Genomic DNA, 57671 nt, shown 5'->3' on the forward strand with positions numbered 1-57671 from the left:
CCCCCGCCCAGCCCGTCCCTCTCAAGGAGCATGGTGGTGAGGGCTGACCCAGCGTTCCTTCCCAGCCGGACCTGGAGCTGGAGGACCTCGACGTCCACCCTGCTGAGCCCCTTGGGCATACGGCGGCGCGTCTCCCACCAGTTGACCCGTTCGAACCACCTCACCGGTTCGGCACCCACGGCCCATTCCCTGCCACTGCTGAGCACCGCCGTCGGCCTGCCGTCGGTGCCTGTCCTCAGAATCACGTGTTCCATGCCTGCAAGCTATGGCAGGGGGCCGACATTCACGCCGAGGGGGACAGCAGGCGGGCAAACTGTGCAGTAAAAAAAGGGGGCAGCAGTAACGGGGCAACAAAAAACCCCGCAGCTTCCGCCAGAAGGCGGAAACTACGGGGTTTGCGGTGGGTCCTACCGGGATCGAACCGATGACATCCACGGTGTAAACGTGGCGCTCTACCAGCTGAGCTAAAGACCCATTATTGCCGGACCAGGCGCTGCTGCGCCCTGACCAACGAACATAGACTCTACCCGACGACAGGCCTAAATTGCGAATCGGCACACGCGCCCTGCCCGTTCCGCCGCCCGGCTAAACCGGCGGAAGCTCAGCGGCGAGCCAGGTCAACGATTCGCTGACGCCGGCTTCCAGCTTGACGGTGGCCTTGTCGTCCCCGCGCGTGGCCCCACGGTTGATGATGACCACCGGCTTGCCGTCCTTCGCCGCGTGCCTGACAAACCTGAGGCCGCTCATCACCGTGAGGGAGGAACCCGCGACCACCAGTGCCGCCGCGTCGTCAACCATCCGGTAGGACGTTTCAACCCTGTCCTTGGGCACGTTCTCCCCGAAGTACACGAAGTCCGGTTTCAGCGTTCCTCCGCAGGCGGGACACACAGCAACAACGAAGCTGCTGATCAGTGCCTGGTCCTCAACAGTTGAATCGGCATCCGGCGCCATTTCCACCAGGCCCGATTCCTTCGCCCGGTCAATGAAGCCGGGGTTCAGTTCCTCCAGCATTCCTGCCAGCAGGCGGCGGGAGTAGGTCCGGCGGCAATCCAGGCAAACTATCTGGTCATACCGGCCATGGAGGTCCACTACATTGACGCTGCCGGCGTCCTGGTGGAGCCGGTCGACGTTCTGCGTGATGAGGCCCGTCAGGTGTCCACGGCGTTCCAGTTCGGCAGCGGCACGGTGGCCCTGGTTGGGATCAGCGTGGCGGAGGTGCGACCATCCGATATGGTTTCTCGCCCAGTAACGCTGGCGGTTCGCAGCCGCCTTCACGAACTCCTGATAGGTCATTGGTGTCCGCGGCGGCGATCCCGGCCCACGGTAGTCGGGAATGCCCGAGTCGGTGCTGAGGCCGGCACCGGTTAGGAGGGCGAACCGGCGCCCTGCCAGCAGGTCCCTGATGCGGACCAGGACCTCAAGCTCATCGGAAGAAGGCAGGGCGGGAGGAACGGGCGGCATGCTGGCAAAGCCCGTGAGGCCCACACCATGCCGCTGCTCAGCCATAACCTGTCAGGCCTTATCCAGCCCGGCCAGCGCTTTGCGGTATTCGCCGAGGTCCCGGGCCTGTCCGCGCGGGTTCACCACGGTGTAGCGGATGGTGCCCCCGGCATCGATGATGAACGTGCCCCGCAGCGCCATTCCACTGTCAGGGTCGAAGACACCGTAGAGGCTTGCTGCGGCACCGTGGGGCCAGAAGTCCGCCAGCAAATCGAAGGTATACCCCTCCTGCTCGGCGTAAGCCCGCAGGGTGAACTTGCTGTCAACGGAGACCGCCAGGACAACTGCGTTCCCGTCTTCGAACAGGGCCAGGTTGTCCCTGATTTCGCAGAGCTCGCCGGTGCAGATGCCGGAGAAGGCGAAAGGGTAGAACACCAGCACCACGTTCTGGCCGCGGAAGGCGGACAACCTGACCGGCTCGCCGTACTGGTTGACCAGTTCAAAGTCGGGTGCCGGAGCGCCAACGGCGGGGACGGCAACGGAGGCAGCGGCAAGCGCTGCCGTCACTTGTTTTTCCTGCTCACCAGCCGCGTTGCGCTCCAGTCCTTGGATACGCCTGCCGACGTCGTCACGTGCAGTCCGGCGGTCGGCGCCGCTTCCTGGATATCCGCCGGGGAGACGTATCCGGTCCTTCCGGACTTGGGCGTCAGGACCCAGACGACGCCGTTTTCGCTTAGCGTGGTCAGCGAATCCATGAGGCTGTCCACGAGGTCCCCGTCGCCGTCGCGCCACCACAAAACGACGGCGTCCGCCACTTCATGGTCGTCCTCGTCCAGCAGCTCGGAACCCGTCAGGTCCTCAATATCGTCACGCAAGTCGAAATCGACGTCGTCGTCGTAACCGAACTCCTGAATCAGATCCCCATTCTTGAAACCCAATTTTTCCGCCACATTTACCGAAGTGGCGGCGTCGGCCTCGCTCACGTGTACCTCCAATGCCTTTTATGCGCGGTGCGCATAGTGATTTCCATTACTCCCAGCCAACACCCTTTGTGCCTGAGCTTCAAGCTGCCGCCCCCGTGATGTGGCATATTCTGCGTCACACCAGGTTCCGCCAACCCGCAGCGCAGCGGCTTTTCGTCACACAACCAGTATGACGGCGAAATACAACCGGGCCGCCCAACCCGCGGCTACGCATCGCGTTGGGGACAGAGTTAGAGTGGCAGGTGACAACTATGCCTGCGGGGCAACAACCCTGTAACTCCAATGCAGACGTAGGAATGCTAGGACCCTGCCCGGCACACATGACCGGGCTGTTGTAACCGATACGTCGCACACGGCGTATGTACGCCGGGCGGTCACCCTGCCCGGCCTGAGTGCGCCATCAATGCGCGCAAAGAGAGGTTGGACGTGGCTGCAGGAGAAGATACCTCCCATATCCTCAGCGGGTTGACTAACCAGCTGCCTGATCGTGATCCGGAAGAGACTGCCGAGTGGGTTGAGTCGCTGGATTCGTTGATCAGGGAACAGGGCACGGAGCGTGCCCAATTCATCATGCGGAGCCTGCTGCAGCGTGCCGGCGCGCAGAGCGTCGGGGTGCCGATGGTGACCACCACCGATTACGTGAACACGATCCCGGTGGACCAGGAAGCACCGTTCCCGGGCAACGAGGAATACGAGCGCCGGTACCGGGCGTACATGCGGTGGAACGCCGCGGTGATGGTGCACCGGGCGCAGCGGGCGAACATCGGCGTGGGCGGGCATATCTCCACCTATGCCGGGGCCGCGACCCTGTACGAGGTCGGCTTCAACCACTTCTTCCGCGGCAAGGACCACCCCGGCGGCGGCGACCAGGTCTTCTTCCAGGGCCACGCCTCCCCCGGCATGTACGCCCGGGCGTTCATGGAAGGCCGGCTCTCGGAGGAGGACCTGGACGGGTTCCGGCAGGAAAAGTCCAAGGAAGGACACGCTCTGTCCTCCTACCCGCACCCGCGCCTGATGCCCGAGTTCTGGGAGTTCCCCACCGTGTCCATGGGCATCGGGCCGATGAACGCGATCTACCAGGCCCAGTCCAACCGGTACCTGCACAACCGCGGCCTGAAAGACACCTCCGACCAGCAGGTCTGGGCGTTCCTGGGCGACGGTGAAATGGACGAGCCCGAGTCCCGCGGCCTGCTCCAGCTCGCCGCGAACGAGAACCTGGACAACCTGAACTTCGTGATCAACTGCAACCTCCAGCGCCTGGACGGGCCCGTGCGCGGCAACGGCAAGATCATGCAGGAACTCGAGGCGTTCTTCCGAGGCGCGGGCTGGAACGTCATCAAGGTCGTCTGGGGCCGGGAATGGGATGACCTGCTCACCAAGGACACCGACGGGTCCCTGGTGAAGATCATGAACGAAACCCCCGACGGGGACTACCAGACCTACAAGGCAGAATCCGGCGGGTTCGTCCGCGAACACTTCTTCGGCAAGGACCCGGCCACCAAGGACCTCGTCGCGGACCTCACCGATGACCAGATCTGGAACCTCAAACGAGGCGGCCACGACTACCGCAAGGTCTACGCCGCATACAAGGCAGCCACCGAATTCAAGGGCAAACCCACCGTCATCCTCGCCAAAACCGTCAAAGGCTACGGCCTCGGACCGCACTTCGAGGGCCGCAACGCGACCCACCAGATGAAGAAACTCACCCTGGATGACCTGAAGAAGTTCCGCGACCACCTGCGGATCCCCGTCACGGACGAACAGCTCGAAAAAGACCTGTACCAGCCGCCGTACTACCACCCCGGCACGGACGCCCCGGAAATCAAGTACATGATGGAGCGCCGCGCGGCCCTGGGCGGGTCCGTTCCCGAACGCCGGCCCAAGCACGCCGAGATCACCCTGCCCGAGGCCAAGTCCTACGAGGTCGCCAAACGCGGCTCGGGCAAACAGCAGGCCGCCACCACCATGGCCTTCGTGCGCCTGCTCAAGGACCTGATGCGGGACAAGAACTTCGGCAAGCACATCGCCCCGATCATCCCGGACGAGGCACGCACGTTCGGCATGGACGCGTTCTTCCCCACCGCGAAGATCTACAACCCCAAGGGCCAGAACTACCTCTCCGTGGACCGCGACCTGGTCCTGGCGTACAAGGAATCCGCCCAGGGCCAGCTGATCCACCCCGGCATCAACGAAGCCGGCGCCGTGGCAGCCTTCACCGCCGCCGGCACCGCCTACGCCACCCACGGCGTGCCCCTGGTCCCGGTCTACGTGTTCTACTCCATGTTCGGCTTCCAGCGCACCGGCGACGCCTTCTGGGCCGCAGCAGACCAAATGACCCGCGGCTTCATCATCGGCGCCACCGCAGGACGGACCACCCTCACCGGCGAAGGCCTCCAGCACGCCGACGGCCACTCCCCCCTGCTCGCCTCCACCAACCCCGCCGTCGTCACCTACGACCCCGCCTACGGCTACGAAATGGGCCACATCATCCGCGACGGCCTCGAACGCATGTACGGGCCGGACTCGGAGGACCGGAACCTGATGTACTACCTCACGGTGTACAACGAGCCGATCACCCAGCCCGCCGAACCCGAGGAACTGGACGTCGAGGGCGTGATCAAGGGCATCTACCTGCTCGCCCCGGCAAAGATCGACGGTCCCCGGACCCAGATCCTCGCCTCCGGCGTCTCCGTCCCCTGGGCCCTCGAAGCCCAGCGGATCCTCGCCGAAGACTGGTCAGTCTCCGCGGACGTCTGGTCCGTGACCTCCTGGAACGAACTGCGCCGCGACGGACTCGCCGCCGAGGAGGAAGCCTTCCTCAACCCCGGCGAACCCGCCCGCGTCCCCTTCGTCACCCAGCAGCTCGAAGGGGCCACCGGACCCGTCGTCGCCGTGTCCGACTACATGAAGGCCGTCCCCGACCAGATCCGGCAATTCGTCCCCAACGAATTCGCCACCCTCGGTGCCGACGGCTTCGGCTTCTCCGACACCCGCGCCGCAGCGCGCCGCTTCTTCAAGAACGACACCCACTCCATCGTGGTGCGTTCACTGGAGATGCTCGCCCGCCGCGGCGAGGTGGATACGCAGGCCCCGATCAAGGCGATTGAGAAGTACAGGCTTCACAACGTCAATGCGGGCACCACGGGCAACGCCGGCGGCGAAGCCTAGCCTGTCTCCTAAGTAAAGACGCGACGGCGGCCCCCTCCACAAGGCGGGGGCCGCCGTCGTCCGTTAAGGCCCAGGGGCCATGTGACGCAGGGCAATGTGGATTGTAGCCTTTGCACAAATGGAGGTTGCGGGACGCTGCCCGTATGCTCAAAGAATGCCAGCACCTGCCACCCCGTCCGCCAAGCGCAAACCGTCCACTCCGGGGGTTACTCCGGAGAAGTCGGAGACCCTTAAGAAACTGCGGGCAAACGTGGGCCAGCTGTCCACCACCACCATGCGCGAGCTGGAAAAGTCGCTGCCCTGGTACAGCCGCCTCAGCTCGGACGAGCGCTCGGCGCTGGGCATGGTGGCACAGAACGGCATAGCGGCTTTTGTCACATGGTACGAGCGGCCCAGCTCTCCGTCATGGATCCTGACGGACGTCTTTGGAACAGCACCCACCGAACTGACCCGCTCCATCAGCCTGCAGAAAGCGCTGCAGTTGATCCGGATCGTGGTGGAGGTGGTGGAGGACCAGGTACCGGTCATTGCACCGGAGGCCGACCAGCCGTCCCTCCGTGAAGCCGTGTTGCGCTACTCGAGGGAAGTTGCCTTCGCTGCGGCGGACGTCTACGCGCGTGCCGCGGAATCCCGGGGGTCCTGGGATACCCGGCTCGAGGCCCTGATTGTGGACGCCATCCTGCGCGGCGAGAACACGGACGCTTTGCGCTCCAGGATCGCGGCGCTTGGCTGGAAGGCCCAGGAGCGCTTCACGGTCATGGTGGGCAACTCCCCTTCGGAGCCCAGTGCCAGCTACGTCAGCGAGCTGCGCCGGATGGCCGGCCGGTACGCGGAGGACGCACTGGTGGGCATCCAGGGCGACCGGCTCATCCTCATCCTGGGCGGCGTGCAGGACAGGGAAACCGCATATGTGAAGCTCAGCGAGATGTTTGCTCCCGGCCCTGTGGTGTACGGCCCCGAGGCCGGTTCGCTGTTGGAGGCCAGCGGTTCCGCCCAGTCGGCATTTGCCGGCCTGACCGCGGCCAGGGCGTGGCCTTCGGCCCCCCGGCCCGTGGCTGCCGACGATTTGCTGCCTGAACGGGTCATCTCCGGGGACGACGCCGCCCGCCGGTCCCTGGTCAAGAACATCTACCGCCCCCTCCTGGCGGCATCCAACGGGCTCGTCGAAACCCTCGGCACCTACCTGGAGCTGGGGCATTCACTGGAGGCGACAGCGCGGGAACTCTTCGTTCACGCGAACACCGTGCGGTACCGTTTGAAGCGCGTCTGCGACGTCACGGGGTGGGATCCACTCCTGCCGAGGGAGGCTTTCGTGCTGCAGGCCGCACTCGTTGTGGGGCGTCTTTCGGCGCCACCGAAAGCTGCGGCCGAACGCCAGCCGTCCCGGAATCAGCCCTGACGCGTTGTAGACTTCCTACAACCTGACCCCGTGAGCTTGGTGCGGACAAACACCGCTGGATCACACAGTAATTTGGAAAGCTGGATACGTGCTTGCAATAGTCTGCCCTGGACAGGGCTCACAGACCCCGGGTTTTCTGGCCCCTTGGCTGGAACTGCCCCCGGTGGCAGGCCAGCTGGCCGCCCTCAGCGACATCGCAGGCATTGACCTGATCGCCCACGGGACCACCTCGGACGAAGAAACCATCAAGGACACCGCCGTAGCGCAGCCCCTGATCGTGGCCGCCGGACTTGTTGCGGCCGCTTCCCTGTTCGATGTTGAGCTCAGCTCACTTCCGGTCATCCTGGCAGGCCACTCCGTTGGTGAAATCACCGCCTCCGCCCTCGCAGGCGTACTCACCGAGCAGGAGGCCATGACGTTCGTCCGCGAGCGGGCCAACAGCATGGCTGCAGCTGCTGCCGTCACCCCCACCGGCATGAGCGCAGTGGTGGGCGGCGACCCCGCCGACGTCCTGGCAGCCATCACGGCCTCGGGCGCCACTCCAGCCAACGTCAACGGCGCGGGACAGACTGTTGCCGCAGGAACCTTTGACCAGCTGAAGGCCCTGGCCGACAACCCGCCGGCAAAGGCCCGGGTCATCCCCCTGAAGGTTGCCGGCGCCTTCCACACCAGCCACATGGCTCCCGCAGTCAGTGCCCTTAAGGCGCTTGAACCCCAGCTGAAGCCGCAGGCGCCGAAGGTGCCGCTGCTGTCCAACTACGACGGCGGTGAAGTCACTGACGGCCACGCCGCCGTCGGGAGCCTCATCGCCCAGGTGTCACGTCCCGTCCGCTGGGACCGGTGCATGGAGACGATGGTTGCGCGGGGCGTCACCGGCGTCATTGAACTTGCTCCTGCCGGCACTCTTGCCGGGCTCGCCAAGCGGGGCATGCCCGGCGTCAAAACCGTCGCGGTCAAAACCCCGGACGACCTTTCCGCCGCCCTGGCGCTTTTCGCAGAACTGGAGGGCAACGCATGAGCGTTCCCACACTGAAACAGGCCCCGATTCAGGAGCACACCCGGATCCTCGGCCTGGGCGCCTTCCGGCCGGACGTCATCGTCACCAACGAAGACGTGTGCCAGTGGATCGATTCCTCCGACGAATGGATCCGCCAGCGCACCGGCATCGTGACCCGGCACCGGGCCCCGGCCGGGGTCAGCGTCATCGACATGGCCGAGGGCGCTGCCCGCGAGGCGATGGAGAAGGCTGGAATCCAGGCCTCGGACCTGGGCGCCGTCATCGTCTCCACCGTGACCCATCCCTACGCCACGCCGTCTGCCGCGGCCGCCCTGGCGGACCGCCTGGGCGCCACCCCGGCACCCGCCTTTGACATCTCCGCAGCCTGCGCCGGCTACTGCTACGGCATCGCCCAGGGGGACGCACTGGTCCGTTCAGGCGCCGCGAAATACGTCCTGGTGGTGGGCGCTGAAAAGTTGTCGGACGTCATCGACAACCGTGAACGAACCATCTCCTTCCTGCTCGGGGACGGTGCCGGCGCCGTCGTCATTGGACCCTCCGAAACTCCCGGAATCGCACCGTCGGTCTGGGGGTCGGACGGCAGCAAGTGGGACGCCATCGGCATGACCCGTTCCATGCTGGATGTCCGCGACCTTGGCATGGCTGCCCGCCAGTCGGACTCGACAGGGGACCTTGCCCTGCTCGAGGAAGCCCAGGAACTGTACCCCACCCTCCGCCAGGACGGCCAGACCGTCTTCCGCTGGGCCGTGTGGGAGATGGCAAAGGTGGCCCAGCAGGCCATGGACGCAGCCGGTGTACAGGCCGACGACCTGGTGGCCTTCATCCCCCACCAGGCCAACATGCGCATCATCGACGAGATGGTGAAGAAGCTGAAGCTGCCCGAGACGGTTACAGTGGCACGGGACATCGCCGATGCAGGGAACACCTCTGCAGCGTCCATTCCGCTGGCCACCCACCGCCTGCTGGCCGAAAAGCCGGAACTGAGCGGCGGACTGGCCCTCCAGATCGGATTCGGGGCCGGGCTCGTCTTCGGCGCACAGGTAGTTGTCCTTCCTTAGGAACGCCCCAACAGGCCGCAACCGCGTCCTGAACCATTTCCGGCAGCCCCTGCCGGCAATACAAGAAAAGGAGCCATCAATGGCTAGCAACGAAGAGATCCTGGCCGGCTTGGCTGAAATCGTCAACGAAGAAACCGGCCTGGCCCCCGAGGCCGTGGAGCTGGACAAGTCCTTCACCGAGGACCTGGACATCGACTCCATCTCCATGATGACCATTGTGGTCAACGCCGAAGAGAAGTTCGGCGTGCGCATCCCGGACGAAGAGGTCAAGAACCTCAAGACCGTCGGCGACGCCGTCAGCTTCATCGCCGGAGCACAGGCCTAGCCAAGGCTTCCGCCGTTCAATCGGCATGGCAGGGCTGCCGGTCCGGACGACCGGACCGGCAGCCCGCCGCATTTTCCGGTACCTGCACCACGCGGCAGTCCCCCTACGGGCGTTGTCCCCGGCAGCGTTGTTGCTTGAAGCAGTGTGCCGATCATCAATACGCGGGACCTCCGGCAGACGGATTCCCCACCGACGAAAGAGTGATCCCATGACACGCAAAGTAGTCATTACCGGTCTGGGTGCCACCACGCCCATCGGCGGCGATGTACCCACGATGTGGAACAACGCGCTCAAGGGGGTCTCCGGTGCCCGCACCCTGGAGGACGACTGGGTAGCCAAGTACGAGCTTCCCGTCCATTTCGCCGCGCGTTGCAGCACCCCGGCCCTGGACGTGCTCAGCCGCGTCGAGGCCAAGCGGATGGACCCGTCCACCCAGTTCGGCGTCATCGCAGCCCGTGAAGCCTGGGCTGACTCCGGCATCACCGACTTTGACAAGGACAGGCTGGCAGTCGCCTTCGCCACGGGTATTGGCGGCGTCTGGACGCTCCTTGATGCCTGGGACACCCTCAAGGAAAAAGGCCCCCGCCGGGTCCTCCCCATGACCGTTCCCATGCTGATGCCCAACGGCGTTGCCGCAGCCGTCAGCCTGGACCTCGGCGCCCGCGCCGGCGCCCACACCCCTGTTTCCGCCTGCGCGTCCGGCACCGAAGCCCTGCACCTCGGGCTCGACCTGATCCGCTCAGGCAAGGCCGACGTGGTCATGTGCGGCGGCGCCGAAGCCGCCATCCACCCGATGCCCCTCGCAGCCTTCGCCTCCATGCAGGCCCTCTCCCGCAGGAACGACGAGCCGGAACGCGCTTCCCGCCCCTACGACACGGGCCGCGACGGCTTTGTTATGGGTGAAGGCGCCGGAGCCCTGGTCCTCGAAGCTGAGGAGCACGCCCTGGCCCGCGGGGCGCGCATCTACGGTGAACTGGCTGGAACATCCGTCACCGCAGACGCCTACCACATCACCGCCCCCGACCCCGCAGGCCTGGGTGCCACCCGCGCACTGAAGGCCGCAATGTTCGATGGCAGGATCCAGCCGGAGGATGTGGTGCACGTCAACGCGCACGCCACGTCAACGCCGGTGGGAGACAAACCTGAATACACGGCCCTCCGCGCTGCACTGGGAAACCATGTGGACAACGTCGCCGTCTCCGCAACGAAGTCCCAGATGGGCCACCTCCTGGGCGCATCCGGTGCCGTTGAGGCCGTCCTGACTGTGCTTGCTGTCTACGACCGGAAGGCACCGGTCACCATCAACCTGGAAAACCAAGACCCGGAGATCCCGCTCGACGTCGTCACCTCGGCCCGCGACCTGCCCGCAGGCAACATCGTGGCGCTGAGCAACTCATTCGGCTTCGGTGGCCACAACGCCGTCATTGCGGTCCGCAGCGTCTGACCGTCAGGACGTTATAGCTCCTACAAGAGGAGGCCCCGCGATTCGGCGGGGCCTCCTCTTTGCTATGGAAAAATCAGGTCGACGGCGGTCAGCCCACCTGGTGGAGCCAACGGACGGGTGCGCCTTCGGCGGCGTGCCGGAACGGCTCAAGTTCCTCGTCCCAGGCCTCGCCGAGGGCAAGGGAAAGCTCGTGGTAGACGGCTGCGGGGTCGCCGGCGCCCGACTCGTAGGCGTACCGGATCCTGTCCTCGGACACCATGATGTTGCCGTGCACGTCGGTGACGGCGTGGAAGATGCCCAGCTCAGGGGTATGGGACCAGCGGCCGCCGTCGACACCCTGGCTTGGCTCCTCGGTGACCTCATAGCGGAGATGCGCCCATCCCCGCAGGGACGACGCAAGCTGCGATCCCGTGCCGGGGGCACCGGTCCAGGACAACTCGGCCCGGAACATTCCGGGCGCGGCAGGCTGCGGGGTCCACTCAAGGTCCGTCCGCTTGTCCACGACAGATCCGATGGCCCACTCAACGTGGGGGCACAGAGCCGTAGGGGCCGAGTGAACGAACAGCACACCGCGGGTCATTGCAACAGACATTCCATCCTCCATAGCTCTAGGTACGTCTTCCCCAACGACCTCTGCCTGGATGAAACTGCCGTGCCTTCACTGCGGCTGTGTTTCCTGCCTGCGTATTCAGATGTATCAGATAAAGCTGTGTCCGGGCTTACCGTGACGCAGGAAGCTGCTAGCTTCAAGCGGGACTTGAAAGTTGCCGGACGTGATTCTTATTGTGCCGTACCGCACCAAATTACGCCAGTGCGATTCCCGTCACGCGGACTTACGCCCTCGGGTGCGCCTGCTGGTAGCTTTTGCGCAGCCGGTCGACCGAGACGTGGGTATAGATCTGGGTGGTGGCCAGGCTGCTGTGCCCGAGGATTTCCTGCACCGCGCGCAGATCGGCTCCGCCGTCCAGCAGGTGCGTGGCCGCCGAATGTCGGAGCGCGTGCGGGCCTGACGCGGAGGTGTCGCCGAGCCCCGCGAAAAGGTCGTTGACCATGGCGCGGACCTGCCGCTGGTCCACCCTTCCGCCCCGGACGCCCAGGAAGAGGGCCGGCCCGCTGTTGTCCCGGACAACGAGTGGCCTGCCGCGCCGCAGCCAGTCATCCACTGCCAGGGCTGCCGGAACACCGTACGGAACAGTGCGCTCTTTGTTGCCCTTGCCGATGACGCGCAAAGTCCGCCGGTCCGGGTCCAGGTCATCAACGTCCAGCCCGGCCAGTTCGCCCACCCGGACTCCCGTGGCGTAGAGCAGCTCCACGATGGCGCGGTTCCGCAGGGCGAGCGGGGCACCCTCGGCCGCAGCCTCTTCAAGGGTGGACAGCAGCCGGGTCAACTGTCCGGCCTGCAGTACCCCGGGCAGGGACTGTTCGCGCTTGGGGGCCTTGAGCCGGAGGGCGGGATCGGTGGTGATACGTTCCTCCGCCATGGCCCAGGCCGTAAAAACCCTGACAGCGGCGGACCGGCGGGCCAGGGTGCTGCGCGCCGCGCCCTCCTGGCTCTGGGCACCGAGCCAGCGCCGGAGGGTTCCGAGTTCCAGGTCCTGGAGCCGGACCGCGCCTTCGGACGCAGCGTGGGACAGGAGGCTGCGGACATCACCCAGGTATCCGCGGAGAGTATGGGGGGAGACTGCGCGCTCGGCGGACAGGTACTGCGCGAAGGCGTCAAGCGCCCCGCCGAGCTCCGCAGGCAATCCCTCATCATCCACCCGTCTACTCTCTCAGCTGCGGTGGGGAAATTATTGGCTGACACGCGTCGCGCCGCCCGGCGCCTGCGCCTCAGGTCCGGGGCGGCCGTACCTGCCGGGCAATTCGCGTCAGCCTGTTGCCTTGCCGCGTTTCCAGCCTCCCCGTTCCGGGACGGCGAGGCCCAGCAGGCCCAGCCGGCCCAGCCCGGCCCGCACCGACTCCTGGGCCAGGCCGGCCACCACCGAGAGTTTTTCCACCGATGTCACGGAGCGGAGGGGAAGAGCGTCCAGGAGGATCAGATCCTCCAGCGTCAGCCCGTCCTGCACCGCGGCCTGCCCGTGGCGGGGATCAGGGAGGGCGGAGCCGCTCGGCCCGGCCAGCTCGGCTACCTCGGCAGCATCGGTCACGCAGACGGCGCCGCCGTCCCTCAGAAGCCGGTGGCATCCGGCCGAGTTGGCGCTGTGTACCGACCCCGGAACAGCCCCGACCGCCCGGCCAAGGGTCTCGGCGTGATGGGCGGTGTTGAGCGCCCCGGACCGCCACCTGGCCTCGACCACCACGGTCACGGCGGACAGGGCGGCAATGATGCGGTTACGTTGCAGGAACCGATAACGGGTGGGAGCGGAGCCCGGCGGAACCTCGGCCAGGACAGCGCCTTGGTTGGATACCGCCCGCAAGAGGTCATCGTTCCCCGAAGGATAGAACCGGTCCACTCCCCCTGCCATCACAGCAATGGTGGGGACCGCACCGGACGCTCCGGCGAGGGCGGCCCGGTGGGCATGCGCGTCGATCCCGTAGGCCCCTCCCGACACCACGGTGAAGCCGCGCTGGGCCAGCGAGAAGGCAAGATCGCCGGTGACGGAGGCGCCGTAACTGGTGCTGTCCCGCGAGCCAACCAGGGCTATGGATGTCGCTGCTCCGGGCAGCGGCTGTTCCTGGCCCCGCCACCAGAGGCAGATCGGCTCCTGGATTCCAAGGTCAGCCAGCTGGACCGGCCACAATTCGTCCGACGGAATGATCAGCCGGCCGCCCAGCCGCGCCATGGTTGCCAGGTCCCGCTCGGGGGCCAGATCCGGTATCCGGGGATGCCAGCGTTTCAGGGAAGCGGCCAACCCTGCCCAGCTGGTGCCAGGGCCCCCGTCCGAGAGCAGCGCGGTGATCTCCCGCTCCAGCTCGGGGCCGGCCGACAGTTGCCCCGTGGCGATCCGCAGGGCATCCACTGCCCCGGCCGCCTGCACCAGCGCAAGGCCGGCCGCGTCCTGGGGTTCCATGAGGCGTGAGAGTGCGGCTCGGGAACGCCGCTCGATGCCCGAATCCATGGCTGCCTCCTTCATGCTGCGGCCGCCGTCGCCTGCCGAAGCCCCAGCGCCTGGCCGATGTCGTTGATGTCCGGTTGCTCCCGGTATCCCAAGTCGGCGAGGGTCCACGCGAGCCGGAGCACCCTGTCGTAGCCGCGCGCCGTGAGGACGCCGCGCTCCAGGGAATGATCCAGGATGCGTGTCACTGCCGGCGGGAGCCGAAGCTCGCCCCGGAGGATGCGGCCGGGGATCTGCGCATTGGTTTCCAGCCCGTAGGCGGCCAACCGCGCCCGTTGCCGGGACCGTGCGCCCAGCACCCGCCGTGCGACTGTTGCCGTGTCTTCCTCAGCCCCTGCCTGTCCGAAGTCGGCCAGCGAAACCCGTTCCACCTGAAGCTGGATGTCCACCCTGTCGAGGAGCGGACCGGACATCCTGGCCAGGTAACGCCGTCGCATCATGGGCGTGCAGGTGCAGTCGAGCCCTTTGCCGGAGGCCTTGCCGCAGGGACAGGGATTGGCGGCGAGCACCAGCTGGAACCTTGCTGGGTAGGCAGCGGTTCCTGCTGACCGGTGGATCACCAGTTCACCGCTTTCCAGGGGCTGGCGGAGGGCATCGAGCACGCGGCGCTCGTACTCGGGTGCCTCGTCAAGGAACAGGACTCCGCGGTGGGCACGGGAGGCGGCTCCGGGCCGGGGAAGCCCCGAGCCTCCCCCAATGATGGCTGCCGCGGTTGCCGAGTGGTGCGGACTTTCGAAGGGTGGCCGCCGGAGGAGCTGCACAGGGGAAGACGGCAGTCCGCACAGCGAATGGATGGCCGTGACCTCCATGGACTCATGGTCGCCAAGATCCGGCAGGAGCCCGGGCAGGCGTTCCGCCAGCATGGTCTTGCCCGCGCCCGGAGGACCCGTCAGGAGGAGGTGGTGGGCCCCGGCAGCTGCGACTTCCAGTGCGCGCCGGGCATCCCCCTGGCCGGAGACATCCGCCATGTCAGGGTAAGTGCCGGCCTCCACTCCTGCGTCCCCGGGGCTGTCCGTGTCCTCTGGTTCGAAATCCAGCGCAAGCTCCTGGGGATCCGCCCCGAATTCCAGCGCCAGCCGGGCCAGGGTGCTGTACCCCCGCACGTTGGCATCAGGAACCAACGATGCCTCCGCCAGGTTTGCCTGCGCCACAACGATGTCCGGATAACCGGCCTGCACCGAGGCCATCACCGCCGGCAGGATTCCGCGAACAGGGCGCAGCCGGCCGTCGAGTCCCAGCTCTGCGATAAACACCGTCCGCCCGGTGGGTTTGATGTCATTGGCGGCGCGGAGTACGGCCATGGTCACCGCCAGGTCGAATCCGGATCCCCGCTTCGGCAGGGAGGCGGGGATGAGGTTGGCGGTGATCTTCCGGCGGCTCAGCGGAATTCCGGAATTCTTCGCCGCCGACCGGATCCGCTCCTTGGCCTCATTAAGGGAAGCGTCCGGAAGGCCGAGCAGTACGAATGCAGGGAGGGTCTGGCCGATGTCGGCTTCGACCTCCACCATGTAGCCGTTGAGCCCCACCAGGGCAATGGAGTAGGTGCGTCCCAGCGGCATTCAGCCCACCCCCCTGAGGTGCTCCACCAGGGGCGACCCGCCGCCGTCGTCAATCACCGCGATGACGTCAACGCGCCGCAGCGGCATCCGAAGCTCACGGTCCCGGCACCATGCGGCCCCCAGCCGGTGCAGCCGCGCCAGCTTGTCCGGGCCAACGGCTTCAAACGGATGGCCGTAATCGAGGGTACGGCGGGTTTTGACCTCGGCGATCACGAGGGCATCGCCGTCGAGCGCGACGATGTCTATTTCACCCTCGGTGCAGCGCCAGTTGCGCTCCACCACGAGCATGCCAAGGGTTTCCAGGTATCCGGCGGCAAGGTCCTCGCCGTGCCGGCCCAGCAGGTCTTTCGATTTCATGTCTACCTCCGCAACCAGCCTGGACGGGCTGGAACGCGAAGAACAGGACGCCGGTCCCCTATGTGGATGAACCGGGCCGGCAGGCCCTGTGAAGGAAAAGTCAGCTGTGCAGGGGAAGTCCGGGCCCGCGCAAGGTGCTAGTTGCCCAGGTCGACATCCTTGGGCAGGGCAAGCTCCTCGTTGCGCGGAAGCTCTTCGACGTTGACGTCCTTGAAGGTCAGGACGCGGACACTCTTGACGAACCGTGCGGAACGGTAGACGTCCCAGACCCAGGCATCCTGCAGGGTCAGGTCAAAGTAGACCTCGCCGTCTGCGCTGCGGGCCTGCAGGTCCACGTGGTTGGCCAGGTAAAAGCGGCGTTCGGTCTCGACAACATAGCTGAACAGCCCGACGACATCGCGGTATTCGCGGTAGAGCTGAAGCTCCATGTCGGTTTCGTAGTTTTCAAGATCCTCGGCACTCATGCTTCCATCTTGCACCATCGGCAGGGCGGCTGGTGTCCGGCGCGGGGCTCAGTCCCCGTCGGCAGGCCCTGCACCGTCCGCCAGGCCTTCGTCAGCCAGTTCCCCGCCAAGGAGCCGCCAGCTGACCCGGTGGTACGGCGTGGGCCCGGCAGCACGGAGGACATCCCGGTGCAGTGCGGTGGCGTAGCCCTTGTTGACGTCCCAGCCGAAGTCAGGGAACTCAGCATGGAGCTCCCGCATCATCCGGTCGCGCTCAACCTTTGCGATGACGCTGGCAGCCGCCACGCTCAGGCACTGCATGTCCGCCTTGACCTTGGTGTGCACGGGAGCGTCGCAGCTGGCCTCCACCACCGGCTCGTCGAACAGGGACAGCTGCCCGGCAGGTGAGAGCCAGTTGTGGCTTCCGTCCAGGAGCACCGCCTCGGGGCGGACGCCCGCAGACAGGACTTCCTGCCACGCCCTGGTTCCGGCAAGGCGCAACGCGGCGATGATGCCGATGGAGTCGATTTCCTGCGCTGAGGCGTGGCCCACTGCCGACGCCACGCTCCACCGGCGGACCAGCGGGTCAAGGCGTTCCCGCTCCGCAGGGGGCAGGAGTTTGCTGTCCCGGACCCCGGCCAGGGGCTTCTGCCGTTCCAGGTCAACGACGGCGATGCCCACGCTGACGGGCCCGGCAAGCGCGCCGCGCCCCACCTCGTCCACACCGGCAAGGTACCGGATCCCCTGGGCCTTGAAGGTCCGCTCGTGCCGGAGGGTGGGTGCCTTCCCCGGTGAGGGAACCTTGGTGGAACCCGGCCTGGGCTTGAGTGCGGCGGGCATGGTCAGGGCGCCGCCGGTACGTTGCGGAACACGTCGGGATAGTTGCCCAGGGTGGTGAACCGGCTCAGCGGCCAGGCAATGACGGCGGCTTTGCCCTCGAGGTCGGCCATGTCGATGAATCCCCCGTCGGAGTCCATGTGGGCGCGGGAGTCGGCGGAATGGTTGCGGTTGTCTCCCATCACCCATACCTTGCCCTCGGGGACAGTCACGTCGAAGTTGCGGATCTGCGGGATTTCCGCCGGATTGATGTAGCTCTCGTTGATGGCGGTCCCGTTTATGGTCAGTCTACCGCCGGCATCGCAGCAGACCACGTGGTCACCCGGGAGCCCGATGACCCTCTTGACCAGGTGCTGCTCGGAGTTGTCCGGCAGCAGGCCAACGAACGTCAGCCCGTCCTGGACCCAGGTGAAGGGGCCCTGCGGTTGTTCGGGGGCGGGCTGGAGCCAGCCCTTGGTATCCCGGAAAACCACGACGTCGCCGCGGTTCAGCGCGAACGGCTCGGGGACCAGGAGGTTGACGAAGATGCGGTCGTCCACTTCCAGGGTGTTGACCATGGACTCGGACGGGATGAAGAACGCACGGAACAGGAAGGTCTTGATCAGGAAGGACAGGACCACGGCGATCACCACCACCGTGGCCACTTCCTTCAACCATGCGAAGACGGGGCTGCCGGCGGGCTTCGCCGCAGACTTGGCGGCGGCGCGGCTGCCCGAGGCGCCGGACGCAGGCGCGCCAGGACCCTGGGCCGAAGTCCCGGGAACGGCATCGGCCGGAACGTCCGAAGCGCCTTCGTGGCGTGGTTCGGGAGTCCGCGCGTGGTTCTCGGGCATCTACTGTCCGTTCTCTGTTGTTGGTCCTGCAGGCGGACGGGGTACTGAAGCAAATCTATCAAGCGGCCAGATGATCTGGACCGGCCTGCCGATCACCCTGTCCAGCGGGACCATGCCGCCGCCGGGGGCTCCGAGCAGGCTTCGCGAATCGGCCGAGACGGAGCGGTGGTCCCCCATCAGCCACAGCCGGCCATCCGGGACCACGGCACTGAACCTTTGGGTGCTGGGGGCATCTCCGTTGAAGATGTAGGGCTCCGCCAGGGGCTCCCCGTTCACCGTCACGTTGCCGCCGCCGTCACAGCAGGCCAGCGAGTCCCCGGGGAGCCCGATGACCCTCTTGACGTAGGTGGTGTCACTGCCGGTGAGGCCGACCCAGTGGGTGACGGCAGTCGCGGTGTCCGCCAGGGGGCCCTTGCCGCTGTTGAGCGGGGCGAAACTGCCCCTGCCGTCAAAGACGACGATGTCCCCGCGCCGGATCGGCTCGGCGCGGAAGTCGGTCCGGGAAACCAGGATGCGATCCCCGCCTTCCAGTACGGGCTCCATGGACGCGGACGGGATGAAGTAGACATCAAGCCACAGAGATCGGACCAGTCCGCTGACCGCAACGGCCAGGATGACGGCCAGGAACGCAAAACGCCAGCCCATTTTCCGGGGCTGGCGTTTTGTGTGGTCCATGGTCCGTATCCTGGGCGCTGGTGCTGAATGGCTCCGGCGCTGGCCGGATACGGCTGCGGCCCGGCCTCTGCAGGTCCGAAAGGACTTACTTGGCGGTGCTGAAGTCGCGCTTTTCCTTGATCTTCGCAGCCTTACCGCGCAGTGCGCGCATGTAGTAAAGCTTCGCGCGGCGGACGTCACCCTTGGTGACGACCTCGATCTTGTCGATGATCGGGGAGTGAACCGGGAAGGTACGCTCCACACCGACGCCGAAGGAGACCTTGCGGACCGTGAAGGTCTCACGGACGCCGTCGCCCTGGCGGCCCAGGACGAAGCCCTGGAATACCTGGACACGGGAGTTCTTGCCTTCGATGATGTTCACGTGCACCTTGAGGGTGTCACCCGCGCGGAACTCGGGAACATCGGTACGCAGCGAGGCTGCATCGAGGGAATCGAGAATATGCATAATTGCACTCCTGGTGAACGCCACAGGTCATTCACTTTGGGTCACGGCAGCAAAACCTGGGGCGCTCGTGGCGCACCGGGGATCTCCGCCGAAAGGTAAGTGGTCCGGCCACTTCACTGGTTGATGAGGCCGGTTGCCTTAGCTGTTGGTTGCGCTCCCCCTGTGGCAGGTGCGGACCCAGCAGACACAAGGACTAATTTTGCCACACTGCGGGGTCTACAGCCAATCCCGCAGCGCCCGCACCCAGGCTGCCTGCCATGTCTGCATGACGCCCCTTAGTCCTGCGGGGTGCCTTCAGCGCCGGGCCGGCGGCGCAGGCGGCCGTTCACGACGTCGTATCCCAGGTCCTGCAGTTCGGTGCGGTCGGCACGCGGCAGCTTCCCGGCGTCGAACGCTTCGAGGAGGTCGGGGCGGCGTTCCGCCGTCCGCCGGAACTGTTCATGGCGGCGCCACTGCGCAATCCTGCCGTGGTTCCCGCTCAGCAGCACGGCAGGCACTTCGCGATCGCGCCACACAGAGGGCTTGGTGTAGACGGGGTACTCCAGGAGCCCGTCAGAATGGGATTCCTCCACCAGGGACTCGGGGTTGCCTACAACGCCCGGCAGCAGTCGTCCGATGGCTTCCACCATGGCCAGCACCGCAACCTCGCCGCCATTGAGGACGTAGTCACCCAGGCTGACGGGGCGGACGTCGAAATGCTCCCGGGACCACTCGATGACGCGTTCGTCGATGCCCTCGTAGCGTCCGCAGGCAAACGCGAGGTGCTCCTGCTCGGCCAGCTCGTAGGCCAGCGCCTGGGTGAACCTCTCCCCCGCCGGCGACGGCACGATCAGGACAGGCCTGCCCGATCCCTCCGGGCGGTCGGCTGCGATGGATTCCAGGGCCTGCGCCCATGGTTCGGGCTTCATCACCATGCCGGCGCCCCCGCCGTAGGGCGTGTCGTCGACGGTGCGGTGCCTGTCCGTGGTGAAGGCGCGGAGGTCGTGGACGCGGAGGTCCAGGATCCCGTCCTGGCGGGCTTTCCCGATCAGGGACAGTTCCAGCGGTGCCAGGTATTCGGGAAAAATACTGACGACGTCGATCCGCATTTAGTCTTTCTCCTCCGGCTCCGAAGCGGCTGCTTCGTCCTCCGCATTCAGCTCGAAGAGGCCGTCCGGCGGCGTGAGGAGGATGAACCCGCCGTCAACATTGACCTCGGGCACGATCTGCTCCACGAAGGGAATCAGGATTTCCTTGCCCTCCGGAGTGGTAACCATCAGCAGGTCCTGGACGGGCATGGTGTTCAGTGCGGTGACCTTGCCGACCACCCGGGAACCGATTCTGGCCTCGAGGCCAACGAGTTCGTGCTCGTACCAGCCTTCGTCGTCGTCTTCGTCCAGCTCCTCGGTTTCAATGAAAAGCTTGGCACCCCGGAGGGTTTCCGCTTCGTTGCGGGTCCCAATTTCGTCGAAGCCCAGCAGCAGGATGTCCTTGTTCCAGCGGGCGCTGTTTACGGTGAGCGGTCCCGCTGACGCCGGCTCAACCACGAATTCGGTGCCCGGCACGAACCTGTCCCCAGGGGCGTCGGTCAGGACCTGGACCGTCACTTCGCCGCGGATGCCGTGCGGTTTGCCGATTCGTGCCACCTGAAGCTGCATGTGTTCCTCTGTGTTGGATGTGGTTTTCGGTGCTCTGGTAAAAGCACTCCGGCCCCTCCACCGCATGGGTGGAGGGGCCGGAGCTAAAACGGAATAGTGCCGAGCGCTCAGCGGCGGCGGTCGGTGTCGACAACGTCGACCCGTACCGGTTCGCCACCGGCCAGGGCTGCCACTACGGTGCGCAGTGCGCGCGCCGTGCGGCCCTGGCGGCCAATCACCCGTCCAAGGTCGTCCTGGTGAACGCGCACTTCGAGGGTGTCCCCGCGACGGTTGCTCTTGGAGCTGACCTTGACGTCGTCCGGGGAATCAACGATTCCGCGGACCAGGTGTTCCAGCGCTTCTGCCAGCAATCTACTCAGCCTCGGTGGTCTCTGCTTCGGCCTCGGCGGGAGCTTCGGCTGCGTCAGACTTGGATGCCTTCTTGGTGATGGCTTCCGGGATGATCACGGAACCCTTTTCCGGGGCAACGAAGGCTTCCTTCTGGGTCTTGGTCTTCAGGGTGCCTTCCTGGCCCGGCAGGCCCTTGAACTTCTGCCAGTCACCGGTGATCTTGAGGATCGCGGCGACCTGCTCGGACGGCTGGGCGCCGACGGACAGCCAGTACTGGGCACGCTCGGAGTTGACCTCGATGTATGAGGGCTCTTCGGTGGGGTGGTACTTGCCGATCTCTTCGATGGCGCGGCCGTCACGCTTGGTGCGTGAGTCCGCGACGACGATGCGGTAGTACGGTGCGCGCATCTTGCCAAAGCGCTTAAGGCGAATCTTTACGGCCACTGTTGTGGTCACTCCTGTTTCAGAAAAGGGGGTGAACCCGGCGTTCTGCACCCGTGGGGCGGGCCGTACTTGCGGGCTCGAAGGACAGGATCCAGACGCGGAGAGAGGGGCCACGCAGATCGAGTACCTGTTTATTGTGCCAGATCAGCGCCAGGATTTCGACTTGGCGCGGCGTGACACGGGCGACGCCGGCCGGAGGTTCCGGCCGGATCAGCTCAGGCGGACCAGACGTACAGGCCGGTACGCTCCGAGTCGTCGATTCCGCCGGCGAGTTCAGCGAGCCGCTGCACGTACGTCCGCGCCTCTGCAGCGCCAAACGGCATGTCATCCTGCGCGGCCCACTGCTCGGCAACCTCTTCGAGGATGTCGCCTTCCCCTTCGGTTTCATAGGACAGCAGGTCCGCCAGGGCGCGCACCATGGCCGGGGGCACGGCCAGGAGCGAATCGCTGCCCACATCCACCATGGTCAGTTCGTAATCCGCTCCTCCGGCGTGCACGGCGGTACCGGCCAAGTCGCCCAGCTGCTCCACTTCAAAATCGCTGATGTCCGGAATCCGGACCGCGTCACCTGCGGGAGCGCTGCCGCCGCCGTCAAGGACGCCGGCACGCTTCAGTGCTGCGTCGTGGGTGGCAACAAAGATCTCGGTGAAGCCCATGGGGATTGCCCTCATTCCTTTGGCGGTGGTGCGGCCGCCGGGAGGCTGCTCCTGCCCGGCCGTTCGGATTCAGCCTAGTTCAGCGCACAGCCACCCGGATGCGGTTGCGCCACGGATCCTCGAAGCGGAGTTCGGCTCCGGTGTGGTGCGCGGCAACGCCGGCGACCTTGAGGCGGTCGGCGAGGGAGCCGACGTCCTCCCCTGACGGCACCTCGATGAGGACCTCGCCCAGGCCGAGGGTGTCCTTGCGGGGTCCCGCCCCGCGGCTGTTCCAGACGTTCATGGCCATGTGGTGGTGGTAGCGTCCGGCGGAAACAAACAGGGCCTGCCCGTGCCAGCCGGCGGTCTTCTCGAAGCCGAGGGTCCCCACGTAGAAGTCGCGCGCCGTCTGGACGTCTCCCACCTGGAGGTGCACGTGGCCGACGCCTGCCACGGACCCGAGCTGGCGCTCCAGGGAATCTTCCGTCAGGTGCTGCTCGAGGTACCGCTGCGGCGGGAGGGCCAGGCTGTCCATCACCACGTCCGTGCCGTTCCAGGACCAGTTGCTGCGCGGCCGGTCCCAGTAGAGCTCGATGCCGTTGCCCTCGGGGTCGTTGAAGTAGAAGGCTTCGCTGACAAGGTGGTCGGCGCTGCCGGTGAACGAGCGCGGTTCGAACCGGGCGGCGGTGGCGATGGTGGCAGCAAGGTCTGCCTGGTTCTCGAACAGCAGCGCCGTGTGGAACAGGCCGGCCTCTCCCCTGCCCGGCAGGTTCAGCCCGGGCGCGGGCGCCAGGTGCACAAGCGGCTTCTGCAGCCGGCCAAGGTAGATGCCGCCATCCTGCTCCGCAATGACCTCCAGGCCGAGGGCGCGCTGGTAGTAGTCGGTCATCACCTTCATGTTGCCCACCTTGAGCATCACAGTGCCCATGGCGAGGTCGGCAGGAAGAAGATCCTGGCTTGCGGCTTGTGCAGTCATTGGTAACTCCCGGTGCTGTGGGCCTTCCGGTTGGCAGCCCTTACACACTTAAAATTACTTGAAGCTTCAATTTATTCCAAGTCCCGGGGCCGGTTATCTTTTCAGCGGACCACCCGTCCGCCCAGGACAACGTGCGCCAGGTTACGGACCGCTTCCGGTACCTTCCGCGGGTCCTCCCGGCACAGGACAACATCTGCCCGTGCCCCTTCCTCCAGGCCCTCCGCGCCCAGCCACTCCCGCGCACTCCAGCACGCGGCGTCCAGGGCAGACGCCATGGGCAGCCCGGCAGCATGGAGGGCCAGGATCTCGTCGGCGATCCTGCCGTGCCTGATCACGCTGCCGGCGTCGGTCCCGGCGTAGATCCGCACGCCGGCCTCGAACGCCTCAAGCACCCGCTCCTCCCGCCGTTCCCACAGTGAACGCATGTGCGCCGCATACTGCGGGAACTTGGGTGCTGCCTGCGCGGCGATGTCCGGGAACGTGGCGATATTGACCAGGGTGGGCACAATGGGCACCTGCTGCTCCACGAAGCGGGGCAGGTGCCGCGGCAGGAGGCCGGTGGCGTGCTCGACGCAGTCGATGCCGGCGTCCAGCACGTCGTCGAGCGTCTCTTCCGCGAAGCAGTGGGCGGTGACGCGCGCGCCTTCGTCATGGGCGGCCAGGACTGCATCGCGGACGACGGCGGCAGGGAACGACGGCGCGAGGTCGCCGGCGCCGCGGTCAATCCAGTCCCCCACAAGCTTGACCCAGCCGTCACCTTCCCTGGCCTGTTTACGGACAGCTTCCACCAGGCCCTCCGGTTCGACTTCCTCAGCAAACCCCCGCAGGTACCGGCGCGTGCGCGCAACGTGGCGTCCGGCGCGGATCAGCACCGGGACGTCCTTTCTGTCCTGCAGCCATCGCGTGTCAGCAGGGGAACCTGCGTCCCGGATCAACAGTGTGCCTGCCATCAGGTCCGTCCGCGCCTGCTCTTCGGCAGTCGGAGCATCCACCGCCCCTCCCACGCCGAGCCCGATGTGGCAGTGGGCATCCACGAAGCCCGGCAGCACCCATCCCGCCAGGATCCGGTCCGGAGCCTTCGCCGGCCGGCGGAACGTCAGGCGCCCGTCGACGGACCACAGTCCGTGCTGCTCACTCCCGGGTCCGGTCAGGACTGTTCCCGTGAAGTGGATGATTTCTGCCATGTGCACCTCTTTCCTGCCCGGTCAGGCTAGCACCGGCAATGTGACAAGCCCCGAAAGAAGGGCTGTGGTAGCTTTCATCTTGACCACACGGGTGCCCCTGCAGGGGCTGAGATCGGGCTGACGCAGCCTGCGACCGTCGAACCTGTCCGGGTAATGCCGGCGAAGGAAGTGAGTATTCCTTGAGTACACCAAATCAGCAGCTTAACCCTGCCCGCAACACCCCGGGTGCCGCCACTGACGGGAACCCGCCGCCGGTGACGCAATCCTTGAAATCCCACTCCCTGGCCTACCTCGAGGACGCCGGGACCGGGATCCGTGTTCCCGTGACGGAAATTGCGTTGGAGCCGTCCCCCAACGGCATTCCGAACCAGCCGTTCCGGACCTACCGGACGGCCGGTCCGGGGAGCAATCCAGTTCAGGGCCTTCCTCCCTTCCGCAGGGAATGGATCGAGGCGCGGGCAGACACGGAAGCGTACAGCGGCAGGGAGAGGAACCTGCTCGACGACGGCCGCTCGGCTGTACGCCGCGGCGCCGCCAGCGCGGAGTGGAAGGGAGCGCCTCCCGTGCCGCGCCGCGCCGTCGAGGGCCGGACCGTGACCCAGATGCACTATGCGCGCCAGGGCGTCACCACCCCGGAAATGCGCTTCGTGGCGCTGCGGGAGAACTGCGATGTTGAACTGGTCCGGAGCGAACTCGCCGCGGGCCGGGCCATCATTCCCAACAACATCAACCACCCCGAATCCGAGCCGATGATCATCGGCAAGGCCTTCCTGGTGAAGATCAACGCCAACATCGGCAACTCGGCAGTGACCAGTTCAATCGCCGAAGAGGTGGACAAGCTGCAGTGGGCAACCCGGTGGGGCGCCGACACCGTCATGGATCTCTCCACCGGCGACGACATCCACACCACCCGGGAGTGGATCATCCGCAATTCGCCTGTCCCGATCGGCACCGTCCCCATCTACCAGGCCCTGGAGAAGGTCAACGGCGAAGCCAACGCCCTGACCTGGGAGATCTTCCGTGACACCGTCATCGAACAGTGCGAGCAGGGGGTGGACTACATGACCATCCACGCCGGCGTGCTGCTTCGCTACGTCCCCCTAACCGCCAACCGCGTCACGGGCATCGTGTCCCGTGGCGGGTCCATCATGGCCGGGTGGTGCCTGGCGCACCACCGGGAGAACTTCCTCTACACGCACTTCGATGAGCTCTGCGAAATTTTCGCCCGGTACGACGTCGCGTTTTCCCTGGGTGACGGCCTGCGGCCGGGGGCGACGGCGGATGCCAACGATGCCGCGCAGTTTGCCGAGCTGGACACGCTCGCCGAGCTCACGCAGCGTGCCTGGGAGCACGACGTCCAGGTGATGGTGGAGGGTCCTGGACACGTCCCGTTCCACCTGGTCAGGGAGAACGTTGAACGGCAGCAGGAGCTGTGCAAGGGCGCGCCGTTCTACACGCTGGGCCCGCTGGTGACCGACGTGGCCCCGGGCTACGACCACATCACCTCCGCCATCGGCGCAACGGAAATTGCCCGCTACGGCACGGCAATGCTGTGCTACGTCACGCCCAAGGAACACCTGGGGCTGCCCAACAAGGACGACGTCAAGACAGGGGTGATCACGTACAAGATCGCTGCTCACGCGGCAGACCTTGCCAAAGGCCACCCGGGCGCCCACGAACGTGATGACGCACTGTCCAAGGCACGCTTCGAGTTCCGGTGGCGGGACCAGTTTGCGTTGTCGCTGGACCCGGAGACGGCCGAGGCCTTCCACGACGAAACCCTCCCGGCCGAACCGGCGAAGACCGCGCATTTCTGCTCCATGTGCGGGCCCAAGTTCTGCTCCATGAGGATCAGCCAGGACATCAGGGACGAGTACGGCTCCGCCGAGTCGCAGGCGGCGCTTGCTGTAGCGGTAGCCGGCATGCGGGGCAAGAGCGAGGAATTCCTGGCCGCCGGCGGGAAAGTCTATTTGCCGGAGCTGAGCGTTCCGCCGGGGCGCTAGCAGCCTGCAGGTGCCGTCCGGCTGGTCATTGGGGGCCGGCCGGACGGGCCCCTGTGGAGGGCAGTTTCGGGAGGATCAGGAGGCGCGTGCCTGCACGCGGCTGGAGTCGTTGATGAACGAACGGATGATGCGGTCCCCTTCCGGGGAGTCGTGGGGCCGGTGCCCGCCGGCGGCAGTACGGTGGAGCGCCCCGGTTTCACGGAGGTAGCCGGCGATCTCCTCGTAGAGCGGCTCCCAGCCGCCGGTCAGGACGAGCGTCGGCACGCCGGGGACGATATGCAGCGGGGCTTCCCAGGACGGCGCCTGCAGCCGCAGCCGCCTGGCAGAACGCTTCTCCTCGGCAGTCACCGGCTGCTGCAGGTCGGTGGCATAGACCCTGCGGACGAACTCGCGCTGGAAATCCTCGTCACTGAGTTGATGCCGGACGTTATGCAGCGGCTGCATCAGCCCGATGTGCGCCGCCGTGGCCGGCAGTTCAGCGGTCAGGGACAGGCAGGCCGGCTCCACCAGGGTCAGCGAGTAGACAAGGTCCGGTCGTTCGACGGCGGCCATCATGGCGGAGATGGCCCCTTGCGCATGCGCCACAACGTGCCCGCCGGCGCTGCCCCGGCCGTCGTCCCCAAGGGAGTCCAGCAGGATGCGTGTGTCCTCCTCGAACGAGGACGCGGTGGGTTCGGCAACGGTGTCGAAGCCGTGGCGGCGCAGGAACAGGGCATCGTAGGACAGGGCCACGCCGTGCTGGCGGGGCCAGGCTGCGGCCCCGAAGCTGCCCGCGCCGTGCACGAACACTACCCTCTGCTTGAACATGACCCAACCCTATTCCACGGCACCGGCATCCCCGGCAGGCAGCAGCAGATGTCGTCGCGAGCCCTCAAACGGCATCTGCTGCTGAGCTGATCCTGGTGTGCCTATTTGCCGAGGAACTTGTCGAAGCCCTTGGGCAGGTTGAGCTGGGAGGGATCGAAATCGCCGGCCTGCTGGCCAAAGGCTGCGCCGGTGGGCAGCGCCTTGGCCGCGTTCGCCCGGCGGGCCTCGGCGTCCTTGCGCTCCTGCGCGGCTTTGGCCGGGTTGCCGGACTTGGCCTTCTTCTTGGGCGCGCTCTTGGCGTTCTTCCGGGCACCGCCGCCGGCCCCCGGCAGGCCCGGCATCCCGGGCATTCCCGGCATGCCGCCCTGGGCCATCTTCTTCATCATCTTCTGGGCCTGCGCAAAGCGCTCCAGCAGGCCGTTGACCTCGGAAACGTGGACGCCGGAACCGCGGGCGATGCGGGCACGGCGGGAGCCGTTGATGATCTTGGGAGCGACGCGCTCGTGCGGGGTCATGGACCTGACGATGGCCTCCACGCGGTCGATCTCGCGCTCGTCGAACTGCTCCAGCTGCTGGCGGATGTTCTGCGCACCCGGCATCATCATGAGCATCTTCTTCATGGAGCCCATATTGCGGATCTGCTGCATCTGGGCCAGGAAGTCGTCAAGGGTGAAGTCCTCCTGGTCGGCGAACTTCTTCGCCATCCGGGCGGCTTCGTCCTTGTCCCAGGACTTCTCTGCCTGCTCAATCAGGGTGAGGACGTCACCCATGTCCAGGATGCGCGAGGCCATCCGGTCAGGGTGGAAAAGCTCAAAGTCGTCCAGGCCCTCGCCGGTGGACGCAAACATCACCGGCTTTCCCGTGACAGACGCGACGGAAAGGGCGGCACCACCGCGGGCATCGCCGTCGAGCTTGGACAGGACGATGCCGGTGAAGTTGACGCCTTCGTCGAAAGCGAGCGCCGTGTTCACCGCGTCCTGGCCGATCATCGAGTCGATGACGAAGAGGACCTCGTTGGGCACGATGGCGCGGCGGATCTGGCGCGCCTGCTCCATCATGTCCGCGTCGACGCCCAGCCGGCCGGCGGTGTCCACAATGACGATGTCATGGAGTTTCTGCCGCGCTTCCTCAACACCGGCGCGGGCAACCTCAACCGGGTCCCCGGCAGGGTGTTCGAGCTCGGTGTAGGTGGCACCGGGGTGCGGTGCGAAGACGGGCACCTTGGCGCGCTGGCCCACGATCTGCAGCTGCGTGACGGCGTTGGGGCGCTGCAGGTCGCAGGCCACGAGCATCGGGCTGTGGCCCTGTGACTTCAGCCACTTGGACAGCTTGCCGGCGAGGGTGGTCTTGCCGGCACCCTGGAGGCCGGCCAGCATGATGATGGTGGGGCCGCTCTTGGCCAGGCGGATCCGGCGGGTTTCACCGCCGAGGATCTCCACCAGTTCCTCGTTGACGATCTTGACGATCTGCTGGCTTGGGTTCAGGGCACCGGAAACCTCAGCGCCCAGGGCGCGTTCGCGTACCCGGCCGGTGAACTCACGGACCACTGGAACGGCAACATCGGCGTCCAGAAGGGCGCGGCGGATCTCGCGGACTGTGGCATCGACGTCGGCTTCAGTAAGCCTGCCTTTACCGCGCAGGTTCTTGAAGGTTGCTGTCAACCGGTCAGAGAGTGAATTGAACACGCGACGTGCACTTCTTTCAGTGGATGATCAGGGCAGTGGATGATCAAAGGCTGTTGATGATCGGGACTCGACTATCTAGGGTACCAAGCCGGGCCCGCAAGGTGGCATGCTGGCCAAATGACGAGCCAACCAACTGTTAAGACCCTGCTCATCCTCGGCGCCTCGGGGGACCTGACGGGCAGGCTGCTCCTGCCGGGACTGGCGCGCCTGGTGGCAAGGGGACGCGCTGCGGGCCTCCGGCTGGTGGGTGCCGGATCCGATCCCTGGACCCCGGAACAGTGGCGGGAACGGGTGCATGCGTCCTTCGAGGCAGCCGCCGGGTCCGCAGCCGCCGAGGGGAAGGAAGCCCTCCAGTCACTTGAGAAGGAAACGGTGTACCACCAGCTGGATGTCACCGCCGAGGGGGCGCTGGCCTCGCTTCTTGGGGCGCTCGAGGGTCCCACCGCCGTCTACTTCGCGCTGCCGCCCCGCATCAGCCAGCTTGCCTGTGAGTCCCTCCGGCCGGAGCAGGTCCCGCCGGGCACGCGGCTGGTGATGGAAAAGCCCTTCGGTTCCAGTGAGGACTCGGCCCGCTCTCTCAACCAGACCCTGGTCCGGCTGGTCCCCGAAGACCACGTCCACCGGGTGGACCACTTCCTGGGCAAGGCCACGGTGCTGAACATCCTGGGCCTGCGGTTCGCCAACAATTTCCTGGAACCGGTGTGGGACCGGCACCACGTGGAAAAGGTGGAAATCATCTTCGACGAGGACCTCGCGCTGGAGGGGCGGGCCCGCTACTACGACGGCGCCGGCGCACTGCGGGACATGATCCAGAGCCACCTGCTGCAGATCATGGCCCTGCTGGCCATCGAGCCTCCGGCCACCATCGGTGAACGGGACCTGCGGGATGCCATTTCCGCCGTCCTTCGGGCCAGCAGCGTACCGGAGCCCTATGCCGGTTCCACCCGCAGGGCACGCTACACAGCCGGCCAGGCAGGAGGGAAGGACGTTCCCGACTACGCACGGGAGGAAGGCGTGGACGCTGAACGCGGGACCGAGACGCTGGCCGAGATCCAGGTCAACATCGACAACTGGCGCTGGAACGGGGTCCCGTTCATTCTTCGGTCCGGCAAGGCACTGGGCGCGAAGCGCAAGGAGGCAGTGGTCACCTTCCGCCCGGTGCCCCACCTGCCCCGGGGCTTTACCGGCGTGGACTCCCCCAACAAGCTGCGGATTGGCTTCGGCCCGGACACCCTGAGGTTCGACGTCGACGTGAACGGGCCCGGGAACATCTTCAGCCTGAGCCGGGCCACCCTGGAAACCGAGCTCAGCGGCTCCGACCTCCTCCCCTACGGCGAAGTCCTGGAGGGGGTGCTGGCGGGCGACCCGCTGCTGTCCGTCCGCGGAGATACGGCGGAGGAGTGCTGGCGGATTGTGGAGCCGGTCCTGCGGGCCTGGCAGCAGGACCTGGTCCCCCTGGAGGAGTACGACGCCGGCTCTGCCGGACCGGCATCCTGGCCCACCGCGGTGCACGGAAAGTGAGCCCCGGCGGCTTCGGCCGGCGGGCCCGCCGCCGATCAGGGGCCCTGCCTTAAACAGCGGAAGAGCGGGCAGGAAAACCCTGGGGTTTTCCTGCCCGCTCTTTTGCTGTTCACGGATGTTTCCGTGGAGTACCGCCGCCCTAGATCGCGGCGACACCGCGTTCACCGGTGCGGACCCGCACGGCTTCGGAGACATCCACCGTCCAGACCTTGCCGTCACCGGCCCGGCCGGTGTTGGAGCTGGCGATGATGACATCGAGGATGTCGTCCGCCTGCTCGTTCGTGGCCAGGACCTCCACGCGGATCTTTGGCAGCAGATCCACGTTGTACTCCGCTCCGCGGTAGACCTCGGTATAGCCGCGCTGCCGGCCGTAGCCGCTGGCCGCGCTGACCGTCAGACCCTGCACGCCGTAGGCCTCCAGACCTTCCCGGATGGCTTCGAGCTTTTCCGGCCTGACGATCGCTGTAATCAGTTTCATGCCCCCACGCTTTCCTTACCTGTTGCTGATTCTGTCTTCTGCGCACCCGTTGCTGCGTCGGATGCCTGCGCGGCGTCCGCCTGGGTCTTTCCGGTGATCATGTCGTGCAGGGGCTGGAAGCTTCCGCCGTGTCCCCCGACGCCGAACTCGTAGGCTGTTTCGGCGTGCAGGCTGAGGTCCACACCCACCGTCTCCTGTTCCTGCGAGACCCGGAAGCCCATGGTCTTGTGGATGGCCAGGGCGATGATCGTGGTCAGGACCGCGGAGTAGGCGATGGCGATCCCGGCTGCTGCCAGCTGCGCCCACATCTGGGTCATGCCGCCGCCGTAGAAGAGTCCGCCGCCGGCGCCTTCCTCGGGAAGGGCGATGAAGCCAAGGGCCACGGTGCCGATGATGCCGGAAACCAGGTGGACACCCACAACGTCGAGCGAATCATCGAAGCCCCAGCGGAACTTCAGTCCGACTGCCAGGGCGGAAGCGACGCCTGCGACGACGCCCAGGCCAAGGGCACCGACCGGGCTGACGTTGGCGCAGGCGGGGGTGATGGCAACGAGGCCTGCAACCACGCCGGAGGCTGCACCGAGTGAGGTGGGGTGGCCGTCGCGGATGCGCTCCGTGACCAGCCAGCCGAGCATTGCTGCGGCCGGGGCCGCGAGGGTGTTGACCCAGATGAGGCCGCCCTGCTCTGCGGTGGAGGCAGCGCCGCCGTTGAAGCCGAACCAGCCAAACCAGAGAATCGCAGCGCCGAGCATCACGAACGGGATGTTGTGCGGGCGGTGGTTGGGGTCCTTGCCGAAGCCCCGGCGGTTACCGACGATGAAGACGAGGATCAGGGCCGCAACACCGGCGTTGATGTGGACCACGGTGCCGCCGGCGAAGTCGATGGCTTCGCCGAGTGCCGCGCCGACAGCGCCTTCCGTGCTGAACAGGCCGCCGCCCCACACCATGTAGGCGAGCGGGCAGTAGACCAGCGTGACCCAGACCGGAACGAAGACGGTCCAGGCGCCGAACTTGGCGCGGTCAGCGATGGCGCCGCTGATGAGGGCCACCGTGATGATGGCGAAGGTGGCGCCGAAGCCCACCGTGATGAGCCCGTCGGGGGTGTCAATGCCTTCAAGCCCGAAGTTGGCGAAGGGGTTGCCCACCATCTGGAGGAAGCCGTCCCCGGAGGTCATTGAGTATCCCCACAGGACCCAGATGACTCCCACCATGCCGATGGAGATGAAGCTCATCATCATCATGTTCAGCGCGGCTTTGGCCCGGGTCATGCCGCCGTAGAAAAATGCCAGACCCGGTGTCATCAACAGCACAAGCGCCGCCGACACCATGATCCATACGTGACCTGCGGTAAGTTCCATGGTGCACGCCTCTCTTGTCTATGTGGTCGAAATTTTGCGGAGATGATCCGCCTGCCAACGCCTTTTGCGTCCTGTAACGAGTGTGTCGGCGCTGTGTTTCGGCCGCGGAGGATTTGTATTGCGGGGCTGTTACAACAACCTCTAGGAAGTAAATGGTGCATATCTGGCTTGTTACGGTTATGTTTCACCCCTCCCGCCGGAGCCCGGCACCCACATATGCAAGGACCACTGGACCATGACGGCAGATACCCGCGTGAGCCGCGCTACATCGCGGATTTTATCGATGCTGCGCAGGGACAGGCAGAAGCTCCCGCGCGACATCAAGGTGATGCTGGCCGCGGCGTTCCTGATTGCGCTGGGATTCGGTCTTGTTGCCCCCGTGTTGCCGCAATTCGCCACAACCTTCGGGGTGGGAAATACCGAGGCGTCCGTGATCGTGGCCATCTTCGCGTTCATGCGGCTGGTCTTCGCCCCTGCGGGCGGCGCCCTCATAGGCCGGCTGGGCGAACGCCCCGTCTATGTCACGGGGCTGCTGATCGTGGCCGCATCCACCGCTGCGTGCGCCTTCGCCCAGGACTATTGGCAGCTGCTGCTGTTCCGCGGGCTGGGCGGCGCCGGCTCAGTGATGTTCACCGTGGCGTCGATGGCGCTGGTGGTCCGGCTCGCGCCGCCCGAGAGCAGGGGCCGCGTCTCGGGTGCCTATGCGTCCGCGTTCCTCATCGGGAACGTGTGCGGCCCTATTGTCGGCGGGCTCCTGGCAGGTTTCGGCCTGCGCGTTCCCTTCCTGGCGTACGCGGCCGCCCTGGTGGTAGCCGCCGTCGTGGTCCAGACGCAGCTGAGCCATCAGCGCCGGGGCAGCGGGCCCCGGCAGGAACGCGCGGACATGCCGCTGGCCGAGGCCCTGGCTGCAGGGACGTACCGGACGGCGCTGGTGTCCAGCTTCGTGAACGGCTGGGCCACGTTCGGGGTCCGGATGGCCACCGTTCCGCTGTTCGCGGTGGCCGCGCTCGGCGCGGGGCCTGAAGCGGCGGGGTTTGCCTTGGCGGTCTTTGCTGCCGGCAACGCGGCGGCCCTGACGTTCTCGGGCCGGCTGGCCGATACCCTGGGCCGTAAGCCCATGATGGTGGCCGGGCTGCTGGTGGCGGGTGCCTCCACGGCTGCCATCGGCTTCACCACCGGGCTAGGCTGGTTCCTGGCGGCATCGGCGCTTGCCGGCATCGGCTCGGGACTCTTCGGCCCTGCCCAGCAGGCCGCCGTCGCCGATGTGATCGGCAACGGGCGGTCCGGCGGGAAGGTGCTGGCCGTGTACCAGATGACGTCCGACGTCGGCGCGATCGTGGGGCCGGTCCTGGCCGGCGTGCTGGCCGACCGGCTGGGCTACGGCTGGGCCTTCGGGGTGACCGGCGGCATCATGGTGGTGGCGGCGTGCTCCTGGCTTGCCACCCGGGAGAGCCTGCGGAAGCCCGCGGCGTAACCGCGGGCTGCAGCTGCGGCTAGTTCAGCAGGGCGTCCACGAAGCCTTCAACCTCGAAGGGGGCAAGGTCGTCTGCCCCTTCCCCGAGGCCGATCAGCTTCACCGGGACGCCGAGAGTCTTTTGGATTGCGACGACGATGCCGCCCTTGGCGGTTCCATCCAGTTTGGTCAGGACGATGCCGGTGATGTTGACCACTTCGGAGAACACCCGGGCCTGGTTCAGGCCGTTCTGGCCGGTGGTTGCGTCCAGCACCAGGAGGACCTCGTCCACTTCGGCCAGCTTCTCCACCACGCGCTTGACCTTCCGGAGTTCGTCCATCAGGCCCACCTTGTTCTGCAGCCGGCCGGCGGTGTCGATCATCACGACGTCGACTTCCTGGTCGATGCCGGCCTTGACCGCCTCGTAGGCAACCGAGGCGGGATCTGCGCCGTCAATGTCCGACTTGACGGTGGGAACGCCGACGCGCTGGCCCCAGGTTGCCAGCTGCTCTGCAGCGGCAGCACGGAAAGTGTCCGCCGCGCCGAGCAGGACGTCCTTGTCTTCTGCCACCAGCACGCGGGCAAGCTTGCCTACGGTGGTGGTCTTGCCGACGCCGTTCACGCCGACTACCATCATCACGGCAGGCCTGTCGGCGTGCCGCTGGACGTTGAGCGTGCGGTCCATGGTGGGATCGACGAGCTTGATGAGCTCCTCCCGCAGCAGCAGTTTGACCTGCTCAGGGGTACGGGTGCCCAGCACCTTCACGCGTTCGCGCAGCGCGTCCACGAGCTGCATGGTGGGTTCGGTGCCGAGGTCTGCGAGGAGGAGCGTTTCCTCCACTTCGTCCCAGACGTTTTCGTCGATCTTGTCGCTCGAGAGCAGGGCCAGGAGCCCCTTGCCCATGACGTTGTTGGAGCGGACCAGCCGTTCGCGGAGGCGGACCAGCCGGCCTGCCACAGGCAGCGGGGTTTCCACCGGAATGACTTCAAGTCCGGCGGCGTTGTCCGGGACTTCGGTGGCCTCCAGGCCTTCAAGGTCCGCGCCGTCCGGGGCCGTGCGGTCTGCCACCGAGCCCGGGCGGTCCTCCACCGCCGTGCTGCCGCCCCGCGGCAGGACGGGGTCGTTGGCGTCCCGCGTGCCGGGGTAGCGCGTGATGTTCTTCCGGGTCTTCATCAGGACCGGAATCAGCCCGCCGAGAACCACCAGGGCAGCAAGGATGGACAGAAGTATGGGAAGGATGTCATTCACTCCCCTAGCTTCTCATAGACGCCGGGGCTCTTTTGGGGGCCGGGGAGGCAGTTGACCTGCCGTTACACCGGCGGCGTCAGACCTCGGCCCCAAGCCTCTGGCTGATCACGGTGGAGACGCCGTCGCCGCGCATGGTGACGCCGTACAGGGCGTCGGCAACTTCCATGGTCCGCTTCTGGTGGGTGATGACGATGAGCTGGCTGGATTCCCGGAGTTCTTCGAAGATCGTGATGAGCCGGCCCAGGTTGGTGTCGTCCAGGGCCGCCTCCACCTCGTCCATGACGTAGAACGGCGAAGGCCGCGCCTTGAAGATGGCAACGAGCAGGGCCACCGCGGTCAGCGAGCGTTCGCCGCCGGACAGGAGCGACAGCCGCTTGATCTTCTTGCCGGCGGGACGGGCCTCCACGTCGATGCCGGTGGTGAGCATGTCGGACGGGTCGGTCAGGACCAGCCGCCCCTCGCCGCCCGGGAAGAGCCTGGCGAAGACCCGGGTGAACTGGGCCTGGGTATCCTCGAACGCCTCCGTGAACACCCGCTGGACACGGTCATCCACTTCCTTGATGATGTCGAGGAGGTCCTTCCGGCTGGCCTTCAGGTCTTCCAGCTGGGCGCTGAGGAACTGGTGGCGCTCCTCAAGCGCGGCGAATTCCTCCAGCGCCAGGGGGTTGACCCTGCCCAGGCCGGCGAGGTCCCGTTCGGCCTTCTTCAGCCGCTTTTCCTGCTCTGCCCTGTCATAGGGTTTACCCTCCACGATGTCCGCACCGGTGTGGTCCACGGGGGCGCGAAGGGCGGCCCATTTGTCACCGCTCTCCCCCGCCGGGACGGGAACCGGGACGTCCGGGCCGAACTCGGCCACCAGGGCATCGGGGGTGATCCCCAGTTCGTCAATGGAGCGGCTCTCGAGGGCTTCGATCCGTGCCTTTTGCTGGGTCCGGGCGAGTTCATCACGGTGGACGTTGTCCGTGAGGTCGGCGAGTTCACGGGCCAGCAGTTCGTTTGCGGTCCGGATCGCGGCGAGCTCCCGGTCCCGCTGCTCCCGGTTTTCCTCCGCCAGGTCCCGCTCATGCTGTGCCAGGTCCACGGACACGTCCACATGGCGAAGGGCCAGGCCGACGGCGGCGGAAACGGCTGCCGCCCGCCGCGCCTTGATGCGGCGGACCCGGGCGCGTTCGGCAGCTTCCTCGCGTGCCCTGCGTTCCGTTGCGGCCGCGCGCTCCAGGGATGCGGCCCGGTTCCGTGTGGCCGCGAGCTGCTCCTCTGCGCTGCGGAGCGACAGCCGTGCCTCCACTTCGGCGCTGCGGGCATGGGAGGCCGCCTGGGCCAGCGCGTCACGGTGCCCGGTGGAGGGCTCCTCTTCCAGCGGGACTTCCTGCGCTGCGGCCAGGCGGGCAGTGACGGCCGCGAGCGCCTCCTCCTCGGCGGCAACGTTCTCCTCAGCCTTGGCCAGCGATGCCGCCAGGCGGTCGCTTTCCCCGACGGCGCTGCGAAGGACGGAGTTCAGGTGGCCCAGGCGTTCTGCCACGGCGGCCAGCCTGGCGTCCGAGTCATGCAGCCTGTCCAGTGCGGCGTCGGCATGCTCCTGCGCCTCGGCCCGCCGGGCCTCGGCGCCGGCCAGGGCGAACCTGTTCCGCTCCAAACCTGCCATGACCTCGGCAAGTTCGCTCTCGGCGTCGTCCACGGCGGCCTGCACCTCGAGGAGGGACGGCGCCGTCGCCGAACCGCCCGTGGCTGACATGGCCGTAAAGATGTCTCCGGCCCGGGTGACGGCAGTCAGCTCCGGCTGCGCCGCCACCAGGGCGGACGCCGCCTGGATGTCGGGGACGACGGCGGTGCCGGACAGCAGGTGCGCCACGAGAGGTGGGCATGGGGACGCGGATGTGACGAGGTTCACTGCCCAGTGTGCCCCCGCGGGGAGGGGCGCCGTTGCGTCCGCCGGCTTTTCCGCAGTTCCATCAGCCGATTCGACGAGCAGCGACGCGCGTCCGGCGTCGTGGTCCTTCAGAAGCTGGACCACGGCGACAGCAGTGGCGGAATCCTGGACCACGACGGCCTCGGAGGCCTCGCCCAGGACCGCGGCGATGGCGGTCTCGAAGCCCGGCGTCACGGCCAGTTGCCCTGCCAGCGATCCGTGGATCCCTTCGAGGCCCGCGTGCAGGGCGTGGCTGGCGCCGTCCTTCCGTTCGAGGCCCAGCTTCAGGGCGTCCCGCCGCGCCACCAGGGCGTCACGCTTCCGGACTCCCTCGCTGACGGCGGCCTGGAGGCCTGCGATCTGCTGGACCACCGTGTCCAGGGCGTCGCTGGCGGCCTCGTAGTCGGCGTCAAGGGATTCCTCCCCCTCCTCAACGCCCGCCACCTGGTTTTCCAGGGCCGCGAATTCGGCCTGGGCGCGCGCCCGCCGTTCGTTCCCGGCGGCAAGAGATTCGCGCAGCCTGCCCAGCTCCGCCTGGGCGGATTCCACCCGTGACCTCGCCGCCGCCACCTGGCCGGCCAGGCGGGCCAGGCCCTCACGCCGGTCGGCTGCCGCGCGGAGCTCTGCAGTGAGCCGCTTGTCCTCTTCCAGGGCAGCGCGTTCCGCGTCGGCCTTGTCCGCCGAGGCTGTTTCGAGGGCGCTTCGCCGGTCCAGGATGTCCCGCTCCAGTTCGGCAAGCTCCTGACGGACCCTGGCCGCCTGGCGTTCCAGCTGTTCCGGATCGCGGCCGGGCGGCGGGGCCTCCACGGAACCGAGGAGGCTGCTGCGTTCCTGCGCCAAGGAGCCCAGGGACCGCAGGCGCTCCCTGGTGGCGGACAAACGGTACCAGGCGTCCCTGGCGGCGTTCAGCTGGGGGGTTGCTTCAGCTGCACGTTGTTCCAGCACGGCCTGCTCCCGGCGGCCGGTCTCCAGCTCCCCGGCAACGAGGGTCCGGCGTTCCTTGAGGGCGGCCTCGTCCGCTACGTCCTGTTCCAGCGCCAGCTGAAGCTGGACGAGGTCGTCGGCCAGGAGGCGGGCGCGGGCATCGCGGACATCGAACTGGACACGCTGGGCCCGGCGGGCCACTTCGGCCTGTTTCCCCAAGGGCGTGAGCTGGCGGCGGATTTCCCCGGTGAGGTCGGTGAGGCGCTGCAGGTTGGCCTGCATGGCGTCCAGCTTGCGCACCGTTCTTTCCTTGCGCCGGCGGTGCTTCAGGATGCCGGCCGCTTCCTCGATGAAGCCGCGGCGGTCCTCCGGCGTGGCGTGCAGGACACGGTCAAGCTGGCCCTGGCCCACAATGACGTGCATCTCGCGGCCGAGGCCGGAGTCCGACAGCAGTTCCTGGATGTCCAGCAGGCGGCAGCCGGCGCCGTTGATGGCGTATTCCGAGCCGCCCGAGCGGAACAGGGTCCGCGAGATGGTCACTTCGCTGTACTCGATGGGGAGGGCGCCGTCAGTGTTGTCGATGGTCAGCGACACATGGGCCCGGCCCAGCGGCGGCCGGCCCGAGGTGCCGGCGAAGATGACGTCTTCCATCTTGCCGCCGCGAAGGGTCTTGGCACCCTGTTCCCCCATGACCCACGCCAGGGCGTCCACCACGTTGGACTTTCCGGATCCATTGGGGCCGACCACCGCGGTAACCCCCGGCTCGAAATTGAAGGTGGTGGCGGACGCGAATGACTTGAACCCCCGGACGGTCAGGCTTTTGAGGTGCAAGGCGTTTCGGTTCTCCTGCTCGGCGGACGCGGATGGTGGGGACAGCCACGGATACCTACAATCTACTGCGGGCCGGGACATTTTCGTGCAGAAGCCCGGCCGGGCCGGGCCGGATGCCCTGTCCTGCATGTGCAGGAATGGACAGGCACCGGGCATGATTAGTCCTTGGGCTTTGTGCTTGAGGGGGCGGTTACCCGCCACAGCACGGGACGGACACGAACAGAGGCTTGATTTGATAGGGAATGCAACATTCCGGCACCGCAACACCGCTCTGCTCTCGGTGATCGGCGTCCAGGCTCCGCGGATTGTCAGTTCAACGGAATTCGACCACCGGCTGGCATCCACCCTGCGCCGGCTGAAATTTCCCCCAAGGCTGCTCGAGCGGGTAGCCGGTGTCACGCACCGCAGGTGGTGGGCACCCGGTACCTCCTTCGACGACGCCGCCATCGAGGCAGGCGCAAAGGCCCTGGCGGACTCCGGCATCGAAGCGTCCGAGGTGGGACTGCTGATCAACACCTCCGTCACGCGGCGGAACCTCGAACCGTCCGTCGCGGTCAAGATCCACCACGGACTGGGCCTGCCGTCCTCCGCCATGAACTTCGACGTCGCCAACGCCTGCCTGGGGTTCGTCAACGGCATGACCCTGGCCGCGAACATGATCGACTCCGGCCAGATCAAGTACGCGGTGATCGTCAACGGCGAGGATGCACAGGCCACGCAGGAGGCCACCCTGGCCCGGCTGCAGAGGCCCGAAACAACCCGCGAGGACTTCAACCGCGAGTTCGCCACGCTCACCCTGGGCTCAGGGGCCGCTGCGGCCGTCCTGGGACCGGCGGACGAACACCCGGGGGCGCACCGGATCCTCGGCGGCGTGATGCGGGCCGGGACGGAGCACCACGAACTGTGCGTCGGCGGCATCGACGGCATGGCCACCGACACCAAGGGCCTTCTCGACGGCGGCCTGCAGCTGGTGCTCGACGCCTGGCACGAGGCCCAGCCCGAGTGGGATTGGGGCTCGATGGACCGTTATGTCACGCACCAGGTGAGTACGGCGTACACCCAGGCCATCGTTGACGCCATCGACCTGGACCCGGACAAGGTGCCCATCACGTTCCCGCACTGGGGCAACGTGGGGCCGGCGTCGCTCCCCATGACGCTGGCCGCCGAGTCCCAGAACCTCAATGAGGGGGACCGCGTGCTGTGCATGGGCGTCGGTTCCGGCCTCAACACCGCCATGGTGGAAATCGTTTGGTAACCGCCGACTGGCCCGGCGTCGACCCGGAATGGTCACGCGGAATCGATGTGCCGTCCACCTCAGCCGCAGATGAACCCGGAACGGTGCGCCGCTGGCACCTCCTGGACAACGGAGCGCAGCTGTCCCGCCGCGGCCTGGCTCCTGCCGGCACCCTGCTCTGCGTGCACGGCAACCCGACGTGGTCCTACCTGTGGCGGACGCTGCTGGCCGCCGGATCGCGCCCGGAGCAGCCCTGGCGCGTGGTGGCCGTGGACCAGCTGGACATGGGCTTCTCCGAGCGGACCGGGACATTCCGCCGGCTGGCGGACAGGATCAACGATCTTGGCGACCTCACCGCCGCCCTGGAGCTGGACGGCCCCGTGGTCACCGTCGGCCACGACTGGGGCGGGGTGATCAGCCTCGGCTGGGCCCTGGCCCATCCGCAGCAGCTCGCCGGGGTGGTGCTGACCAACACCGCGGTCCACCAGCCTGCCGGCTCACCCATCCCGCCGGCGCTGCGCCTTGCCCTGCACCCCGCCGTGCACAAATGGGGCACAACGACGTCGGACGCTTTCCTGCGGATCACCCATGCCCTGGCACGCCCGCAGCTTGCCCCCGGGGTCCGGCGCGCGTTCATGGCCCCGTACGCGGGCGCCGGCCGCCGCGGGGGCGTGGGGAACTTCGTGGCGGACATCCCCGCGGACCCATCCCATCCCAGCTTTGCCGCGCTCAGGCGCGTCGCCGAAGGAGTGCGCGGGCTGAAGGTTCCAGCGCTCCTGCTCTGGGGCCCGCGGGATCCGATCTTTTCCGACCGGTACCTCAAGGACCTGATCGGCCGGCTGCCGGACGCGAAAGTACACCGCTTCGAAGGAGCCGGCCACCTGGTCGCGGAGGACCGGGATATCGCCGGTCCCGTCTTCGAGTGGCTCGCCGGGTACGGCGTGGACAGTGCGGCGGGCGGCGGGGGGACTGTGTTTGCGGCGGCAGCCCAGCCTGCCGCGCCTTCCCAGGCTGTGTCTTCCCATGCGGCGCCTGAGCCTGCCGTGCGTTCCCTCACGGCAGATTCCGGCACCGGCTTTACGCCTTTGTGGGAACCGCTGGCGGAGCTCGCGGCAGGACCGGCCGGCGGGGACACCGCCGTCGCTGAAATGGCCTCGGACGGGAGCGTCTCCCGTTCGCTCAGCTGGCTGGAGCTTGAACAGCAGATCGCCGCCGTGGCCAAGGGACTCCGGCAGGCCGGGGTACGGACGGGCAGCCGTGTGAGCCTGATGGTTCCACCCGGCGTGGACCTGACCGTGGTCCTCTACGCCTGCCTGCGGCTCGGCGCCGTGGTGGTGGTGGCGGACGCCGGACTCGGCACCCGGGGCCTGAGCCGCGCCGTCAAGGGCGCCGCCCCGGATTTCCTTATCGGCATCGACAAGGCCCTCGCCGCAGCCTCAGTACTCGGCTGGCCCGGGCGGCGGATCAGCGTGCGGGACCTGCCCTCCGCCCGCCGCCGGCTCCTCGCCGTCGAGACCTCCCTCGCCGCCCTGGCCCGCCAGGGCAAGCTCATGACACCCGTCCTGCAGGACCCGGACCCGGATGCGCCCGCCGCGGTGCTCTTCACCTCAGGCTCCACCGGACCCGCCAAGGGTGTGGTGTACACGCAGCGGCGGCTGGCGGCGATGCGGGACACCGTGGCCGCGACGCTGGGGATCCGTCCCGGCGCACGCCTGGTGGCCGGGTTCGCGCCCTTCGCCCTGCTGGGACCGGCCCTGGGGGCGGTCTCCGTGACGCCCGCCATGGACGTCACCGCACCGCGCACCCTCACAGCCCGCGCACTGGCGGACGCCGCCGCGGCCATCGACGCCACCGTGGTCTTCGCCTCCCCCGCGGCACTGCGCAACGTCCTCGCCACCCGGAACAACCTGGGCCAGGCCAGCCGGCAGGCCCTGGGACGCGTGGACCTGCTCCTCTCGGCCGGCGCCCCCGTGGCCGAAACGCTCCTCGCGGAGACGCAGCGGCTGCTGCCCCACGCCTCGCTGCATACCCCCTATGGAATGACCGAGGCACTGCCGGTTACCGACATCAGCTATGAACAGATCCGTGCCGCCGCGGCAGACGCTGCCGCCGGACATACGGCAGGGGCCGGCAACGGCGTGTGCGTGGGACGGCCCGTGCACGGCGCCCGCGTAGCGGTCATCCCGCTCGCTGCGGACGGCACCGCCCCCGGCGACACACCCGTCACGGAACCGGGAACCACCGGCGAGATCCTGGTGAGCGCACCGCATGTGAAGGAAACCTACGACAGGCTCTGGCTGACCCAGCGTGAGAGCATCCGCACGGCCGGCTGGCACCGCACCGGCGACGTCGGACACTTCGACGGTGCCGGCCGGCTCTGGGTGGAAGGACGCCTGGCCCATGTCGTCACCGCGCCGGACGCCGTGGTGACTCCGGTGGGCGCAGAACAGGCTATCGAACGGCTGGACGGCGTCGGGCTGGCGGCCGTCGTCGGCGTCGGCCCTTCCGGGACGCAAGCTGTGGTGGCCGTCGTCGAGACGATGCCGCAGGCCCGCCGGGCGGGCCCCGCCGCGCAGCAGCTCGCAGCGCGGGTCCGGGAAGCGGCCCGGACGCAAGGCGTCAGCGTCTCCGCCGTCCTGGTTGTGCCCTCCCAGCCCACCGACATCCGCCATAACGCCAAGATCGACCGGACGCGCCTGTCCCGGTGGGCCGCCGCGGTGCTGTCCGGCGGACGGGCGGGCAGGCCATGAGGGTCCTGGTCACCGGGGCGAGCGGCCTGCTGGGCGGCGGGGTGGCGCGGCTGCTGGTCCACCAGGGCCACGACGTCAGCACCTTCCAGCGGCGCCCGGCCCTCGTCGACGGCGCCACGGACCATCCCGGCTCCCTCACGGACGACGATGCCGTCCGCCGCGCCGTTACCGGTGCGGACGGCGTTATCCACCTGGCCGCCAAGGTCTCCTTCACGGGGAAAGCCGCGGACTTCGACGCCGTGAATGTGGACGGCACGCGCCGCCTGCTCCGCGCAGCCCGCAGGGCGGGGGTCAGGGACCTGGTCTTCGTTTCCTCGCCGTCCGTGGCCAACTCGGGGTCCGCGATAGCGGGGTTGGGCGCCGAGCCCGCGGACCCCGCCCGCGCGCACGGCGACTATTCGCGCACCAAAGCCGAAGCCGAACTGCTGGCGCTGGCTGCGGACTCCCCGGATTTCCGGGTCGCAGCGGTGCGGCCGCACATCGTGTGGGGCCCTGGTGACACACAACTGGTGGAACGGGTCCTGGACCGCGCCCGCCGCCGCCGGCTGCCGCTCCTCGACGACGGGGCTGCCCTGATCGACACAACCTACGTGGACAATGCGGCTTCGGCCATCGTCGCGGCGCTGCACCGCATGGAGCACATCCACGGCCGGGCGCTCGTGGTCAGCAATGGTGAACCACGGCCGGTGGGCGAGCTGCTGGCGGGCATCTGTGCAGCAGGTGGCGTCCCGGCTCCGTCCTGGTCCGTTCCGGGCGGCCTGGCGCGGGCGGCAGGGTCCCTGATCGAAGGCCTGTGGACCCGGGCCGGGCGGGCCGGGGAACCACCGATGACCAGGTTCCTCGCCGAGCAGCTCTCCACCGCCCACTGGTTCGACCAGCGCGAAACCCGCCGGCTCCTGGACTGGGCACCGGCAGTATCCCTTGACGAGGGCCTGGCGAGGCTGGCCGCGCACTACCGCGCCCGGTAGGCCGCTGGTCTATTACGCTTCCGCGAGCGTTCCGCTACCAGCGCCCGTTCCGCGGCCGGGGCTGGCAGGCCGGGCAGGTGTAGGACGAACGGTTCATGAACTGTTCGCGCTTCATGACGCTGGACACGCCGGCCGCGGCGCAGCGCTTGCACTCCAGGCCTTCGCGGCCGTAGGCATTTAGGGACCGGTCGAAGTACCCGGAGGCGCCGTTGACGTTGACGTAGAGGGAGTCAAAGCTGGTCCCGCCGGCGGCCAGGGCGTCCAGCATGACCTGCCGGGCTTCCGCGATGACGCGTTCCGTCTCGGCCCGCCGCAGCGTGTCCGTGGGCCTGGCGTAGTGCAGCCGGGCGCGCCAGAGGGCTTCATCGGCGTAAATGTTGCCGATGCCGGACACCAGGCCCTGGTCCAGCAGTGCCCGCTTCAACCCCGTTTTGCGTTTCCGGAGACGCCGGTAGAAAAGGTCAAACGAAAAGGCCGGGTCCAGGGGATCCCGTGCGATGTGGGCCGCTTCCCCTGCGATCAGCGGAAGGGGCGATTCAGCGAGTCCGCCGGGGCCGCCGTCGTCTGTTGGAACCAGGCCGGTGACAAACAGGCCCCCGAAGATCCGTTGGTCCACGAACCGCAGCTGGTCGGGCATGCCGTCGCGGGGGCTGAGCCGGAGGCGGACTTTGAGGTGCTTTTCGTCCGGCACGTCCCTGCCCTGCATCAGGAGCTGGCCGCTCATGCCCAGGTGCGCCATGAGCGCCACCTGCGGCAGGCCGGCACTGTCCCGGGTTCCGGCCGGTGCGCCGGCGCCGGTGTCCAGAAGCGGCATCCAGAGGAACTTGCCTCGCCGCACAACGTCCCCGACGGTGGCGCCCTGCAGGTTCCCGATAAAGTCTTCGGTGCCCAGCGCGTGGCGGCGGATCGAGCGTGGATCAACCACCTCCACCGCCTCGATGGTCCGTCCCCGGACCCAGCTGACCAGGCCGCGCCGGACCACCTCGACTTCGGGAAGTTCGGGCACGGCGCTAGGTTGCGGGGGTGGAGCCGGCGGACGCGGCTGCCCCCGGAGGGTTGCCGGCTCCGGAGAGTACCCGCCAGGCGTCTGCGGCAGCTTCCTGCTCCGCTTCCTTCTTGGAATGGCCGGAGCCCTTACCGTAGGCGGTGCCGCCGACGTGCAGGACTGCAGTAAAGGTCCGCGCGTGGTCCGGCCCGGAGCCATCCACGGCGTAGTGGATGGTGCCCAGCTGGCGGCTGGCGGCCAGTTCCTGGATGCTGGTCTTCCAATCCGTCCCGGCGCCCAGGGCTGCGGCGTCCTTGAGCAGCGGACCGATCAGGCGCATCACCAGCTGGCGGGCTGTCTCGATGTCGTTGGAGACGTAGGTGGCACCGATCAGTGCCTCCATGGTGTCTGCAAGGATTGACGCCTTGTTCTTGCCCTGCGTGAGCTTTTCGCCCTGCCCAAGGTAGATGTACTCCCCGATGCCCAGGCTGCGGCCGATACCGGCCAGCGCGCGGGTACTGACGACGGCGGAACGCCGTTTGGCCAGGTCGCCCTCGGGAAGATCCGGGTTGTCCCTGTACAGGGCATCCGTGACGGAAAAACCCAGGATGGAGTCGCCCAAAAATTCCAGGCGCTCGTTCGTGGGAATGCCGCCGTTTTCGTAGGCGTAGGAACGGTGGGTGAGCGCAAGACGAAGCGTCCCGGCGTCAATAGAGACACCGAGACGCTTCAGAAGCTCTTCAGTTGAAGACATCATGTCAGCCTGAGTGGCCGATTAGACGTCTGCGACCTTGCGTCCCTTGTACTCAAGGAACAGCGCAGTGCCGGCCGAGTCGGTGACGACCTTTGCCTGGTGCGGCAGGCTGTAGGTGACCTGGCCGTTCTCGACGGTCTTCACCAGGTGGGGGGCGGTCGCCTTCCACTGGGAGCGGCGGGCGCGGGTATTCGAGCGAGACATTTTCCGCTTGGGAACAGCCACGGCTAACTCATTTCTCTCTAGACAAACACGTACACATCAATTTTGCCGGTCAGGCTTAGCCATATCAGCTAGGGCAGCCCAGCGAGGATCCAGGACCTCGTGGTGGTGCCCCGGCTCGTCTTCCAGGCGAACTCCACATTCGGAGCAAAGGCCCTGGCAGTCTTCCCGGCACACCGGCTGGAACGGCAGCGCGGTCACTACTGCGTCCCGCAACACCGGTTCAAGATCGATTACATCGTGCTCGACTCGACGTTGCTCTTCATTATCTTCTTCGTCCGAAAGCTCCACGCCTTCATAGAAGAAAAGTTCCTGCACATTGACCTCAAGGTCATACGCAAGGGGATCCAGGCATCGGCCGCACTCACCTGTTACTTCAGTGAGCACGGTACCTGATACCAGAATTCCTTCGTGTACGGCCTCAAGCCTCAGGTCCAGCTCAACATCCGAGCCTTCCTGAACACCAATGAGCGCCACACCAAGGTCACCTGGTGCGGGTACATGTTCCTTCAGTGTCCGCATGCTTCCCGGGCTGCGCCCGAGGTCCTTGACATCGAACGCCAAGGGCGAACCAGCATCTCTTTTAATGAGAACTCCTGTTGAACATATGACCGACGTACCATCTTAGCCTGAAGAGCCACGGGGACTCAAACCGGCCGGCGCACAGTGCCGAAGTACCGGACAAGCCTACCCTTTCGGGTGCTGGTTGTGCGGAGGCTCGCCCGCGAGCATCCGCCGCTGCACTGACCGGGGCACATAGTCGGAGACGTTGCCGCCAAGGCCTGCCACCTCCTTGATCAGGGTGGAGGACAGGTGAAGATAGTGCGCCTCAGCCGGCAGGAAGACTGTTTCCACGCCGCTGAGCTGCCGGTTCATGGTGGCCATGGGCAGCTCGTAGTCGAAGTCCGACGATGACCTCAGGCCTTTGACGATGGCTGAGACGCCCCGCTGCCGGCAGTACTCGGCCAGCAGCCCTCCCCCTACGGGTTCCACCACGATGCCTTTGAGCGAGGCGAGGGTTTCCCGCGCCATCTCCAGGCGCTCGGTCAGGGTGAACCTGTACTTCTTGGCCTGGTTGGTGGACACGGCCACAATGACTTCATCGAACAGGCCGGCCGCCCGTGCAATAACCTCGAGATGGCCGTTGTGGATGGGGTCGAAAGATCCGGGGCAGACAGCGCGTCTCATGCTCCGAACCTACCCCATGGGAAGGCCGGGATACCATGACTGGATGCATGCACCACGGGAAGTTTCCGCGCCCACGGCTCCCGCTCCCTGGCAGCGCACAGCCCTCGGAGCGAACCTCCTCTCCCCCGGCGGAGGGCTGGGCGTCACCATCTTCGAGGAGATGACCACCCTGGCTGTCCAGACAGGCGCCATCAACCTCGGCCAGGGATTTCCGGACGAGGACGGACCACTGGAAATCAGGGAAGCCGCCCGGGCCGCCATCGCAGCCGGCGCGAACCAGTATGCACCGGGCAAAGGCATCCCGGAACTGCGTGAGGCAGTGGCGGCACACCAGCAGCGCTTCTATGGCCTTGCGCCCGACCCCGCCACCGAGGTGGTCATCACCACCGGCGCCACCGAGGCCATTGCCGCCGCGCTCCTGGCGTTCGCCGGGCCTGGCGACGAGGTTCTGACCCTGGAACCCTTCTACGATTCCTACGGCGCCGTGATCGGCCTGTCCGGCGCAACGCACAAGACCGCCCCGCTGCTGGCCCCGGACTTCATGCCGGACATGGCAGCACTCGAAGCCGCGTTCAGCCCGCGGACAAAGATTGTCCTCCTGAACAACCCCCACAACCCGACCGGCGCAGTCTTCCCGCGGGAGGTGCTGCAGCGGATCGTCGAGCTGGCACGCACGCACAACAGCATCATCGTCACGGATGAGGTCTATGAACACCTCACGTTCGGCGTCAGCCACGTGCCGGTTGCATCCCTGCCCGGAGCCGCGGACCGCACCATCACGATCTCCTCCGCAGGCAAGACGTTCTCCCTGACCGGGTGGAAGATCGGCTGGCTCACGGGCCCGGAGGAGCTGGTGGCCGCCGTGCGGACCGTCAAGCAGTTCCTCACCTACAGTTCGGGCACCCCGTTCCAGTCGGCCATCGCCCTGGGCCTGGGCCTGCCGGACTCCTTCTACGAGGGCATCGCGGCATCCCTGCAGCAGAAGCGGGACATCCTGAGCGAAGGGCTCCGCGCCGCAGGCTTCGACGTCTTTTCCCCGCAGGGCACATACTTCGTCAATGTTGACACTGCTCCCCTGGGCATCACCGACTCGGTGGACCTTGCCCGGAGGCTTCCGGCCCTGGTGGGAGTCGCCGCGATCCCGGTCCCCGTGTTTTGCCACGAGGAGGGGGCACAGCGGACCCGAAGCCTGCTCCGGTTCGCCTTCTGCAAGAAGGACGGCGTCCTGCACGAGGCCGCCGCACGCCTGGCTTCCCTCAGCGGCAGGCTCTGATGCCAGCCGGGCGTGACACCCGGGCGCGGTTCCTGCGGACCACCGGGCAGCACGCGTCCATTGAACCGGATGCCTTCACCGAGGGCAGCTACGTCCTGAGCATCGGCGGCGCGGAACAGTCCCACGTCAACCTTCTCCGGCCGGAGGAGATCTTCTACGAGTACCTCCGCCGGATCGGCCACCTGGTGGACCTTGCAGCACCTGCCGGGGAGCCTGTCCGCGCGCTGCACCTGGGGGCCGGGGCACTGACCCTGGCGCGGTATATCCAGGCAACCCGGCCGGGATCGGCGCAGTATGCCGTGGAGCTGGAGCGTGAGCTGCTTGACTTCGTCCTGCGCCAGCTCCCCCTGCCCGAGGGCACGGACCTGCACACTGTCACCGGCGATGCCCGGGATTCACTGGCCCGGGAGGACCCGGAACTCCGGTTCGACGTCGTCATCCTGGACATCTTCTCCGGGCCGGAGGCACCGGCGCACCTGGCATGCAGCGCGTTCTACCGGGAAATTAGGGACCGGCTCAGCCCCGGCGGTGTGCTGATCGTCAATGTGGGTGACGAACCGGGGCTCACCCTGGTCCGAAGCCAGGTGGCGGCCATGCGGGAGGCCATGGCGGATGTGGCTGCCTTCGCAGAAGCGGGCATGTTCGAGGGCCGCCATCCCGGAAACGTGATCCTTGCGGGCACGCAGACCCCGTGGCCCCGGGACTGGACGGCCGAACTGACCGCCCGGGGGCCGCACCCGGCGAAAGTCCTGGCCGGACTGGATCTGGACCCCTTTGCGGTCTGACCGCTGAGCATCTCGGGCGCCGGCCCGGCTAGCGTTCCGCGTCTTCCGCCGCTTCCGGAACGTCGCCCTCGTCGATGGCGTCCGGCACGTTGGGCTCCGCGTACCACAGCCTGGTCTCGCCGTATTTCTTCTCCGCGAACCGGGCCAGGGCGTCAGGCCACTGTGGCTCCGGGGAACGGGACGACCGCTCCACCACCACCACGGCGGCAGCCGACAGGTGCGGTGCGAGCTTCTGGAGCGCGGCATTCAAGGCCACCTCCTCAAGCGGGTACGGCGGGTCCATGAAGACAAGGTCCCACTCAGCAGTCTCCGGGGCACGGTCCAGGAAGGGTTCGACCTTCGAGCGGTGCACGGTGACGGCCTTGCGCCCCAGCACGCCGTTGACGAGGTCGGCATTGCGCTGGCACACTGCACTCGCCTTCCCGTCCGACTCCACCAGGTCGACTGTCTGCGCTCCCCTGCTGCCGCTCTCAACCCCCAGGGAGCCGGAGCCGGCATAAAGGTCCAGGACCCTGGCACCGGCAATGACGTTGAAGGCATCAAGCCGGGAGAAAAGCGCCTCCTTGACCCGGTCCGTGGTGGGCCTGGTCAGGGAACCGGGAACGGCTGTGAGGGGGGAGCCGCCGGCGGCCCCCGCAATGATCCGGCTCACCGGGCACTCCTGTCTGCGAAGCCAGGCAATCCGGCGCGCACCATGCTATCCGCGTTCAAGGAACGCCTCCTTTTCCGGATTGAGGTACTTCTCTATGGCTTCGGCAAGCTCGGGACGGGCCGCCAGTGCGGGGTCCCCGCCCACGATCTGCTGGGCATCTTCCCGTGCCCGGGCAATAACATCCCCGTGTTCCAGGACCCGCAGCAGCTTCAGGGTGGAGCGTCCGCCTGACTGCGAGGCACCAAGAATGTCGCCCTCGCGACGCATCTTGAGGTCCTCCTCGGACAGCGCAAACCCGTCGGTGGTTGCGGCCACTGCCTCCAGCCTGCGCCGGCTGGGGTGGCCCGGTTCAAGGGAGGTCACCAGCAGGCAGGTCCCCGGGAGCCCGCCCCGGCCCACCCGGCCGCGGAGCTGGTGCAGCTGGGAGATCCCGAACCTGTCGGCATCAAGGATGACCATCAGGGTTGCATTGTGGACGTCCACGCCCACCTCGATCACGGTGGTGGACACCAGCAGCTTGATGCGGTTCGCCGCAAAATCGTCCATCACCCCAAACTTCAGGTCCGGCTCCTGGCGGCCATGGAGGGGTGCCAGCGGCACCCCGGACAAGGACGGCTCCTCCAGCAAATGCTCGACGACGGCTGTCACCGAGGCGAGCTCCCGCCCGCCTTCGCCTTCCGTGTCCCCCGCCGGAGGTGCCGCTTCACCGGGACTGAAGTCGCCGTCGTCGTCCGTTCCGATCCTGGGGCAGACGACGTATACCTGGTGGCCCGCGTCAATCTCTTCCCGCGCCCTTGCCCAAATGCGGCCTGCCCACGCCGGGTTCTCGGCCAGCCCCACCAGGTGCGTGGAAATGGGGGCCCTGCCGGCCGGCAGTTCGTTCAGGACGGACGTTTCGAGGTCGCCGAAAACGGTCATGGCGACCGTACGCGGAATGGGCGTGGCCGTCATGACGAGCAGGTGCGGGGGCTTCCTGGCCTTGGCCCGGAGCGCGTCACGCTGCTCCACGCCGAACCTGTGCTGCTCATCCACCACGATCAGGCCGAGGTCGTAGAAGGAAACGTTGTCGCTGAGGAGGGCGTGGGTACCGATGACGATCCCAGCGGTTCCGGACGCGGCATCGAGCATGGCCTGGCGCCGTGCCGCCGTAGGCATGGACCCGGTGAGCAGCGAGACCTGGACGGAGGCGCCGTCCATGCCGCCCAGCAGGCCGTCGCCGGACAGGGGCCCCAGCGTGCGGCGGATCGAATCGAAATGCTGTGCGGCGAGGACTTCCGTGGGTGCCAGCAGGGCCGCCTGGCCCCCGGCATCCACCACCTGCAGCATTGCCCGGAGCGCCACCACGGTCTTGCCGGAGCCCACTTCGCCCTGCAGGAGCCGGTTCATGGGGGTGTCCCGGGCCAGCTCGTCCCCGAGGGTCTCCCCGACGGCGGCCTGCCCGGCAGTGAGGGTGAAGGGAAGATCGGCGTCGAAGCGGGCCAGGAGACCGTCCGGTACGGGCCTGCGCGCGGTGGCTTCCTCCGCGGCAAGCTGGGCGCGGCGGCGGGCCAGCGCGGACTGCAGCACCAGCGCTTCCTGGTAGCGGAAACGGCGGCGCGCCTGCTGCCAGTCACCGGCTGACTCCGGCTCGTGGATCAGCCGGTACGCCGTGGCAATGGGGAGGAATTCCTCCCGTGCCGCGATGTCGGAGGGGATGGGGTCGGGCAGGGAGTCGAGGTCAGCGGTTTCGAGCAGCGTGGAGACGGCCTTTTGGATTTTCCAGCTGGGCAGCTTGGACGTGGCCGGGTACACGGGGATGGGCATGGCGGCCATCTTTTCCGGATCGCGGCCGTTGCCACTGAACATGTCCTCGTCCAGGAGCTGGTAGTCCGGGTTGGTGAGGCCGAGTGAACCCTTGAAGCTGGTGACCTTGCCGGAAAAGAGGGCCAGCCGGCCCTGGAGCAGCTCCGCCTGGGCCTTGTAGCCGTTGAAGAAGCTGATTTTTAGGGTCCCTGGCGCTTTGCCGCGGTACTCCGTGCCGCCTACCAGCCGAAGTCCCTGTTTTCCGTCGTCGTCCGAAACCACGACGTCGGTGATGGTGCCGCGCCGCGCCTGCATACGGCGGGTGCTGCTGGACAGGACCCGTGCGATCAGGGTGACTTCCTCGTCCCGCGGGATCTCGCTGATGGGGGTCAGCTCCCCGCGGTTCATGTAGCGGCGCGGGTAATAGTTGAGCAGCCCCTCCACCGTGGTGATGCCCAGGTGCTTTTCAATGACTGCGGCGGAACGCTTGCCAAGCCGGCGTTCCAGCGCCAGGTCCAGTTCAGCGCTCATGCCCGCTGGAGTTCACTGCATCCGCTGCCGGATCGCGCGGCAGGGCAAGTTCGCTGATGCTGATGTTGGCGGGCTCGCCGAGGGACCGGATGATGTCGACGGCGGGCTCCCCCTCTGGCACGTGGACGTGGACGCGCCACCGGTAGTTGCCCTCGGAATCAGGCCCGCTGCCCACCTGGCTCATGATGACCGATTCGCCGATTTCGTCCAGCCGCTGCCGGAGGGTGGCTGCGTTGAGCGGGGAAAGGCTGATGGTGCACATGACTTCCACGCCGTCGTCGTCCGGCATGGCGGTGTGGATGTGCGGATCCGACACGTCATAGCCGTGCAGTCCGTCGAGGAGCTCGCTTTGGAGCTCCTCGCCAAGGATCGCCGAGCGCAGGCAATCGAGGATCAGCAGCATTCCCACCCCGCCTGCGTCCACCACGTGCGCGGAAGTCAGGGCTGCCAGTTGGTCCTCGGTGTGGATCACGGCTGCGAGGGCGGCTTCGACGGCAGCGTCCAGGGCGAGACCCAGGGCGTGGTTGCTGTCGTCGCCGTTTTGCCCTGCGTCCACGGCGGCGGCAGCCCGGGCCGCCGCTTCCATGACGGAGAGCATGGTGCCGGGCACGGGGTCGCTCAGGGCTGACCAGGCGCGGATCTGGGCGCGGTTTAGCGCTGCTGCGAGGAGCGTGGATGTAAGGCGGGTGTGCCCCGCAAGCGGCTCGGCGGCGGCAGTCAGGAACACCGAAAGAAGCGTTCCCGAGTTTCCCCGTGCTTCTTCCATTGCGGCCTGCCCGGCGGTGGCCAGGACGGCGCCCACGTCCATCTGTGCAGGCTGGTCCCCGCCGGCGGACACGGCCCGGGAGGCCGCCCGGACGGTGACGTAGAGGTTTGTCCCGGTGTCGCCATCGGCCACCGGGAAAATATTGATGGCATTCAGGCGGTCGCTGTGGTTGCCAAGTGCCGTCTCCGCCTTGCCCAACCACCTCTTCATCGCTTGCGCGTTGGCGGCAACCTTAGTGTGCAAAGTGATCCCATCCCCCGGTGTCCGCGGACCGGCCCGCTATCGTGACGCCCGGGCGCTCGTTGATTCCCAGTGCTTGTATTGAGCCTATCGCAGTGAATCCGGCGGGCAGCAGGGTGCCGGAGGGGAATGTGGCCAGCAGCCCGTGGTCTTCGCCGCCGCCGAGCACCCAGTCTCCGGCATCAGTGTGCAGGTGTTCTGCTGCGTGCCGGAGGGCGTCCTTGAGCCTCTCCAGCGGGCCCGGATGGAGGTCGACGGCGACACCGCTGGCTGACGCGAGCCGCAAGCCGTCCCGCAGCATGCCGTCCGAGATGTCCAGCATCGCTGTTGCGCCGGCAGCCCTCGCGGCGGGTCCCGCGGCCAGGGGTGGCCGCGGCCTGCACTGAAGGTCGGCCAGCCCGCGGAGTTCGGCGCTGAGGGTTTCCAGCGGAATGGCGGACTCGAGCAGGGCAAGTCCTGCGGCGGCGTGGCCGGCGGTGCCTGCGAGGGCCAGGGTGTTTCCGGGTTTGGCCCCGGACCGGAGGACTGCCGGGCCGCCGTCAAGGGTGCCCAGCACCGCAACCGTCACGGAAATTTCCCGGCCGCGCCCCAGGTCGCCTCCGGCCACCGAGCAAGTGGCCGCGCCGAGGTTCCTGATCCCGGAGGTGAGTCCGTCCGCCAGGTCCTCAACCCAGCCCACAGGGGTGTCAGGAGGAAGCGTGAGGCTCACCACCAGCGAGGTTGCGCTGGCCCCCATGGCATTGATGTCGCTGAGGTTCTGCGCCGCTGCTTTCCAGCCGACGTCGAACCCGGTGGTTTTGTAGCCGCTTGGCCACTGGAGCCGGAAGTCCTGGTCCTGGACCTGTGTGTCGATGCTGATGACGGTCCTGCCGTCCGGGGCAGCGATCACGGCGGCATCGTCCCCCGGCCCCAGGAGGGTGGCGGTGCAGTGCGTGCCTTCCATGGCCAGCCGAGGAAAGATCCGGGCCAGCAGCTCGCCCTCGGAGAGGGCAGAAACAGGGAGGGCGGAGACAGGCGGGGCGGAGACCGTCAGCTGGGGCCGGTCTCCAGCGGGCTGGCCGCTGCCGGATTGCGGACGGGGCTGCGGGCGGGAGGACAGGGGTTTTTCAGGCACCCCACTACGCTATCGCGGGGTCCTGACATTGGGGGCAGGCGGTCCGGCGTCGGGGCTGCCCCGCTGGCGGCGATAGGCTGGGGGGATGCACCGTCCCCAGCTTTCCCTGCCCGCCCGCGCTGCCAGGCTGGCACTGATTGGGAGCCTTGCGGCCATATCATTGACGTCCTGTTCGCCTCCCGTGGATGTTCCAGCCGCCCAGGACGCAGCCAACCCCGCCTGCGCTCCCATGATGGTGGCGTTGCCGGACGCGATTGGCGAGTACCCGCTCCGGAAGACCAACAGCCAGGCGACGGCCGCCTGGGGTGATCCTTCCCTGGTGATCCTCCGCTGCGGCGTCAACGTCCCGGGCCCCACGACAGACCGTTGCGTGACCGTTAACGGCATCGACTGGGTCATCAAGGAGGGCAACCCCGTCTGGACCCTGACGACCTATGGCCGCGAACCGGCAACCGAGATCCTGATGGACCCCGACAAAATCAGCTCCGCAACAGTCCTGGCAGACCTTGCAGCGGCCGCCGGCAAGGTACCGGCGGCCAGGAACTGCGTGGGCCAGGAGGACCTGCAGAACCTGCCGCCCAGCCAGTAAGGGAGCACGTTGCGGTCAGGGGCCGGTGGGGACGTCAGCGGAGCCCGGTTTTACGGTGCAGCGCCAGGTAGATCAGTTCATCGATGAGGTCTGCGTAGTCCAGCCCGGAGGCCGCCCACATCTGCGGGTACATGCTCTTGGGCGTGAACCCTGGCATGGTGTTGATCTCATTGATGATGAGCTCACCGGCGGGGGTGTAGAAGAAGTCCACACGGCTCAGTCCTTCGGCACCTACGGCGTCAAAGGCTGCCGCTGCGAGCTCGCGGACCCGTGCGATGGCTTCCTCGGGAATGTCTGCCGGGCAGCTGAGGGAGGCGGCGTCGTCCTCCACATACTTGGCGTTGAAATCGTAGAACTCGTGGGTGCCGCCGGCCACGGAGATCTCCCCCGGCATGGAGGTCCGCGGAGCGTCTGTCCCCCTGCCTTCGAGGACAGCGCATTCGATCTCCCGGCCGATAATCCCTGCCTCGATCACCAGCTTGAGGTCGTGCTCGCGGGCTTCCTCGATGGCCGCGTCCAGGTCCGCCAGGGAGTCAACCTTGGAAATGCCCATCGAGGAGCCTGCGCGGGCCGGTTTGACGAAGACCGGGAAGCCCAGCCGGTCCACCTGTTTGCGGACCAGCTCCGGGTCCTTGCGCCACTGACGGTCGGTGACCGCCACATACGGGCCCACGTGCAGCCCGGCCGCCTCGAAGACCACTTTCATGTAGTGCTTGTCCATGCCCACGGCGGAAGCAAGGACGCCGGCGCCCACGTAGCGGGTGTCCGAGAGTTCCAGCAGCCCCTGGATGGTGCCGTCCTCGCCGAACGGGCCATGCAGCAGCGGGAAAACCACGTCAACGGTTCCCAGCTCCTGGGGTACCTCGTTCGGGGACGCCACGATCAGCTGGTGCTCTCCCCCGATTTCCGCCAGGGTGACAGTCTGCGGTGACGGCGCCACCTCGGGCAGAGCCGTGGACGCCAGGGACCACTGGGCGGTGTCGGCGCCCGCGAGCACCCACTGCCCGGTCTTGGCGATTCCAATCGGAATCACCTCGTACTTGTCCTTGTTGATGGCGCCGAGCACACCGGCAGCCGTTACGCAGCTCACGGCGTGCTCGCTGGAGCGGCCGCCGAAAAGTACCGCCACCCGGGGTTTCGCCCGCGGCGCGGTCTCCCCCGCGGCCAGGTTTTCGTGGGACATCGTCAGTAATCGCCTTCAGGTTTCAGTTCCCGGGACAGCAGGAGGGGCCCCAGTTGGTCAACGGACAGCTTGCCTGCCAGCACGGCAACGACGGCGGCCGTGATGGGCATCTCGACGCCCAGCTTGCCTGCCAGTTCGTGGACGGCCTGGCCTGATTTTATGCCTTCGGCGGTCTGGGTCATCTTCTGGCCCACCTCCTCCAGCGTGAGGCCCTGGCCGAGCAGGCGGCCGGCGGTGTGGTTGCGCGAGAGCGGCGAGGAGCAGGTGGCCACGAGGTCGCCCAGCCCGGCCAGGCCGGCCATGGTCTTGGCCTCGCCGCCCAGGGCCAGGGCGAGGCGGGACGTCTCGGCCAGGCCGCGGGTGATGACGGACGCTTTGGTGTTGTCCCCCATCTGTTTGCCCTCGCAGATGCCCACGGCCAGCGCAATGACGTTTTTTACGATCCCGCCGATCTCCACCCCGACGACGTCCGCTGTGGTGTAGGGCCGGAAGTACGGAGCGGTGCAGCTCCTGGCGATCCAGCCGGCAGCTGCGGAATCGGTGCAGGCAACCACCGATGCGGTTGGTTCTTCGCGGGCAATCTCCATGGCCAGGTTGGGACCGGACACAATGGCGATACGTTCGGCGGGCAGGCCCAGCTCCTCGCCGATGACCTCGCTCATCCGGGCGTCCGTGCCGAGCTCAAGGCCCTTCATCAGGGAAACCACCATGGCGTCCCGGGCGATCAGGCCCTTCCATTCCCGCAGCTGCGGCCGCAGGGACTGCGCCGGGACGGCGATGACCACGAGGTCCGCGCCGTCCAGGACGGCGGCAACGTCCGTGGACGCCGAGATGCTCTCCGGGAGCGGGACGTCCTTCAGGTATTGCTCGTTGACGTGACTGGTGTTGATCTGGTCGACCACTTCAGCGCGGCGGCCCCACAGCCTGATGGTGCGCGGATCGCCTGCTGCCGCCGCCGCATCAGCCAGGATCTTGGCGAACGTCGTCCCCCAGGAGCCGGCGCCCAGCACGGCAACGGAACGGGCCGAGCCCGCTTCCCTTTCCCCAGCGGTCACGGAGTTTCCGTTCCGGTACCGGGCTGCTGCTGCCCGCGTTCCACGAACCTGCCGTGCTTCGCCTGCTGCTGCTTGGCCGGGTCCCAGCGCTCAGCGGGTGGCTCTTCCTGCCGGATCTCCGCCAGGAGGCTGGTGATTGCGTCCATGATTGCGTCCGTGGCGCCTGTCAGGGTGGCTTTGTCCAGCGGGCGCCCGGCGAAGGCGCTCAGGTCTACCGGATCGCCCACCACAACCCTGGACCGCTTGCGCGGGAACAGGTGGAACCGCTTGCCGTAGCGGGGGAAGACCTCATGGGCACCCCAGTGGGCGATCGGCACCACCGGGATGCCGCCTTCAAGGGCGAGCCGTGCGGCGCCGGTGTGGCCCTTCATGGGCCACAGCGCAGGATCCCGGGTGAGGGTGCCCTCGGGATAAATGATGATGGCGCCGCCCTCGGCAACAATCTCCTGGGCGAGCTGCAGCGAGCGGTTCGCCCCCGCCGTCGAACGTTCCACGGGGATCTGCTTGGTGGCCCGCAGGACCCAGCCCAGCACCGGAACCTTGAACAGGCCGGACTTGGCAAGGAAGTGCGGGGCAATCCCGTGGTTGTAGAGGAGGTGGCCGATGATCAGCGGATCGATCTCGGTGCAGTGGTTGGGCGCCGCAATGAAGCCGCCGGCAGGCAGTTTCGCGGTGCCCTCCCACTTTTTGTCCATCATGAGGTTAAACAGGGGGCGGACTATTCCGGCGACCACCGCAAGGGTGGCGCGGCTCTTGGCCGGTTCTTTCACGTCTGCCCGCTACTTCGTGGTGGTGATGTCGAAGTCGGCACCCAGCCCGGCCAGTTTTTCGGTAAACCGTTCGTAGCCGCGGTTGATGATGTCGATGCCGGTCACGCGTGAGGTTCCCGTGGCCGCCAGAGCCGCAATCAGGTGGCTGAAGCCGCCGCGCAGGTCCGGGACGTCGATGTCGGTGCCCTTGAGCTGGGTAGGTCCGGAGATCACGGCCGAATGCAGGAAGTTGCGCTGGCCAAACCGGCACGGGACGCTGCCCAGGCATTCACGGTGCACCTGGATGCTGGCCCCCATCCGGATGAGCGCATCCGTGAATCCGAAGCGGTTCTCGTAGACGGTCTCGTGGACGATGGAGACGCCTTC

At 67.2% G+C, this 57671-nt stretch carries 55 protein-coding genes, 1 tRNA gene and 1 riboswitch (1 of these 57 running past the window's edge); of the genes, 15 read left to right on the forward strand and 41 right to left on the reverse strand.

All coding sequences use genetic code 11. The features are described from left to right. The 5 genes from NFU08_RS11855 to NFU08_RS11875 form a co-directional block, all read right to left on the reverse strand. Positions 1-254, reverse strand: a 254-nt coding sequence (locus NFU08_RS11855; RefSeq protein WP_251423511.1) for a hypothetical protein, incomplete at its 3' end; no start/stop codon positions are given. Between the two features lie 147 nt (positions 255-401). Continuing rightward, positions 402-474, reverse strand: a tRNA-Val gene (locus tag NFU08_RS11860). Between the two features lie 111 nt (positions 475-585). Further along, positions 586-1506 (reverse strand): NAD-dependent protein deacetylase, encoded by a 921-nt coding sequence (locus tag NFU08_RS11865; RefSeq protein ID WP_174178231.1) that lies wholly within the window; start codon positions 1504-1506, stop codon positions 586-588. Between the two features lie 6 nt (positions 1507-1512). Next, positions 1513-2007, reverse strand: coding sequence for a peroxiredoxin (locus tag NFU08_RS11870; RefSeq protein ID WP_174178229.1), 495 nt, complete (start codon positions 2005-2007; stop codon positions 1513-1515). After that, complete coding sequence (locus NFU08_RS11875; RefSeq protein WP_174178227.1) at positions 2004-2423, reverse strand: DUF3052 domain-containing protein; 420 nt, start codon at positions 2421-2423, stop codon at positions 2004-2006. The genes NFU08_RS11870 and NFU08_RS11875 overlap by 4 nt, the downstream gene beginning before the upstream one ends. A gap of 426 nt (positions 2424-2849) precedes the next feature. On the opposite strand from NFU08_RS11875, the gene aceE reads away from it, so the two are divergent. The 6 genes from aceE to NFU08_RS11905 all read left to right on the forward strand — a co-directional run bounded on the left by aceE (position 2850) and on the right by NFU08_RS11905 (position 10835). Then, entirely contained in the window at positions 2850-5591 is a 2742-nt protein-coding gene (gene aceE / locus NFU08_RS11880; RefSeq protein WP_251423514.1) for a pyruvate dehydrogenase (acetyl-transferring), homodimeric type, read from the forward strand. A gap of 154 nt (positions 5592-5745) precedes the next feature. Further along, positions 5746-6990, forward strand: coding sequence for a CdaR family transcriptional regulator (locus tag NFU08_RS11885; protein ID WP_174178223.1), 1245 nt, complete (start codon positions 5746-5748; stop codon positions 6988-6990). Between the two features lie 88 nt (positions 6991-7078). Continuing rightward, positions 7079-8008: an ACP S-malonyltransferase gene (locus tag NFU08_RS11890; RefSeq protein WP_251423517.1), complete on the forward strand. Its 930-nt coding sequence runs from the start codon at positions 7079-7081 to the stop codon at positions 8006-8008. Continuing rightward, positions 8005-9066, forward strand: coding sequence for a beta-ketoacyl-ACP synthase III (locus tag NFU08_RS11895; protein ID WP_174178219.1), 1062 nt, complete (start codon positions 8005-8007; stop codon positions 9064-9066). The genes NFU08_RS11890 and NFU08_RS11895 overlap by 4 nt, the downstream gene beginning before the upstream one ends. Positions 9067-9145: 79 nt before the next feature. After that, the gene (locus tag NFU08_RS11900; RefSeq protein WP_009359314.1) at positions 9146-9391 is read left to right on the forward strand and encodes an acyl carrier protein; all 246 of its coding nucleotides are present in this window, start codon (positions 9146-9148) and stop codon (positions 9389-9391) included. A gap of 208 nt (positions 9392-9599) precedes the next feature. Further along, a complete protein-coding gene (locus NFU08_RS11905; RefSeq protein ID WP_174178217.1) occupies positions 9600-10835 on the forward strand; it encodes a beta-ketoacyl synthase in 1236 nt (411 codons plus the stop codon). An 88-nt stretch (positions 10836-10923) separates the two neighbouring features. On the opposite strand, the gene NFU08_RS11910 is transcribed toward NFU08_RS11905, so the two are convergent. From NFU08_RS11910 to NFU08_RS11990, 17 genes are all read right to left on the reverse strand, one after another. Then, positions 10924-11427 carry a DUF3145 domain-containing protein gene (locus tag NFU08_RS11910; protein WP_066276789.1) on the reverse strand — a complete coding sequence of 168 codons (504 nt, stop codon included), beginning with the start codon at positions 11425-11427 and terminating at the stop codon, positions 10924-10926. Between the two features lie 241 nt (positions 11428-11668). Next, a complete protein-coding gene (locus NFU08_RS11915; RefSeq protein ID WP_174178213.1) occupies positions 11669-12595 on the reverse strand; it encodes a tyrosine recombinase XerC in 927 nt (308 codons plus the stop codon). Positions 12596-12703: 108 nt separating this feature from the next. After that, complete coding sequence (gene dprA / locus NFU08_RS11920; protein ID WP_251423520.1) at positions 12704-13894, reverse strand: DNA-processing protein DprA; 1191 nt, start codon at positions 13892-13894, stop codon at positions 12704-12706. A gap of 11 nt (positions 13895-13905) precedes the next feature. After that, positions 13906-15450 carry a YifB family Mg chelatase-like AAA ATPase gene (locus NFU08_RS11925; RefSeq protein WP_251423523.1) on the reverse strand — a complete coding sequence of 515 codons (1545 nt, stop codon included), beginning with the start codon at positions 15448-15450 and terminating at the stop codon, positions 13906-13908. Further along, positions 15451-15807, reverse strand: a complete 357-nt coding sequence (locus NFU08_RS11930; protein ID WP_066276799.1) for a YraN family protein — start codon at positions 15805-15807, stop codon at positions 15451-15453. 137 nt (positions 15808-15944) lie between these two features. Then, on the reverse strand, positions 15945-16271 hold the full coding sequence (locus NFU08_RS11935) for a DUF2469 domain-containing protein (RefSeq protein WP_056335405.1): 327 nt from the start codon (positions 16269-16271) through the stop codon (positions 15945-15947). A 48-nt stretch (positions 16272-16319) separates the two neighbouring features. Beyond that, positions 16320-17090, reverse strand: a complete 771-nt coding sequence (locus NFU08_RS11940) for a ribonuclease HII (RefSeq protein WP_251423526.1) — start codon at positions 17088-17090, stop codon at positions 16320-16322. Between the two features lie 2 nt (positions 17091-17092). Beyond that, positions 17093-17920 (reverse strand): signal peptidase I, encoded by an 828-nt coding sequence (gene lepB / locus NFU08_RS11945; RefSeq protein WP_251423529.1) that lies wholly within the window; start codon positions 17918-17920, stop codon positions 17093-17095. Further along, positions 17921-18595, reverse strand: a complete 675-nt coding sequence (gene lepB, locus NFU08_RS11950; protein ID WP_251423532.1) for a signal peptidase I — start codon at positions 18593-18595, stop codon at positions 17921-17923. Positions 18596-18680: 85 nt separating this feature from the next. Next, positions 18681-19040: a 50S ribosomal protein L19 gene (gene rplS, locus NFU08_RS11955; RefSeq protein ID WP_066276805.1), complete on the reverse strand. Its 360-nt coding sequence runs from the start codon at positions 19038-19040 to the stop codon at positions 18681-18683. Between the two features lie 275 nt (positions 19041-19315). Then, positions 19316-20128 carry a tRNA (guanosine(37)-N1)-methyltransferase TrmD gene (gene trmD / locus NFU08_RS11960; RefSeq protein ID WP_251423535.1) on the reverse strand — a complete coding sequence of 271 codons (813 nt, stop codon included), beginning with the start codon at positions 20126-20128 and terminating at the stop codon, positions 19316-19318. Next, entirely contained in the window at positions 20129-20677 is a 549-nt protein-coding gene (gene rimM / locus NFU08_RS11965) for a ribosome maturation factor RimM (RefSeq protein ID WP_174178198.1), read from the reverse strand. A gap of 107 nt (positions 20678-20784) precedes the next feature. Further along, positions 20785-21027 carry an RNA-binding protein gene (locus NFU08_RS11970; protein WP_013601399.1) on the reverse strand — a complete coding sequence of 81 codons (243 nt, stop codon included), beginning with the start codon at positions 21025-21027 and terminating at the stop codon, positions 20785-20787. A 1-nt stretch (position 21028) separates the two neighbouring features. After that, on the reverse strand, positions 21029-21451 hold the full coding sequence (rpsP, locus tag NFU08_RS11975) for a 30S ribosomal protein S16 (protein ID WP_104184819.1): 423 nt from the start codon (positions 21449-21451) through the stop codon (positions 21029-21031). Between the two features lie 215 nt (positions 21452-21666). Then, on the reverse strand, positions 21667-22107 hold the full coding sequence (locus tag NFU08_RS11980; protein WP_174178248.1) for a hypothetical protein: 441 nt from the start codon (positions 22105-22107) through the stop codon (positions 21667-21669). 79 nt (positions 22108-22186) lie between these two features. Next, positions 22187-23062 (reverse strand): VOC family protein, encoded by an 876-nt coding sequence (locus tag NFU08_RS11985; RefSeq protein WP_251423538.1) that lies wholly within the window; start codon positions 23060-23062, stop codon positions 22187-22189. Positions 23063-23163: 101 nt separating this feature from the next. Continuing rightward, positions 23164-24246: an amidohydrolase family protein gene (locus NFU08_RS11990; protein WP_251423541.1), complete on the reverse strand. Its 1083-nt coding sequence runs from the start codon at positions 24244-24246 to the stop codon at positions 23164-23166. A 77-nt stretch (positions 24247-24323) separates the two neighbouring features. Continuing rightward, positions 24324-24431: riboswitch (TPP riboswitch) on the forward strand. Between NFU08_RS11990 and thiC the strand changes: the two genes are divergently transcribed. After that, positions 24426-26249, forward strand: a complete 1824-nt coding sequence (gene thiC, locus NFU08_RS11995; protein ID WP_285835593.1) for a phosphomethylpyrimidine synthase ThiC — start codon at positions 24426-24428, stop codon at positions 26247-26249. It overlaps the preceding riboswitch by 6 nt. A gap of 75 nt (positions 26250-26324) precedes the next feature. Here the strand turns inward: thiC and NFU08_RS12000 are convergent, their stop codons facing one another. Then, positions 26325-27056, reverse strand: a complete 732-nt coding sequence (locus NFU08_RS12000; RefSeq protein WP_251423544.1) for an alpha/beta fold hydrolase — start codon at positions 27054-27056, stop codon at positions 26325-26327. A 101-nt stretch (positions 27057-27157) separates the two neighbouring features. Next, entirely contained in the window at positions 27158-28741 is a 1584-nt protein-coding gene (gene ffh / locus NFU08_RS12005) for a signal recognition particle protein (RefSeq protein ID WP_174178188.1), read from the reverse strand. Between the two features lie 117 nt (positions 28742-28858). Between ffh and NFU08_RS12010 the strand changes: the two genes are divergently transcribed. Beyond that, entirely contained in the window at positions 28859-30262 is a 1404-nt protein-coding gene (locus tag NFU08_RS12010) for a glucose-6-phosphate dehydrogenase (protein WP_174178186.1), read from the forward strand. 139 nt (positions 30263-30401) lie between these two features. Here the strand turns inward: NFU08_RS12010 and NFU08_RS12015 are convergent, their stop codons facing one another. Both NFU08_RS12015 and NFU08_RS12020 read right to left on the reverse strand, forming a co-directional pair. Next, positions 30402-30740 (reverse strand): P-II family nitrogen regulator, encoded by a 339-nt coding sequence (locus NFU08_RS12015; protein WP_104184824.1) that lies wholly within the window; start codon positions 30738-30740, stop codon positions 30402-30404. After that, on the reverse strand, positions 30737-32098 hold the full coding sequence (locus NFU08_RS12020) for an ammonium transporter (protein ID WP_174178183.1): 1362 nt from the start codon (positions 32096-32098) through the stop codon (positions 30737-30739). Before NFU08_RS12020 ends, NFU08_RS12015 begins: the two co-directional genes overlap by 4 nt. A 283-nt stretch (positions 32099-32381) precedes the next feature. On the opposite strand from NFU08_RS12020, the gene NFU08_RS12025 reads away from it, so the two are divergent. Further along, complete coding sequence (locus NFU08_RS12025; protein WP_251423654.1) at positions 32382-33572, forward strand: MFS transporter; 1191 nt, start codon at positions 32382-32384, stop codon at positions 33570-33572. A gap of 19 nt (positions 33573-33591) precedes the next feature. Here NFU08_RS12025 and ftsY read toward each other — a convergent pair whose 3' ends face one another. Together ftsY and smc are read right to left on the reverse strand one after the other, a co-directional pair. Further along, complete coding sequence (ftsY, locus tag NFU08_RS12030; protein WP_251423547.1) at positions 33592-34800, reverse strand: signal recognition particle-docking protein FtsY; 1209 nt, start codon at positions 34798-34800, stop codon at positions 33592-33594. Positions 34801-34876: 76 nt separating this feature from the next. Next, positions 34877-38464: a chromosome segregation protein SMC gene (gene smc, locus NFU08_RS12035; protein ID WP_251423550.1), complete on the reverse strand. Its 3588-nt coding sequence runs from the start codon at positions 38462-38464 to the stop codon at positions 34877-34879. Positions 38465-38696: 232 nt separating this feature from the next. Between smc and NFU08_RS12040 the strand changes: the two genes are divergently transcribed. From NFU08_RS12040 to NFU08_RS12050, 3 genes are read left to right on the forward strand one after another with little or no spacing between them, the layout of a single operon-like run. Then, positions 38697-39719 (forward strand): 3-oxoacyl-ACP synthase III, encoded by a 1023-nt coding sequence (locus NFU08_RS12040; RefSeq protein ID WP_251423553.1) that lies wholly within the window; start codon positions 38697-38699, stop codon positions 39717-39719. Then, positions 39713-42448: an alpha/beta fold hydrolase gene (locus NFU08_RS12045; RefSeq protein WP_174178175.1), complete on the forward strand. Its 2736-nt coding sequence runs from the start codon at positions 39713-39715 to the stop codon at positions 42446-42448. The genes NFU08_RS12040 and NFU08_RS12045 overlap by 7 nt, the downstream gene beginning before the upstream one ends. After that, on the forward strand, positions 42445-43416 hold the full coding sequence (locus tag NFU08_RS12050) for an NAD(P)-dependent oxidoreductase (RefSeq protein ID WP_251423556.1): 972 nt from the start codon (positions 42445-42447) through the stop codon (positions 43414-43416). The genes NFU08_RS12045 and NFU08_RS12050 overlap by 4 nt, the downstream gene beginning before the upstream one ends. 34 nt (positions 43417-43450) lie before the next feature. Here the strand turns inward: NFU08_RS12050 and mutM are convergent, their stop codons facing one another. The 5 genes from mutM to coaD form a co-directional block, all read right to left on the reverse strand. Beyond that, a complete protein-coding gene (gene mutM, locus NFU08_RS12055) occupies positions 43451-44422 on the reverse strand; it encodes a bifunctional DNA-formamidopyrimidine glycosylase/DNA-(apurinic or apyrimidinic site) lyase (RefSeq protein WP_251423559.1) in 972 nt (323 codons plus the stop codon). A gap of 4 nt (positions 44423-44426) precedes the next feature. After that, a complete protein-coding gene (gene rnc, locus NFU08_RS12060) occupies positions 44427-45155 on the reverse strand; it encodes a ribonuclease III (RefSeq protein WP_174178244.1) in 729 nt (242 codons plus the stop codon). 21 nt (positions 45156-45176) lie between these two features. Next, entirely contained in the window at positions 45177-45380 is a 204-nt protein-coding gene (gene rpmF / locus NFU08_RS12065; RefSeq protein ID WP_009356569.1) for a 50S ribosomal protein L32, read from the reverse strand. A gap of 36 nt (positions 45381-45416) precedes the next feature. Then, complete coding sequence (locus tag NFU08_RS12070) at positions 45417-45941, reverse strand: DUF177 domain-containing protein (protein WP_082874416.1); 525 nt, start codon at positions 45939-45941, stop codon at positions 45417-45419. Between the two features lie 123 nt (positions 45942-46064). Then, positions 46065-46565 carry a pantetheine-phosphate adenylyltransferase gene (gene coaD / locus NFU08_RS12075; RefSeq protein ID WP_251423562.1) on the reverse strand — a complete coding sequence of 167 codons (501 nt, stop codon included), beginning with the start codon at positions 46563-46565 and terminating at the stop codon, positions 46065-46067. 43 nt (positions 46566-46608) lie between these two features. Between coaD and NFU08_RS12080 the strand changes: the two genes are divergently transcribed. Together NFU08_RS12080 and NFU08_RS12085 are read left to right on the forward strand one after the other, a co-directional pair. Further along, entirely contained in the window at positions 46609-47838 is a 1230-nt protein-coding gene (locus NFU08_RS12080; RefSeq protein WP_251423565.1) for an aminotransferase class I/II-fold pyridoxal phosphate-dependent enzyme, read from the forward strand. Beyond that, entirely contained in the window at positions 47838-48623 is a 786-nt protein-coding gene (locus NFU08_RS12085) for a spermidine synthase (RefSeq protein WP_251423568.1), read from the forward strand. The genes NFU08_RS12080 and NFU08_RS12085 overlap by 1 nt, the downstream gene beginning before the upstream one ends. A 28-nt stretch (positions 48624-48651) precedes the next feature. Here the strand turns inward: NFU08_RS12085 and rsmD are convergent, their stop codons facing one another. From rsmD to thiL, 4 genes are read right to left on the reverse strand one after another with little or no spacing between them, the layout of a single operon-like run. Continuing rightward, positions 48652-49275 (reverse strand): 16S rRNA (guanine(966)-N(2))-methyltransferase RsmD, encoded by a 624-nt coding sequence (rsmD, locus tag NFU08_RS12090; RefSeq protein WP_251423571.1) that lies wholly within the window; start codon positions 49273-49275, stop codon positions 48652-48654. Between the two features lie 45 nt (positions 49276-49320). Next, the gene (locus NFU08_RS12095; RefSeq protein ID WP_251423574.1) at positions 49321-51588 is read right to left on the reverse strand and encodes an ATP-dependent DNA helicase RecG; all 2268 of its coding nucleotides are present in this window, start codon (positions 51586-51588) and stop codon (positions 49321-49323) included. Further along, positions 51578-52564 (reverse strand): DAK2 domain-containing protein, encoded by a 987-nt coding sequence (locus NFU08_RS12100; RefSeq protein WP_251423577.1) that lies wholly within the window; start codon positions 52562-52564, stop codon positions 51578-51580. The genes NFU08_RS12095 and NFU08_RS12100 overlap by 11 nt, the downstream gene beginning before the upstream one ends. A gap of 22 nt (positions 52565-52586) precedes the next feature. Further along, positions 52587-53537: a thiamine-phosphate kinase gene (gene thiL, locus NFU08_RS12105; RefSeq protein ID WP_251423657.1), complete on the reverse strand. Its 951-nt coding sequence runs from the start codon at positions 53535-53537 to the stop codon at positions 52587-52589. Between the two features lie 256 nt (positions 53538-53793). Here thiL and NFU08_RS12110 point away from each other — a divergent pair, with 256 nt between their 5' ends. Next, complete coding sequence (locus NFU08_RS12110; RefSeq protein WP_174178159.1) at positions 53794-54297, forward strand: DUF3515 domain-containing protein; 504 nt, start codon at positions 53794-53796, stop codon at positions 54295-54297. 34 nt (positions 54298-54331) lie between these two features. Here NFU08_RS12110 and NFU08_RS12115 read toward each other — a convergent pair whose 3' ends face one another. The 4 genes in view from NFU08_RS12115 to murA are tightly spaced (at most 9 nt apart) and all read right to left on the reverse strand, a layout consistent with a single transcriptional unit that may run on beyond the window. Beyond that, positions 54332-55480 carry a D-alanine--D-alanine ligase family protein gene (locus NFU08_RS12115; protein WP_251423580.1) on the reverse strand — a complete coding sequence of 383 codons (1149 nt, stop codon included), beginning with the start codon at positions 55478-55480 and terminating at the stop codon, positions 54332-54334. Between the two features lie 2 nt (positions 55481-55482). Next, positions 55483-56535, reverse strand: a complete 1053-nt coding sequence (locus NFU08_RS12120) for an NAD(P)H-dependent glycerol-3-phosphate dehydrogenase (protein WP_251423582.1) — start codon at positions 56533-56535, stop codon at positions 55483-55485. Next, a complete protein-coding gene (locus NFU08_RS12125; protein WP_174178153.1) occupies positions 56532-57305 on the reverse strand; it encodes a 1-acyl-sn-glycerol-3-phosphate acyltransferase in 774 nt (257 codons plus the stop codon). Before NFU08_RS12125 ends, NFU08_RS12120 begins: the two co-directional genes overlap by 4 nt. A gap of 9 nt (positions 57306-57314) precedes the next feature. After that, on the reverse strand, positions 57315-57671 hold the 3' portion of the coding sequence (gene murA, locus NFU08_RS12130; protein WP_251423585.1) for a UDP-N-acetylglucosamine 1-carboxyvinyltransferase. Its footprint extends 969 nt past the window's final position; only the last 357 of its 1326 coding nucleotides appear in the window; its start codon lies off the right edge, out of view; the stop codon is at positions 57315-57317.

The organism is Pseudarthrobacter sp. NCCP-2145, assembly GCF_023708005.1.
GTDB lineage: Bacteria > Actinomycetota > Actinomycetes > Actinomycetales > Micrococcaceae > Arthrobacter > Arthrobacter oxydans.

Coding starts and splice junctions, on each gene's coding strand:
- NFU08_RS11865 (WP_174178231.1), bottom strand. CDS start 1,506: ATGGCTGAGCAGCGGCATGGTGTGGGCCTCACGGGCTTTGCCAGCATG.
- NFU08_RS11885 (WP_174178223.1), top strand. CDS start 5,746: ATGCCAGCACCTGCCACCCCGTCCGCCAAGCGCAAACCGTCCACTCCG.
- NFU08_RS11895 (WP_174178219.1), top strand. CDS start 8,005: ATGAGCGTTCCCACACTGAAACAGGCCCCGATTCAGGAGCACACCCGG.
- NFU08_RS11900 (WP_009359314.1), top strand. CDS start 9,146: ATGGCTAGCAACGAAGAGATCCTGGCCGGCTTGGCTGAAATCGTCAAC.
- NFU08_RS11905 (WP_174178217.1), top strand. CDS start 9,600: ATGACACGCAAAGTAGTCATTACCGGTCTGGGTGCCACCACGCCCATC.
- NFU08_RS11910 (WP_066276789.1), bottom strand. CDS start 11,427: ATGTCTGTTGCAATGACCCGCGGTGTGCTGTTCGTTCACTCGGCCCCT.
- dprA (WP_251423520.1), bottom strand. CDS start 13,894: ATGGATTCGGGCATCGAGCGGCGTTCCCGAGCCGCACTCTCACGCCTC.
- NFU08_RS11925 (WP_251423523.1), bottom strand. CDS start 15,450: ATGCCGCTGGGACGCACCTACTCCATTGCCCTGGTGGGGCTCAACGGC.
- NFU08_RS11930 (WP_066276799.1), bottom strand. CDS start 15,807: ATGAAATCGAAAGACCTGCTGGGCCGGCACGGCGAGGACCTTGCCGCC.
- NFU08_RS11935 (WP_056335405.1), bottom strand. CDS start 16,271: ATGAGTGCCGAGGATCTTGAAAACTACGAAACCGACATGGAGCTTCAG.
- NFU08_RS11940 (WP_251423526.1), bottom strand. CDS start 17,090: ATGCCCGCCGCACTCAAGCCCAGGCCGGGTTCCACCAAGGTTCCCTCA.
- lepB (WP_251423529.1), bottom strand. CDS start 17,920: ATGCCCGAGAACCACGCGCGGACTCCCGAACCACGCCACGAAGGCGCT.
- lepB (WP_251423532.1), bottom strand. CDS start 18,595: ATGGACCACACAAAACGCCAGCCCCGGAAAATGGGCTGGCGTTTTGCG.
- rplS (WP_066276805.1), bottom strand. CDS start 19,040: ATGCATATTCTCGATTCCCTCGATGCAGCCTCGCTGCGTACCGATGTT.
- trmD (WP_251423535.1), bottom strand. CDS start 20,128: ATGCGGATCGACGTCGTCAGTATTTTTCCCGAATACCTGGCACCGCTG.
- rimM (WP_174178198.1), bottom strand. CDS start 20,677: ATGCAGCTTCAGGTGGCACGAATCGGCAAACCGCACGGCATCCGCGGC.
- NFU08_RS11980 (WP_174178248.1), bottom strand. CDS start 22,107: ATGGGCTTCACCGAGATCTTTGTTGCCACCCACGACGCAGCACTGAAG.
- NFU08_RS11985 (WP_251423538.1), bottom strand. CDS start 23,062: ATGACTGCACAAGCCGCAAGCCAGGATCTTCTTCCTGCCGACCTCGCC.
- NFU08_RS11990 (WP_251423541.1), bottom strand. CDS start 24,246: ATGGCAGAAATCATCCACTTCACGGGAACAGTCCTGACCGGACCCGGG.
- NFU08_RS12000 (WP_251423544.1), bottom strand. CDS start 27,056: ATGTTCAAGCAGAGGGTAGTGTTCGTGCACGGCGCGGGCAGCTTCGGG.
- NFU08_RS12010 (WP_174178186.1), top strand. CDS start 28,859: ATGACGAGCCAACCAACTGTTAAGACCCTGCTCATCCTCGGCGCCTCG.
- NFU08_RS12015 (WP_104184824.1), bottom strand. CDS start 30,740: ATGAAACTGATTACAGCGATCGTCAGGCCGGAAAAGCTCGAAGCCATC.
- NFU08_RS12020 (WP_174178183.1), bottom strand. CDS start 32,098: ATGGAACTTACCGCAGGTCACGTATGGATCATGGTGTCGGCGGCGCTT.
- NFU08_RS12025 (WP_251423654.1), top strand. CDS start 32,382: ATGCTGCGCAGGGACAGGCAGAAGCTCCCGCGCGACATCAAGGTGATG.
- NFU08_RS12050 (WP_251423556.1), top strand. CDS start 42,445: ATGAGGGTCCTGGTCACCGGGGCGAGCGGCCTGCTGGGCGGCGGGGTG.
- rnc (WP_174178244.1), bottom strand. CDS start 45,155: ATGTCTTCAACTGAAGAGCTTCTGAAGCGTCTCGGTGTCTCTATTGAC.
- coaD (WP_251423562.1), bottom strand. CDS start 46,565: ATGAGACGCGCTGTCTGCCCCGGATCTTTCGACCCCATCCACAACGGC.
- NFU08_RS12080 (WP_251423565.1), top strand. CDS start 46,609: ATGCATGCACCACGGGAAGTTTCCGCGCCCACGGCTCCCGCTCCCTGG.
- NFU08_RS12085 (WP_251423568.1), top strand. CDS start 47,838: ATGCCAGCCGGGCGTGACACCCGGGCGCGGTTCCTGCGGACCACCGGG.
- NFU08_RS12095 (WP_251423574.1), bottom strand. CDS start 51,588: ATGAGCGCTGAACTGGACCTGGCGCTGGAACGCCGGCTTGGCAAGCGT.
- NFU08_RS12100 (WP_251423577.1), bottom strand. CDS start 52,564: ATGAAGAGGTGGTTGGGCAAGGCGGAGACGGCACTTGGCAACCACAGC.
- thiL (WP_251423657.1), bottom strand. CDS start 53,537: ATGGAAGGCACGCACTGCACCGCCACCCTCCTGGGGCCGGGGGACGAT.
- NFU08_RS12110 (WP_174178159.1), top strand. CDS start 53,794: ATGCACCGTCCCCAGCTTTCCCTGCCCGCCCGCGCTGCCAGGCTGGCA.
- NFU08_RS12115 (WP_251423580.1), bottom strand. CDS start 55,480: ATGTCCCACGAAAACCTGGCCGCGGGGGAGACCGCGCCGCGGGCGAAA.